The organism is Chryseobacterium gossypii (assembly GCF_041361455.1).
In the GTDB taxonomy this organism is placed as follows: Bacteria; Bacteroidota; Bacteroidia; order Flavobacteriales; family Weeksellaceae; genus Chryseobacterium; species Chryseobacterium gossypii.
On sequence record NZ_JBGCUR010000004.1, the window covers coordinates 1 to 57156 of the forward strand.

59 protein-coding genes and 2 pseudogenes (1 of these 61 only partly in view) are annotated in these 57156 nt (G+C 37.0%); 30 read left to right on the forward strand and 31 right to left on the reverse strand.

The features are described from left to right. Positions 1-448: 448 nt before the first annotated feature. Positions 449-2461 (reverse strand): hypothetical protein, encoded by a 2013-nt coding sequence (locus ABMQ40_RS04005; protein WP_370896804.1) that lies wholly within the window; start codon positions 2459-2461, stop codon positions 449-451. Between the two features lie 317 nt (positions 2462-2778). Here ABMQ40_RS04005 and ABMQ40_RS04010 point away from each other — a divergent pair, with 317 nt between their 5' ends. Then, complete coding sequence (locus ABMQ40_RS04010) at positions 2779-3207, forward strand: hypothetical protein (protein WP_370896806.1); 429 nt, start codon at positions 2779-2781, stop codon at positions 3205-3207. Then, positions 3198-3679: pseudogene (locus ABMQ40_RS04015) on the forward strand (arsenic resistance protein); the annotation flags it as partial. The gene ABMQ40_RS04010 and the pseudogene ABMQ40_RS04015, both read left to right, overlap by 10 nt. A 38-nt stretch (positions 3680-3717) precedes the next feature. On the opposite strand, the gene ABMQ40_RS04020 reads toward ABMQ40_RS04015, so the two are convergent. The 5 genes from ABMQ40_RS04020 to ABMQ40_RS04040 all read right to left on the reverse strand — a co-directional run bounded on the left by ABMQ40_RS04020 (position 3718) and on the right by ABMQ40_RS04040 (position 7946). Continuing rightward, complete coding sequence (locus ABMQ40_RS04020) at positions 3718-4440, reverse strand: fatty acid desaturase (protein ID WP_370896809.1); 723 nt, start codon at positions 4438-4440, stop codon at positions 3718-3720. Between the two features lie 235 nt (positions 4441-4675). Further along, positions 4676-5773: a calcium:cation antiporter gene (locus ABMQ40_RS04025; RefSeq protein ID WP_370896811.1), complete on the reverse strand. Its 1098-nt coding sequence runs from the start codon at positions 5771-5773 to the stop codon at positions 4676-4678. A 32-nt stretch (positions 5774-5805) separates the two neighbouring features. Further along, on the reverse strand, positions 5806-6282 hold the full coding sequence (locus ABMQ40_RS04030) for a MaoC family dehydratase (protein WP_370896813.1): 477 nt from the start codon (positions 6280-6282) through the stop codon (positions 5806-5808). 205 nt (positions 6283-6487) lie between these two features. After that, positions 6488-6682, reverse strand: coding sequence for a cold-shock protein (locus ABMQ40_RS04035; RefSeq protein WP_370896815.1), 195 nt, complete (start codon positions 6680-6682; stop codon positions 6488-6490). Positions 6683-6734: 52 nt separating this feature from the next. Beyond that, entirely contained in the window at positions 6735-7946 is a 1212-nt protein-coding gene (locus tag ABMQ40_RS04040) for a DEAD/DEAH box helicase (protein ID WP_370896817.1), read from the reverse strand. 692 nt (positions 7947-8638) lie between these two features. Here ABMQ40_RS04040 and ABMQ40_RS04045 point away from each other — a divergent pair. After that, positions 8639-8785 (forward strand): transposase, encoded by a 147-nt coding sequence (locus ABMQ40_RS04045; RefSeq protein ID WP_370896819.1) that lies wholly within the window; start codon positions 8639-8641, stop codon positions 8783-8785. 47 nt (positions 8786-8832) lie between these two features. Next, positions 8833-9126 (forward strand): annotated as a pseudogene (locus tag ABMQ40_RS04050) (transposase). Positions 9127-9292: 166 nt separating this feature from the next. Here ABMQ40_RS04050 and ABMQ40_RS04055 read toward each other — a convergent pair. Next, positions 9293-9862 carry a YciE/YciF ferroxidase family protein gene (locus tag ABMQ40_RS04055; protein ID WP_370896821.1) on the reverse strand — a complete coding sequence of 190 codons (570 nt, stop codon included), beginning with the start codon at positions 9860-9862 and terminating at the stop codon, positions 9293-9295. Positions 9863-10067: 205 nt separating this feature from the next. Here ABMQ40_RS04055 and ABMQ40_RS04060 point away from each other — a divergent pair, with 205 nt between their 5' ends. From ABMQ40_RS04060 to ABMQ40_RS04075, 4 genes are all read left to right on the forward strand, one after another. Beyond that, positions 10068-10529 carry an IS110 family transposase gene (locus tag ABMQ40_RS04060; RefSeq protein ID WP_370896823.1) on the forward strand — a complete coding sequence of 154 codons (462 nt, stop codon included), beginning with the start codon at positions 10068-10070 and terminating at the stop codon, positions 10527-10529. 42 nt (positions 10530-10571) lie between these two features. Further along, positions 10572-10832 (forward strand): hypothetical protein, encoded by a 261-nt coding sequence (locus ABMQ40_RS04065; RefSeq protein WP_370896825.1) that lies wholly within the window; start codon positions 10572-10574, stop codon positions 10830-10832. Next, positions 10783-11310, forward strand: a complete 528-nt coding sequence (locus ABMQ40_RS04070; protein WP_223599430.1) for a transposase — start codon at positions 10783-10785, stop codon at positions 11308-11310. Before ABMQ40_RS04065 ends, ABMQ40_RS04070 begins: the two co-directional genes overlap by 50 nt. Before the next feature lie 188 nt (positions 11311-11498). After that, positions 11499-11921, forward strand: coding sequence for a low affinity iron permease family protein (locus ABMQ40_RS04075; RefSeq protein ID WP_370896827.1), 423 nt, complete (start codon positions 11499-11501; stop codon positions 11919-11921). Positions 11922-11978: 57 nt separating this feature from the next. Here the strand turns inward: ABMQ40_RS04075 and ABMQ40_RS04080 are convergent, their stop codons facing one another. Next, on the reverse strand, positions 11979-12926 hold the full coding sequence (locus tag ABMQ40_RS04080; RefSeq protein WP_370896829.1) for a beta-1,6-N-acetylglucosaminyltransferase: 948 nt from the start codon (positions 12924-12926) through the stop codon (positions 11979-11981). A gap of 442 nt (positions 12927-13368) precedes the next feature. On the opposite strand from ABMQ40_RS04080, the gene ABMQ40_RS04085 reads away from it, so the two are divergent. The 3 genes from ABMQ40_RS04085 (at position 13369) to ABMQ40_RS04095 (ending at position 15421) form a co-directional block, all read left to right on the forward strand. Further along, positions 13369-14487, forward strand: a complete 1119-nt coding sequence (locus ABMQ40_RS04085) for a DEAD/DEAH box helicase (protein ID WP_370896831.1) — start codon at positions 13369-13371, stop codon at positions 14485-14487. Positions 14488-14537: 50 nt separating this feature from the next. After that, positions 14538-14732, forward strand: coding sequence for a cold-shock protein (locus tag ABMQ40_RS04090; RefSeq protein WP_047430072.1), 195 nt, complete (start codon positions 14538-14540; stop codon positions 14730-14732). Between the two features lie 230 nt (positions 14733-14962). Then, complete coding sequence (locus tag ABMQ40_RS04095; protein WP_336958976.1) at positions 14963-15421, forward strand: MaoC family dehydratase; 459 nt, start codon at positions 14963-14965, stop codon at positions 15419-15421. On the opposite strand, the gene ABMQ40_RS04100 is transcribed toward ABMQ40_RS04095, so the two are convergent. From ABMQ40_RS04100 to ABMQ40_RS04120, 5 genes are all read right to left on the reverse strand, one after another. Continuing rightward, positions 15414-15677, reverse strand: coding sequence for a heme oxygenase (locus ABMQ40_RS04100; RefSeq protein ID WP_336958978.1), 264 nt, complete (start codon positions 15675-15677; stop codon positions 15414-15416). The genes ABMQ40_RS04095 and ABMQ40_RS04100 overlap by 8 nt on opposite strands. Before the next feature lie 39 nt (positions 15678-15716). Then, positions 15717-16517, reverse strand: a complete 801-nt coding sequence (locus ABMQ40_RS04105; protein ID WP_370896834.1) for a hypothetical protein — start codon at positions 16515-16517, stop codon at positions 15717-15719. Positions 16518-16524: 7 nt separating this feature from the next. Then, positions 16525-16758: a hypothetical protein gene (locus ABMQ40_RS04110; RefSeq protein ID WP_370896836.1), complete on the reverse strand. Its 234-nt coding sequence runs from the start codon at positions 16756-16758 to the stop codon at positions 16525-16527. Beyond that, positions 16751-17089, reverse strand: a complete 339-nt coding sequence (locus ABMQ40_RS04115) for a cupin domain-containing protein (RefSeq protein WP_370896838.1) — start codon at positions 17087-17089, stop codon at positions 16751-16753. The genes ABMQ40_RS04110 and ABMQ40_RS04115 overlap by 8 nt, the downstream gene beginning before the upstream one ends. A 141-nt stretch (positions 17090-17230) precedes the next feature. Continuing rightward, positions 17231-17449 carry a hypothetical protein gene (locus tag ABMQ40_RS04120; protein WP_336958986.1) on the reverse strand — a complete coding sequence of 73 codons (219 nt, stop codon included), beginning with the start codon at positions 17447-17449 and terminating at the stop codon, positions 17231-17233. A 461-nt stretch (positions 17450-17910) separates the two neighbouring features. Between ABMQ40_RS04120 and ABMQ40_RS04125 the strand changes: the two genes are divergently transcribed. After that, complete coding sequence (locus ABMQ40_RS04125) at positions 17911-19008, forward strand: calcium:cation antiporter (RefSeq protein WP_336958989.1); 1098 nt, start codon at positions 17911-17913, stop codon at positions 19006-19008. Positions 19009-19051: 43 nt separating this feature from the next. Here the strand turns inward: ABMQ40_RS04125 and ABMQ40_RS04130 are convergent, their stop codons facing one another. Genes ABMQ40_RS04130 through ABMQ40_RS04140 form a run of 3 tightly spaced genes read right to left on the reverse strand, consistent with a single transcriptional unit; the run spans position 19052 to position 22525 of the window. Continuing rightward, entirely contained in the window at positions 19052-21319 is a 2268-nt protein-coding gene (locus ABMQ40_RS04130) for a glycosyltransferase (protein ID WP_370896841.1), read from the reverse strand. A 45-nt stretch (positions 21320-21364) separates the two neighbouring features. Next, on the reverse strand, positions 21365-22393 hold the full coding sequence (locus ABMQ40_RS04135; RefSeq protein ID WP_370896843.1) for a glycoside hydrolase family 130 protein: 1029 nt from the start codon (positions 22391-22393) through the stop codon (positions 21365-21367). Further along, positions 22394-22525, reverse strand: coding sequence for a hypothetical protein (locus tag ABMQ40_RS04140; RefSeq protein ID WP_262904055.1), 132 nt, complete (start codon positions 22523-22525; stop codon positions 22394-22396). A gap of 165 nt (positions 22526-22690) precedes the next feature. Between ABMQ40_RS04140 and ABMQ40_RS04145 the strand changes: the two genes are divergently transcribed. The 5 genes from ABMQ40_RS04145 to ABMQ40_RS04165 all read left to right on the forward strand — a co-directional run bounded on the left by ABMQ40_RS04145 (position 22691) and on the right by ABMQ40_RS04165 (position 28111). After that, entirely contained in the window at positions 22691-23251 is a 561-nt protein-coding gene (locus ABMQ40_RS04145) for a helix-turn-helix domain-containing protein (RefSeq protein WP_223599443.1), read from the forward strand. Between the two features lie 510 nt (positions 23252-23761). Continuing rightward, positions 23762-24031, forward strand: coding sequence for a heme oxygenase (locus tag ABMQ40_RS04150; protein WP_370896846.1), 270 nt, complete (start codon positions 23762-23764; stop codon positions 24029-24031). A gap of 56 nt (positions 24032-24087) precedes the next feature. Continuing rightward, a complete protein-coding gene (locus ABMQ40_RS04155) occupies positions 24088-24582 on the forward strand; it encodes a CinA family protein (protein WP_223599445.1) in 495 nt (164 codons plus the stop codon). A 917-nt stretch (positions 24583-25499) separates the two neighbouring features. Continuing rightward, complete coding sequence (locus tag ABMQ40_RS04160) at positions 25500-27227, forward strand: caspase family protein (RefSeq protein ID WP_370896848.1); 1728 nt, start codon at positions 25500-25502, stop codon at positions 27225-27227. Further along, entirely contained in the window at positions 27227-28111 is an 885-nt protein-coding gene (locus tag ABMQ40_RS04165) for a hypothetical protein (RefSeq protein WP_370896850.1), read from the forward strand. Before ABMQ40_RS04160 ends, ABMQ40_RS04165 begins: the two co-directional genes overlap by 1 nt. Before the next feature lie 675 nt (positions 28112-28786). Here the strand turns inward: ABMQ40_RS04165 and ABMQ40_RS04170 are convergent. The 6 genes from ABMQ40_RS04170 to ABMQ40_RS04195 all read right to left on the reverse strand — a co-directional run bounded on the left by ABMQ40_RS04170 (position 28787) and on the right by ABMQ40_RS04195 (position 35550). Further along, entirely contained in the window at positions 28787-29893 is a 1107-nt protein-coding gene (locus ABMQ40_RS04170) for a site-specific integrase (RefSeq protein ID WP_370896852.1), read from the reverse strand. Positions 29894-29972: 79 nt separating this feature from the next. Then, the gene (locus ABMQ40_RS04175) at positions 29973-30353 is read right to left on the reverse strand and encodes a helix-turn-helix transcriptional regulator (RefSeq protein WP_066694925.1); all 381 of its coding nucleotides are present in this window, start codon (positions 30351-30353) and stop codon (positions 29973-29975) included. Positions 30354-30470: 117 nt separating this feature from the next. Next, positions 30471-30752, reverse strand: coding sequence for a hypothetical protein (locus tag ABMQ40_RS04180; RefSeq protein ID WP_066694917.1), 282 nt, complete (start codon positions 30750-30752; stop codon positions 30471-30473). A gap of 119 nt (positions 30753-30871) precedes the next feature. Further along, positions 30872-31441: a helix-turn-helix transcriptional regulator gene (locus tag ABMQ40_RS04185; RefSeq protein WP_370896855.1), complete on the reverse strand. Its 570-nt coding sequence runs from the start codon at positions 31439-31441 to the stop codon at positions 30872-30874. A 553-nt stretch (positions 31442-31994) separates the two neighbouring features. After that, on the reverse strand, positions 31995-33380 hold the full coding sequence (gene mnmE / locus ABMQ40_RS04190) for a tRNA uridine-5-carboxymethylaminomethyl(34) synthesis GTPase MnmE (protein WP_370896857.1): 1386 nt from the start codon (positions 33378-33380) through the stop codon (positions 31995-31997). Between the two features lie 400 nt (positions 33381-33780). Beyond that, positions 33781-35550: an aminopeptidase P family protein gene (locus ABMQ40_RS04195; protein ID WP_370896859.1), complete on the reverse strand. Its 1770-nt coding sequence runs from the start codon at positions 35548-35550 to the stop codon at positions 33781-33783. 172 nt (positions 35551-35722) lie between these two features. Between ABMQ40_RS04195 and ABMQ40_RS04200 the strand changes: the two genes are divergently transcribed. The 7 genes from ABMQ40_RS04200 to ABMQ40_RS04230 all read left to right on the forward strand — a co-directional run bounded on the left by ABMQ40_RS04200 (position 35723) and on the right by ABMQ40_RS04230 (position 41246). After that, entirely contained in the window at positions 35723-36160 is a 438-nt protein-coding gene (locus tag ABMQ40_RS04200; RefSeq protein WP_370896861.1) for a DUF6526 family protein, read from the forward strand. 24 nt (positions 36161-36184) lie between these two features. Next, positions 36185-36352: a phosphatidate cytidylyltransferase gene (locus ABMQ40_RS04205; protein ID WP_370896863.1), complete on the forward strand. Its 168-nt coding sequence runs from the start codon at positions 36185-36187 to the stop codon at positions 36350-36352. Positions 36353-36361: 9 nt separating this feature from the next. After that, entirely contained in the window at positions 36362-37468 is a 1107-nt protein-coding gene (locus ABMQ40_RS04210) for a DNA topoisomerase IB (RefSeq protein WP_370896865.1), read from the forward strand. Between the two features lie 79 nt (positions 37469-37547). Beyond that, positions 37548-39173, forward strand: coding sequence for an L-glutamate gamma-semialdehyde dehydrogenase (gene pruA, locus ABMQ40_RS04215; RefSeq protein WP_370896867.1), 1626 nt, complete (start codon positions 37548-37550; stop codon positions 39171-39173). 155 nt (positions 39174-39328) lie between these two features. Next, positions 39329-39550 carry a cytochrome C551 gene (locus ABMQ40_RS04220; protein WP_370896869.1) on the forward strand — a complete coding sequence of 74 codons (222 nt, stop codon included), beginning with the start codon at positions 39329-39331 and terminating at the stop codon, positions 39548-39550. Positions 39551-39713: 163 nt separating this feature from the next. Then, positions 39714-39920, forward strand: coding sequence for a hypothetical protein (locus ABMQ40_RS04225; RefSeq protein ID WP_370896871.1), 207 nt, complete (start codon positions 39714-39716; stop codon positions 39918-39920). Between the two features lie 165 nt (positions 39921-40085). Beyond that, a complete protein-coding gene (locus tag ABMQ40_RS04230; protein ID WP_370896873.1) occupies positions 40086-41246 on the forward strand; it encodes a thioredoxin family protein in 1161 nt (386 codons plus the stop codon). A 68-nt stretch (positions 41247-41314) separates the two neighbouring features. Here the strand turns inward: ABMQ40_RS04230 and ABMQ40_RS04235 are convergent, their stop codons facing one another. After that, entirely contained in the window at positions 41315-42337 is a 1023-nt protein-coding gene (locus ABMQ40_RS04235; RefSeq protein ID WP_370896875.1) for a 3-oxoacyl-ACP synthase III family protein, read from the reverse strand. A gap of 73 nt (positions 42338-42410) precedes the next feature. On the opposite strand from ABMQ40_RS04235, the gene ABMQ40_RS04240 reads away from it, so the two are divergent. Continuing rightward, the gene (locus ABMQ40_RS04240) at positions 42411-43310 is read left to right on the forward strand and encodes a magnesium transporter CorA family protein (protein WP_370896877.1); all 900 of its coding nucleotides are present in this window, start codon (positions 42411-42413) and stop codon (positions 43308-43310) included. A 94-nt stretch (positions 43311-43404) separates the two neighbouring features. Beyond that, positions 43405-44991 carry a patatin-like phospholipase family protein gene (locus ABMQ40_RS04245; protein WP_370896879.1) on the forward strand — a complete coding sequence of 529 codons (1587 nt, stop codon included), beginning with the start codon at positions 43405-43407 and terminating at the stop codon, positions 44989-44991. A gap of 169 nt (positions 44992-45160) precedes the next feature. Here the strand turns inward: ABMQ40_RS04245 and ABMQ40_RS04250 are convergent, their stop codons facing one another. Together ABMQ40_RS04250 and ABMQ40_RS04255 are read right to left on the reverse strand one after the other, a co-directional pair. Then, positions 45161-45712: a DNA-3-methyladenine glycosylase I gene (locus ABMQ40_RS04250; protein WP_370896881.1), complete on the reverse strand. Its 552-nt coding sequence runs from the start codon at positions 45710-45712 to the stop codon at positions 45161-45163. A 245-nt stretch (positions 45713-45957) separates the two neighbouring features. Then, positions 45958-46488 carry an NAD(P)H-dependent oxidoreductase gene (locus ABMQ40_RS04255; RefSeq protein WP_370896883.1) on the reverse strand — a complete coding sequence of 177 codons (531 nt, stop codon included), beginning with the start codon at positions 46486-46488 and terminating at the stop codon, positions 45958-45960. 89 nt (positions 46489-46577) lie between these two features. Between ABMQ40_RS04255 and ABMQ40_RS04260 the strand changes: the two genes are divergently transcribed. Then, positions 46578-46949, forward strand: coding sequence for a winged helix-turn-helix transcriptional regulator (locus ABMQ40_RS04260; protein ID WP_370896885.1), 372 nt, complete (start codon positions 46578-46580; stop codon positions 46947-46949). 41 nt (positions 46950-46990) lie between these two features. Here the strand turns inward: ABMQ40_RS04260 and ABMQ40_RS04265 are convergent, their stop codons facing one another. From ABMQ40_RS04265 to ABMQ40_RS04290, 6 genes are all read right to left on the reverse strand, one after another. Further along, positions 46991-48568, reverse strand: coding sequence for a DHA2 family efflux MFS transporter permease subunit (locus ABMQ40_RS04265; protein ID WP_370896887.1), 1578 nt, complete (start codon positions 48566-48568; stop codon positions 46991-46993). A gap of 130 nt (positions 48569-48698) precedes the next feature. Beyond that, the gene (locus tag ABMQ40_RS04270; protein WP_370896889.1) at positions 48699-49802 is read right to left on the reverse strand and encodes an HlyD family secretion protein; all 1104 of its coding nucleotides are present in this window, start codon (positions 49800-49802) and stop codon (positions 48699-48701) included. Between the two features lie 16 nt (positions 49803-49818). After that, positions 49819-51141, reverse strand: coding sequence for a TolC family protein (locus ABMQ40_RS04275; protein ID WP_370896891.1), 1323 nt, complete (start codon positions 51139-51141; stop codon positions 49819-49821). Beyond that, the gene (locus tag ABMQ40_RS04280) at positions 51125-51751 is read right to left on the reverse strand and encodes a TetR/AcrR family transcriptional regulator (RefSeq protein WP_370896893.1); all 627 of its coding nucleotides are present in this window, start codon (positions 51749-51751) and stop codon (positions 51125-51127) included. The genes ABMQ40_RS04275 and ABMQ40_RS04280 overlap by 17 nt, the downstream gene beginning before the upstream one ends. Before the next feature lie 240 nt (positions 51752-51991). After that, positions 51992-53203, reverse strand: a complete 1212-nt coding sequence (locus ABMQ40_RS04285; RefSeq protein ID WP_370896895.1) for a tail fiber domain-containing protein — start codon at positions 53201-53203, stop codon at positions 51992-51994. A gap of 158 nt (positions 53204-53361) precedes the next feature. Further along, the gene (locus ABMQ40_RS04290; protein WP_370896897.1) at positions 53362-54480 is read right to left on the reverse strand and encodes a DNA polymerase III subunit; all 1119 of its coding nucleotides are present in this window, start codon (positions 54478-54480) and stop codon (positions 53362-53364) included. A gap of 208 nt (positions 54481-54688) precedes the next feature. Here ABMQ40_RS04290 and bamG point away from each other — a divergent pair, with 208 nt between their 5' ends. The 3 genes in view from bamG to ABMQ40_RS04305 are tightly spaced (at most 5 nt apart) and all read left to right on the forward strand, a layout consistent with a single transcriptional unit that may run on beyond the window. Then, positions 54689-55972: a BamG family beta-barrel-assembly machinery protein gene (gene bamG, locus ABMQ40_RS04295; protein WP_370896899.1), complete on the forward strand. Its 1284-nt coding sequence runs from the start codon at positions 54689-54691 to the stop codon at positions 55970-55972. A gap of 1 nt (position 55973) precedes the next feature. Then, entirely contained in the window at positions 55974-56558 is a 585-nt protein-coding gene (gene lptC / locus ABMQ40_RS04300) for an LPS export ABC transporter periplasmic protein LptC (protein WP_370896901.1), read from the forward strand. A gap of 5 nt (positions 56559-56563) precedes the next feature. Further along, positions 56564-57156, forward strand: partial view of an anhydro-N-acetylmuramic acid kinase gene (locus ABMQ40_RS04305; protein WP_370896903.1) — the 5' portion only. Its footprint extends 454 nt past the window's final position; the window shows 593 of its 1047 coding nt (coding positions 1-593); it begins with the start codon at positions 56564-56566; its stop codon lies off the right edge, out of view.

The following is a 57156-nucleotide window of genomic DNA, read 5'->3' on the forward strand; positions in this document are numbered from 1 at the left end:
ATCCTTTTTTGCATAGTTTAAACTATTTAATCCATTGTTTAAATAAGTACCAATTTAAAGTACCCATTAAAATTGTAATAATGATAAAGAGAATATTAAGGTTTCCATTATCAAAAAAATAAATTGTTATTGTATATAGTCCCATAATATATAATATATGAAACCAAAACTTATTCCCATAGATTTTTACAAAAAAAAATAAAATCATATAGGCAGGTAAATATATGGAAACAGCTAAGAATAAAAAGTCATAAATAAAAATTAGTTGAATTAAAAAACCATAAGAATAATTACTGTCTTGTAAGTTGTAAAGTTTATATAATTTAATATCGCTTTCCGAATTTGATAAATATCCAAATATGAATTGGAAAACATTTTTAACAATAATGGCAATATACATAATGCCAACAAGTTTCAGAAAATTATTCAGGGGCTTCATATATTTAAATTAATTACAACCTAAAGAACTCAATAATGCGTTGCCTTTTAGATAACTCCTAACTTTATTATAGTTTGGTCTATAAGTAGTTTCTGGTATTTTATTAGCATTTCCACCTCTATCATTTATATATTTTGCTAATTTATCTTGCATACCTCTCCATAACTGATCAGCTCCATAAAAGGCAGAAACTTCAATCAAATAATTAGCTAGATTTGGGCTATTTGTTGCTACTTGTGATACCCTGTCGACACCTCTTGTATAAATATACATAGTATTATCACTTGAATCTATATAATAGCCAAACAATCTGTTTCCAGCGACAGGGTGGATACCATCATATCCCATGCTCATCGGGGCTTTTATTGTTGAAAACACCCATGCCTTAGGTCCAAAACCACTACAAATTACTGTTCCGTTATCAATTGGAATTTCAATATGAATAAGTGCACCTAAAGGATCTGATGAATTCCATAAAGCAGTATCATTAATCCCATAATAGCTGTCAGCAATTGGTGTAAATTTCTCTGCAAACAAATTTAAATTAAGTCTAAAAAAGTTAAAAAACTCTTCGGGTGTATATTTTTGAGTACTATTTGGTTTATTAGGCAAGGAATTAATATGTATTGGAAACACATCCATATTTATTCTAGCACTTGCTCCATCGTCTAAATCTGTAATTTGCCAATTACTCCACCAACTTGTCTGATTTTTAATATTTTGAAGCTTCGTTTTAACGCTTTGAGGAACTTGATGCGTTGCAACATCTTGCCACTTGGGCAATTCACCACATGGCATATCTAATAATAAATTTGGATTCTGTATTACGGCATCGTTCAAAGCATTCAGTCTATTAAAAAAGTTTTGAAAATCTTGTGTATCGCTTTCAAATGATAGATCTAAAACCCACTTTGCAAATTTAAAATTACTTAGTTTTACATCGGGATTTGTATTATCTTGTGTTTTAAACCAATTCCCTATTAAATTTAATCTTTGCGTCAAAAACTCATCCCCTCCATTTACCTTAAAATAATCTCTAATGGCAAACCAAATAGGACTATAAGAAGCTAATTGACTTGCGTTCATATTCAAACCCAACAAATATTGCTGAACCTGTTTACTAAGTAGCATATCAGCCTGACATTGCATATCATCTGTAGGACACATATCAAACATATCATCAAATGATGCAAATAAGAATGTATTATATGGATTTGTGTTAGGATTATATGTGCCACCTCCTCCACCAGAACCTCCTCCTGTTCCGGAACTACCAGTTCCAGTTCCTCCCCAGCCACCACCTGAGTCCGAACCACTCCCACCTCCAGTGCTACCACTTCCGCCATCATCACAATGATTGTAAGCAGCTATTATTTGTGAAGGTTGGGCAGCTTGACCTGTACCTAATGCTTCACAACTACCATCACCATATGAGTGGTTACCACCAGCAGTACAGGGATTTGTTTCGTAAACATACTCCCAACAACCTTCATAATATGAGTAAGTTGATCCTTTTCCTAACTGAGAAATGTTATTGATTATATAAGTTTTTATTTTTCCATTTAAATCAATCGTTGCTCCGTTCAGGTATTGATCTTTTTCTTGCTTAGACAGACTATATTGGATCAATATTCCTGAATAGGTATGATCTGCATTTTCTCTTAAAACAAGATTTTCAACAACATTATTAGGGAAAATCCTTGACACTGGAAATGTATAAGTCTTATTATTTGTCCCGTCTGTAATTTCCAATACCCTATTGGTTTCAATAATAGCACCTTCTAAAATTGGATCTTGAGGATTTATAGTTTTTCCAGTTGTTTGACGGAAGAAATTAGTTTTGAGCTTGTCAACTTCTTGAAAAAGAGGAACTTTATTTTCAAATTGTTCTTTGTTAAGAACAGCAATGTTGTAATTATATTTTGGCTGATCTTCCTGCTCTAAAACTAAACTTTCATTTCTACAGGATTGTGTAAATAAAAAGAGGAATAGGAAAAAACCTATTAATTTGAAATGATTCATTGTCATTTTATAATTTATGGTTACTTTTTGTTTTTATTAACGGCGAAGATAATTAAAATATTAATTTGTTTTATAAGTATTTTCACGGTATTTAAGGTGGTTTCAAAATAAGATTTTCCTTCATTGATATTGTCATTTATTTCAATTATTTTATTGTCACTGCTAAAATTACAATTGGCAAACGACAAAACTTGTCGTATTATAATTACTTTTTAAATTATTTATAATCATATTCAAACTTGTACATTGAGCTATTTCCTTGCTTTATTTCAGTAATATAGTTATCTGTATTATTGTTGATTGTATAGTTCACAGTAGTGTTAGAACAGATAATTTTATTTTCTTTGTGTGGTCACCCTCGTTTCATTACATATAAAACTTATAAATCCAATAAAAAATATCTTTATATTTGGACTTATACATTATTAATAGTAAACTTTTGGAAAACATTAATCATTCAGAATGGTACGGAAGAGAGTTTAAATCCCAAAAAATACAAGAATGGGAAAAATCTCCTCTTTAAAAATTTATTAGAAAATAATTATCAAAGGTATTTGGCTGATAATGCAGGGATTTTTTTAAGTGATAATGATTGCCATTTAGTTATTTCCAAACTAAAACTTGGCAGTGAGCTGGAAACTGATTTTATAACTTTATCAGATGGCTCTAGTAATGGAAATATTTTTGAATTTATTGAAATCAAACAACCATCAGCTAAATTATTTACGGATAAGGGATTAATTTAGGTATTCCATTTTGGCCGGCTTCTTAAGTCGTTGCCTATTTATTGAATCAAAAGGTATAGAATGGTATAATAGAAAGTTTGTTCCAAGATATCGCCAATCACATTGTATGCTTTATTATTTACTATAGTAATAATGTTTAGTCTGAAAGGAGATAGAATATTAGAGCTGCCAATGGATGTGATAAAAGTTGCCGCACCGTTGATCATCTATTTTGTACTGATGTTTTTTGTAAGCTTCTTCATTAATAAATCTCTAAACATCTCCTATGATAAAATGCCTCAATCGCATTTACGGCTACTGGCAACAACTTTGAATTGGCGATAGCAATGGCAATAGCTGTTTCGGAATTCATTCTCCACAAGTTTTCGTAGGTGTTATCGGACCTTTGGTGGAAGTTTCTGTGCTTATCTTATTGATAAAAGCCAGTTTGTGGCTGAAGAAAAAATATCATCAATATATCCTATATATTTAAAATCTTGTGGTAAATCAATATATATAAGGCCTACCCTATTATTTTATTTTGATGACCCTAAGTTTTTGCAAAAAGACCATCGTCTGAAAACCCATATCCCATTCGAACCACCTTGTTGCATTATTAGGTCTTTGAGGATGTTTATGGTGATTATTGTGATATGCCTCCCCCCAGAAAATAAAGTCAAAAGGCAGAATATTTTTTGAAGTATTGGTTAACTGATAATTCTGATATCCGAATTTGTGAGCCCACCAGTTAACCGCCATCCCTTGTAAAGAACCCATTATGATAGTTGCGGGAAGAAAAAGCCATTGCCACCAGGCTGTTATTAATAAAGCATATATAATGATGTATATCGCAATCCAACAGAATCTTGTAATATAATTGTGTGCAATTTTATCAAATCTCTCCCAATCCGGAAGATCCTTTTTATATTTTTCTGCAGCATCTGTCTTTCCTATATAAAGATTAAAATAGTTGTTTCGTGTCGTCCACATCATCATAAAAGGATTTGGATCATTATGTGGTGAGTGCGGATCTTCCGCTTTATCGGTATGTGCGTGATGAAGACGATGCATTAAGCCGTAAGTATAAGCACTGATATAGGAAGATCCCTGGGTAAAAAAACAGCCTATATAAAACATTCTTTCCCAGAATTTCGACATTGTAAAAAGATTGTGTGCCGCATACCGGTGATGAAAAACAGACTGAAAAAAAAGTGATGCATACCAATGGATGAGTATAAAAATAAATATTGCCATAATTGTATAAATTAAAATGAAAGATTTCTTGTGGACGTATTACGGAAGGCAAAGAAAAATTATGCTTTATTATAAGCTACTATTCACAGGAAAATTTATTTTCATTCTGCAATATCTCTTGTAAGATACAACAATAAATGTGAAATAGTTTTAACTTTATTAAAAGTGATCAAATCATTACATAAGTTTTAGAAAATGTAATATAATAACAACTCTTCTTGAAAACTTAAATGAATTAAGGCACTATGGATATAAAAAGATAAATCAAAAAAATTCCAACCAAAACACTCCCCTGCATAATATTAGTCTTACCTGTTGCAAGTGACACCGTAATGATAAACAAAGAAAGTCCTAAAAGCACAGTTGACTTAATATCTATGCCCAGTGTCATTCGTATTCCGAAAATAACAGATATAATAGCAATCGCGGGAATACTTAAACCGATACTTGCCAGTGCAGAACCAAATGCAAGGTTTAACGACGTTTGTATCTGATCGTTCTTTGCCGCTCTGAAAGCAGCAAGCCCTTCCGGAAGAAGAACAATTCCGGCAATAATGACTCCGACTATCGATTTTGGTGCTCCGAATGATAGAACAATATGTTCTACATCTTTGGACAGAAGTTTTGCCATCAGCACAACTATTCCCAGACATAAAACTAACATAAAGCAACTGACAAGCATTTTTTTTCGGGAAAGTTCCCTATTGCTGCTTTGCTCCTGTTGATCTGCCAGCAGTTTGTTTTGTGGTGATATGAAAAAGCTTCGGTGTCTCATAGTTTGCACCATGGTAAATCCAAGGTAAAGCGCCAGTGAAACCAAAGCAATAAAAAGCAATTGGAAAGAAGTATATTCGCCACCTGTATGGCTTACCGTATAATTCGGCAAAATGAGAACAAAAACTACAACCGCAGTCAGCGTTATTAAGGCCGTGCTTACACCCTGTAAAGTAAAAGTCTGCTCCCTATATCTCAATGATCCTATGACAATACAAATACCGATGATCCCCGTAAGGATAATCATCACTGCAGCAAAAACAGTATCTCGTGCGAGCGTAACGGTCTCAAGACCTTCTGCACCCATCATAATTGAAATTATCAACCCCACCTCTATAACTGTAATTGCAAATGCAAGAAGCAAGGTTCCGAAAGGTTCGCCTACTCTATGGGCTATAACTTCGGAATGGTAAACTGCTGCAAGAACACTTCCCAAAAGTAATACACTAAGGACAAGCGAATAATACCCTGAAGAAAATGCTGCACTAGCAAAATAAAATATCCATGCCAGAACCGGGATTAGAATTGTCCAACCAGAAAGATATTTTTTTTTGATCATCTGCTTATATCTTAATTTTAGTCATTGTTACATTAATCTTTCTTCTTAATGTTAAGAAAGCGGTACAGAAAGACCACATCTCCTGTATAGGCAGATTTAGCCTGATCTTTAATATTCAGCCTAGCTCCTACCACAACTTTTACAGTACCTTTGAGGTTGTTGACGGTTTTAATAGTTGCCTCAAGACTTACTTCATCATTAACTTTCACGGGCTGACCAAACCTGAGACTTTCTATTCCGTAATTGATTTCCATACTGATATTTCTCACCTCTGCAATCTGCTTCCAGAGATAAGGAATCAGCGAAAGTGTTAAATAGCCATGAGCAATGGTAGAATGATAAGGACTTTCTTCTGCCGCTTTCTTCTCATCGGTATGAATCCACTGATGGTCTAATGTGGCATCTGCAAACCGATTGATCTGTTTCTGATCGATCCTATGCCATAAAGAAGTTCCAACCATAATTCCTTCCAGAGATTCGTATTCGTCAAAATTGTTAATAATGATCATTGTATTCTATATTTAATGGAAGAATATGATAACAGATTAAAAAAATAGTACATCATTAAAACCTCTCACAAATAGCAAGAGGCTGTTGAACATGAAAAAAATCGCTGTAACCAATATTAATCATATTTAACACAGCCAAGTGTGGTAAAAGCATAACGATATAGGTATGATGATACAGCGCTTTTGCTTACATAAATAACCTCAACTATGCCAGTTTCACATTGACAGCATTTAAGCCTCTGTCACCCTGTTGAATAGTATAATTCACTTTATCATTTTCACGGATGGATCCTGAAACCAATCCTGAAGAATGTACAAATACGTCCTTACTCCCGTCTGCAGGAGAAATAAATCCGAAGCCTTTCGCTTCATTAAAAAATTTTACTGTACCTTGTTGCATTGTAATTATTATTAAATTGTGTATATAATCTGTAAACTTTACAGCGTTATTATTAAAATGTACCGACAGGCATAGTAAAACCTATAAGACTTTGGATATTTTTTAAATCCATGTGTTCGTCTGCCGTACAAAATGAAATTAAAGAACCTTCACTTCCCAATCTCCGGATCATTTCCATTCTTCGGATATAGGTTTGAGGAATAGCAGGAAGGTCAAAGTTTATAATATGAAATAGTTTATCCAGATCAATTCCTTTTGCTGCAATATCTGTCGTAATCAAAGCTTGAATTTTTCCGCTTCTGAAATCATCCAATACATTATTTTTAGTAATCTGTGTTCTGTTTCCGTGAAGCCATCCTGTACTGATTCCGGCATTTTCCAGCTGCTGTACCAGCTCATCAGCAGTATATTTACTGTGCGTAAAAACCATGAATACTTTTATTTTGCTATTTCTGAGCATATCTATCAAAAGTCCGGATTTATCCCTTTTTTCAATAAAATATACACATTGCGAAATACTTTTTATTGATGCCGACCTAGTATCTATTACAATCTCCACTGGGTTTTTAAGAAAAGAGGAAACAGATTTTTTCAAATAATCTGAGGTTTCTGCACAAAAGATTAAGGCTTGTATATGGTTAGGAATTAGTTTCCGAATATTCTTTATTCTGTTTATTGATGTTTTTCCAATCATTTTATCTGCATCATATAAAACCATAATTTCTAACTTGGAAAAATTGATCGGTCTTTTTTCCATAATCTCTAACAGCCCTTCAGGGGTGGCAATCAATATGTCTATTCTCTTTCTGAAGGCAGCTATCTGACTTTCCAATGATTCTCCATCATTAATTCGAAATGGTAAAAGAGAAAGATATTTACTGCATAGCTTAATTTTTTCTTCAATCTCAACGCCAATTTCATCTTTAGGAACAATTATTAGAACCCGGACATTAGTATGTTCAGTAGGATTTCTACCCAACAATTGTAATATGGGTACTGTAAAAGCTAATTTTTTTCCGCTTCCTTTGGGTGCAGAAACCAAAATATCTTTTCTTTTTAAAATACTTGGAATTACTGCGTTCTGTATTTCAGTTGGTTGAGAATATCCTGACTCTGTAATTGCTCGGATTATGGGATTGATTAATTGTAGATTCTTGAAATTTATCATAAATTTTGCAGTTTCCGATCTTTTTTTTGGCAGGTGCATTTTTAATGAATTAATTGTATTGATGAAAATTAATATTAATTCCATGTACTTTTTCATCACACTAAACTTTCCCTCTTTTCATTGAAAGCTAAAATAATAGTCTTTCTTAAAGAAATCAGTTGACAATCGGGCATCTGAAAAAGCGAAACTGAATGATAAAAATTTGATTTAAATTATTGCAGAATAGCAGAGGCAGGAACCTTTTTTATTAATACTTTGCAAATGTATAATAAAATAACCCAATAATAATATAATATAAATAACTGATTATCAAAAATATATTTGTAACTTACGCACTGTAAACGTCAAAAAGATACACTAAGCGAAATAATCTCCCCAATTCTATAATTTGCAAAAAATCGTCAGCTCGGGGGACAAGAGAGGGACAAATAATTATGAAATAAGTGTAAAAAGATAAATCGCCAATGAAATTGATATTGTGTAAACGGATGATAATCAAAGTTTTGGTTTGTTTAGGTTTGTTTTGTTTATATTTTTACTTTCCGATACAAAAAGTAAAAATAACTGATAAACAGATATTTATGCTTTCTGAGGGACAATGGGGTAACAGAATTCCACAAACTAATAATATTTATTACAAAGGTAGTGATATTTTAAAAATAACTCAATAATAATTGAAAAGACATTTCAAATCGATCTCAATGTCAGTAAGATCATTTCAGCAAACAATGAGGATTTCCCGCTGGTTCTATAAATTATACCATCTTGAATAAATCTGGTGATTAGTGATGAATTCCTTAGTGTTGAGGATGTATGCCAAAGGAATGAGCACACGTGCGATAAGCGAGTTTATCCGCGAAATGTATGCCATGGAGATCTCTGCGACTGAAATTTCACGTATTACCGAAAGTGTGCTCCCCGCAGTAAATGAGTGACGTAGCGGCCTTTGGAAGCTATTTATCCCTTTGTATTCCTGGATTGCATGCATTATAAAGTCCGACAGAATGGCACGGTTGAATCTAGAGTCATTTATAACATCCTGGGTATTGGAATGGACGGACGCAAAGACCTAATAGGACTTTATAGCTCAGAAAACGACGGGACAAAGTTCTGATTATCTGTTCTGACAGACTTGAAACAGCGCGGTGTCGAGGATATCCTGATAGCGTGTATCGATGGACTTAAGGGGTTTCCTGAGGCTATAGAGGCTATTTTTCCAAAAACTAAAGTGCAGTTGTTGGGAATAAATCTCTTATTCGAAAGAATTATAATGTGATTTTGTTATGAGTATAATCATAAGGATATATTATTATATACTATACCTTTGAAAAACTATAATAGTTGTAGTCAATCTCTACACTTTCTACAACCTTACCCTTCTTAATTGAGGGGTTTTAATTTGTAGTGGATATTGTCTAGTCGTCTTTAATAACTGATATTTATTACAACGCTTTACTATTAAGTCCAATGTCAGCAATTTTACTCAGTGTTTTATCGCATTTTTTTTCTTCATTTAGAGTTGCTAAAAGATTTTTTAAGCATACATTTTCCTTAAGAATTTTTGCATAGGCAGCTAGCGTCCCATACGTTGAAATCTCATAATGTTCTACTTTCTGTGCAGCAGCTATTATGCCTGCATCCCTTACAGAGCCAGGCTCAGTTTCTTGCATAATGCTCTTTCCTTCATCAAGCAGTCCTTGCATGGCATCACATTTTTTCGCCTGAGCCTTCTTTTTCAGCGATTTAAAACACTCTTCAAGCCTTTTTACGTGGACTTCAGTTTCTAGAAGGTGGTTTTCAATAGCGAGTTTGAGTTTCTTATCTGTTGCATTTTTATGCATTTTAGGTAAGTTTTTTACCAATGCCTTCTCTGCCCAATAGATGTCTTTTAACCCATCTTCAAACAGATCTTTCAATCCTTTAGACGCATTTTTTTTCGCTGGTGTTTTTCCTCTCTTTGTGGTTGAGGTTGATTTTGAAGATGTTTTTTTTGATACGGTTTTAGTTGTCATAATATTAGATTTAGTGTGATAATCTTAACTGCTGCAATTCTAAGACCATTTCTGTCTTAATATGACCCAGCTCATAAATTGATAACAAACCGATCACATACATTAGAATAAAAATGTTACGCTATGAAGCCAACATGAGTTTTTAACACACACAGGGGCATGTAAATAAGAGTTCGTAACTTACTTCTTTACTAACTAGCTAATTATGAATAAGGTAATCGAACAAGAAGCCGGCACTGTTCAATTTGAACAGCTCATCAAGCGGGGTTGCGGCCTGGACGTTCATGAAAAGAACGTTGTTGCAGCCATAGATGGCGAAGGATTGGTCAGGGAGACCAGGACTTTCAATACTTACACCTGTTCTTTGAATGATTTACGCGATTGGTTACGGCGGCATGGCATCAGCCATGTTGCGATGGAGAGTACAGGCGTTTATTGGAAGCCTGTTTTTAACATCCTTGGTGAAGATTTCAAAGTGATCCTGGTCAATGCCCGGCACCTGAAGAATGTTCCCGGACGGAAGACAGATAAGAAAGACAGCCAGTGGATCTGCAAACTATTGCTTGCAGGTTTGTTGAAGGCCAGCTTTATCCCTGAGGAAAAGATCCGTCAGTTAAGAGACCTGAACCGCTACAGTACCAAGCTTACCGGGCAGCTTGCCTCTTAAAAGAACCGGATCCAGAAGATCCTTGAAGATGCCAACATTAAGTTGAGCAGTGTTGTCAGCGATACATCGGGGGTTGTGGCCACGGGTATCATTGAGGGGTTAATGAGCGGACGGGAGGATCTGGAAGTTTTGATCGATGAACTTTATCATGGTAAGCTCAAGGTGAGCAAAGCAGAGTTACTACGGGCGATTACAGGCAGGATGACCGATCATTACCGTTTTATGCTGAGGCAGATCAAACACCATATGGCCTATGGAATCTCAGATTGCAGTACTACGGCAAGAAGTGGAACGGCTTCTTGAACAGGATAGGGAAAGCATAGAACTTTTAAAAACGATTCCGAGTATTAATACATTGATGGCCGTTAAGATGCTTGCAGAGATGAGGGCCAAGGTTGAAGAGACTTTTGGTAACCCCAAGCGACTGGCCAAATGGACTGGAATATGTCCAGGCAACAACGAAAGCGGCGGCAAGAAGATGAGCGGGTGCACGACACATGGCAACAAGTACCTTAAGAGTTTGTTGGTAGAGGCTGCCTGGACGGCCACAAGAACTAAAGGGACTTATCTGCGGGCCAAGTACGACAGCATGGCGGGACGCAAAGGACTTAAAAGGGCGCTATTGATAATAGGACACAAGATCCTGAACGCAGCCTATATTGTTCTGACCGCCAGGCTGTCCTACATGGCTTATTCTGTGGAAGAGTTTGAAAAAAGACGTAACCAAAAACGTATAACACATTTGCAAAATGAATTAAAAGGGTTGGGCGTAAGCGTCTGATCCTGAAAATGAAAGCCGATTTTTTTACTGGTGGGTTAGACCCCGCTTATGAAACAGGTGTTGCACAGCTAAGCACACAGGGTTGAGCTTGGAGCTCGAAGATGAAATTTTACAACTCTTGGCTGTGTTTTTTATTAATTGAATTATAAACCCGTTGACTTTCAATAGTCGACATGAATTATTTATAGATGAAAAGGAATTTATTTGACAGGTTTGCGGATTGGGCGGTTTGCTTTACAGGTAGTGCAGTTGCTTTTATTGGAGCGAGTTTATTGGTAATCATATGGGCAGCTACTGGACCGATATTTAAATTTTCAGAAGTTTGGCAGATGGTTATCAATACAGGGACTACCATTATTACTTTTTTGATGGTGTTTTTAATTCAAAAAGGACAAAATAAAGATTCTAAAGCAATTCAAATCAAACTCAATGAACTGATTGCTAGCCATGAACAAGCCAGTAATAAAATGGTTGATATTGAAGATCTTACAGAAGAGGAACTCGATGAACTCCATAAATTTTATGAAAGGATTGGAAAAGCTCCCAAAAGAAAATCTGAACCTCGCAAGAGTAATCCTGATGATGGACACACTAAAGTTCGCTATAAGTAATTTTGAGATTAAAAGTTGGTGTTAGAAATAATGAATGGTAACTAAATGCTAAGTATATCAATTATTTTGTGAATCGTCTCTTTTGAGCTCCCTTTCAATTTCGTCGATTTCCGGTAGCGGTAGAAAGAAGCTTTCTCTAATATACTCTAATATACTTTTATTTGTCTTGCTATTTATTTTTCTGATGAAAAGCTGGTTACCAGATTTGAGAGATGCAATTAAATCTTCAACATACAGATCTTTGTTAAAAAAAGCTTTTTCAAATATTGCTCTTTTATCATCATTCACAATAATGTCATTAAAAGATGTGTTCATAAGAACAGTCTGAAAAAAAGATTCGGCAGGTAAAAAAGTGTGTAGGTAGTAATCTTCAAAGTCCATTACTTTTTTATTGCTTGTTAAGAAAGCACAGGTTTCTCTTGTAAACATAAACCATTTCCCACCAATATAGGGTACTACTCCTTTCATAAATTCTCTTTTATAGATGAATGAGGAGATCATATAGGCTAATTCAGTGAAATGATTCTGTATTCTTTTCAGGGTATCTGGTCTGTAAAATTTCTGGTCATAGTAGAATAGATAATTCCGGCCGTTATTTACGGTAAGAAAATTACGTATGATCGGCTGGGATTTCAGGGGATAATCTTCACCACTGAGATTGATGAAATAATCCCATTCGCAGCTTGCGTTTAAGAGAAACTCCATTGCATTAAGCTCTGCCTGGATCATACTGAAGCCACCTGAAACAATATTCAGACTTTCTAGAATAAAAACATTAGGAAATTGTGTTATATAGAGCTGTATTTCTTCTGTAAAAGAGTCTTGGGCCTTTCTATCAATATGAATAAGATAGAACTGATCTTTTGTATAAATTTTCTGAAACATTGCCTTGAATACATGAGGCTTATGATGAATCATAATAAAATAGGCAATTTTTATATGCGGTGTTGCATATGATTTCAGGGTCTGGGTCTGAGGTTGGGTATTGGGAAAAGCAGTTTGCATTTTGGGAAGCTTAAAATCATCCGCATCTGCAAACAATTCGATTAACGTGCGGAAGGTATAAATAAATTTTTGATAATCAGTTAATTAAATGTAGTTTTGTTTGTTTTTTTTATCGTAGGTTTGCAAAACATTTATAAAACAGGTCTCTGCCTTTGCTATTCTGTAATAGTTTAAAATCACAATTTTCTTTTCCAGTTTTGCTTTTCCAGCTACCCATTTATAATCTTGATTTCATGAGTAAAAAGTCGAAGATTGTAAAAATCCTACTGTCAATAGGAATGATATGTTATTGCTGATCATAAATAATATTGAATGATATTATTACCGATAAAGCAAGCAAAATGATAAACCGGAAAAGTAGTCTTTATTTGTTTATCCTTACACCAACTCAAATTCTGATAAACAGATTTGCTTACCAACTACCGGAAGACCGGAATTTATAATGAGTTTTAAAAATTTAAACTTAATCAATCCCATTGTTCGTGCCGTAACGGAAGCCGGATATTCCAGGCCCACCGAAATACAGAGTACTGCAATTCCACATATTCTGGGAGGAAGGGATATCATAGCATGTGCACAAACCGGAACCGGGAAAACTGCAGCATTTGCTATGCCTATATTACAGTTGCTGAAAAGACATAATCCTGAACATAAAGAAATACGTACTTTAATTCTCACTCCAACCCGGGAACTGGCGATACAGATAGAAGAAAACTTTAGCATTTACAGCAAATATCTGCCTTTATCCCAACTGTCTGTTTTTGGAGGTGTTTCAATAGGCGGCCAGCTTGCTGCCCTGAGAAAAAGAGTGGATATTCTTGTAGCAACACCAGGAAGATTACTGGATTTGGTGGATAAAAGACATATTGATCTCTCTAAGATTGAAATATTGGTTTTGGATGAAGCAGACAGAATGCTTGATATGGGATTCGTAAATGATGTAAAAAAGGTGTTAGCCTTAATTCCCAGAAGAAGACAAACCTTATTTTTTTCTGCCACCATGCCGTTAAGTATAAAAAGGTTTGCTGCAAGCATTCTTAATAATCCTGTTGAGGTTACCGTAACTCCTGTATCTTCAACTGCACAAACGGTAAAGCAGTCTGTATATTTTGTAGAGAAAAAAGATAAAACAGACCTGCTAATTGATATATTACAGGAAAAAAGTACTGTCAGATCATTAGTTTTTACCCGTACCAAACATGTCGCGAATAAACTCGTTCAGCAGTTAGAAAACGTGGGAATTTTTGCAGCAGCTATTCATGGAAATAAATCACAGGCAGCCAGACAAAATGCGCTTGATGATTTTAAAAGCAGCAGAATTAATGTATTGGTAGCTACAGATATTGCAGCAAGAGGTATTGATATAGATGACCTTCCAAATGTTGTTAACTATGAGCTTCCTAATATCCCGGAAACCTATGTTCACCGGATTGGCAGAACAGGAAGGGCAGGAGCAGAAGGTACTGCTATTTCGTTTTGTGATGCAGACGAGCGCGTAGACCTTAAAAATATTCAAGAGCTGATTGGCTTTACAGTACCGGTCAGATCATTTTATAAATAAATTCTGTAGCGTTTACAGAACATACTATTCAATTTTTAATAATAATTACAATGCAACAAGGCACCGTAAAGTTTTTCAATGAAGCAAAGGGCTTCGGATTTATTACTCCAGCAGATGGAAGTAAGGACATATTTGTACATTCTTCAGGATTGAGCGTAAGTGCAATTCGTGAAAATGATAAAGTCGTTTTTGATGTACAAAAAAGCGACAAGGGCTTAAATGCTGTCAATGTAAAATTGGCATAATTTAAACTTGATGTAGATATTTCAAAAGATAATTTTTTGCAATTTCAGTTTCATAATTTTATATTTTTTTACAAATTCAGAATCCGGGCTATTTGTTTGGATATGGTATTTGAACGGACATTACTATAAATACATTACTTTTTATTTTCACGATGTTCATTAGCCTCTCGCTTTATGTGAGAGGTTTTTAAGGAAAGAATACAATCAGCTTAATATAAAAACAAAAGAGAATGACTGTCATCAACAATTTTATTGAATATAAAGCTCTGGAAGGTAAAATGATAGGAACTTCTGCCTGGCATACAATACATCAGGCTCAGATTGACAGATTTGCAGAAGCAACTCTGGATTATCAGTGGATTCATACTGATAAAGAAAAAGCAGAAAAGGAAGGCCCTTTTAAATCCACTATAGCTCACGGTTACTTAACATTATCACTGATTCCTTATCTCTGGAAACAAATTGCAGAGGTGAGAAATGTAAAAATGGAAATCAATTACGGGATTGAGAATCTTAAATTTGGGCAGGCTGTTCTGGTGGATAGTGAGGTGAAGCTACAGGCCTCTGTAAAATCGGTAACAGATCTCAGAGGAACGGTAAAGGTAGTGGTAGAAGCGAAGCTTCTTATAAGAGATCAGGCCAAACCTGCTTATGTAGGAGATGTTATTTTTCTTTATCATTTCATATAGAATCATAATGATCTAAGCTTATCACAAAATAATGTTCAATTGTTTTTTGTGCTTCTTTGCACATTGATAAAAGGTCATCCCTGGATGTGTTCTCAAAACTGAAGTCATCATGGGTTTTCACAATATATTCGGTGACGATTTCAATATTCATTACATCGAGTTCTGTTACATCGGTTTTCAGCCTGTGTTCTTCTTTAAAAAAAGGAATTTTACGGAAAATAGTATCGTTAAACCGAAAAAGATGTATTGTTTTCACTGCAAAAATATTTAATAAGATGAAAATTAAGTTTGAGGTTTATTTTGGAAGCTTATCTCTCATTTTCCTATTGATCCATCTTTTGGATAAGGTACGTTCTGATGGTAATGGGTACATACCGCCTGAAAGAAAGTATAGTAAGCTGTTCCAAAAATTATTTTTTCTGTAGAATTCATGACTGTAGTTTGTTAATACTTTTAAGTACTCATGTTCGTATTCCTTTGCTTCCTGTAATGTGTAGTTTTTCGGAATATCCTTAATTATATCCATAGCGGTTTGGCTAAAGATTTTTGGGGAGTGTTTTTCTATAAAGTCCAATTCAAGCCTGCACATACCGATAAGTGGGATGAGTAAAGAAAAAATTTCATCATAAAAATTGCAAATAGTGGTCTTCCATGATAATCTTTCTTCTTCCGGTAAAACCTGAATAGCCAATTGGGTGATTTTTTTATGGCTCACTTCCAGTTCATCTGTATAGACTTTGTTTTGCTGCCAGAATATGGGTGAATTGATGGTGTTTTTTTTAATAATATTCTCCAGTATAAATTCAAACTGCATTCTAATATTTTTGATGTTCTCGCTCATGTCTTCTAAAACAGATTGCCACAAATTATGCTGGCTTAAGCTGCAGTACGTACTGAATACCAATCTTGATCTGTTAGTAAGTTGCTGTAATTCTTTTAACATTCTAAGAATTTCTGTTGCATCCCTTTCCAGGGTGATATTGGCATTCCTGATATAGAATAAAGCAACAAACTGTGAGTAATAGGCTCTTCTTGTAATGTTTTTTTTATTTCGGAATCCTAATCTCTTCTTGGGGTGTTTAGTTCGCTTTTTCATTAGAGTTTTATTGTAAATCTTTTTTCTTGATAATCCCTTTTTCAAAGGACTTTTGCTGTATGATAAGGGAAATAAGATACTGTCTTAAATCTTTGATTGTAATATTTTTCTCTTTTGCAGAAAAAAATAGTGGAGTTTCGTCTAAAAGTTCATACAGTTCAGGAAATTCTTTTTGAATTTCAACCGTTTTTTTTAATATCTTTTTTGTTAAAATAGATATGGTATTTACATTATTATTCATAGCCGCTTTTTATTATTGTTACTATCATTTTAAAGCGTTTATTTCCTTTTATAGAATGAGATTTATGGGCGGGAATGATAATGCATTCACCTTCTTCCATAAAATAAGACGCTCCGTCTATTATAACTTCTGCTTTACCTTCAATAATCTGTGCAACAGCGTCAAAAGGAGAAATTTTTTCGGGTAATCCTTCTTTGTCATCAAACGACAAAGCGCTGATAGTACCGGTTAGTTTTTCCAGGATCGTCTTGCTGACTACAGAATTTGGAATGTAATCTACAATCTGGCTGGTAATATATACTTTTGATTTCTCAAGTTCTTTATGATTCATCACGGTTGGTTTAAGCATAAAAAGAGTAGAAGGTATTGTAAATAAAAGGGATAGAACTGTCTAATATTCCATCCCTTTTTCCAGTTAAAACTTTTGATGAATATGTCTTTATCATAAGTTTTAACTGTCCTTGAAAACAATTTATGAAAGATTAATTTCTTTGATAATACTGAGAACTTCTTCACGGTTTTTCCTTAATCGGTTTCCGATTCTTTCAAGCATTTCCTTTTCTTTACCTTCTTCAAGTTTCAGGTCGTGATCTGTTAATGTTGAAAATTTTTCTTTTAATTGTTTTGACTGTTCAATCCAGTCTCCAGGAGTTTTGAAAAATTTATCGCCTTTGTTGTGGTTTGTGTCCATAAGGTAAATTTTAGTGTAACTTCATTGCTACAGTACAAAGTTGGGCGTTTAATAATCTATTGTATTACAGATTGTTTCTTTTATGTTGCACATATCACACTTTTACAAAATTGCAGCTTGTTTTGTGTATCTGAAATCCGGGTTTTTCATAAAAGCACTGGTTTGATCACTCTGATGAAGTAATGGAAGTTATTAAGCCTAGGAAATGATTACGAACTTAAAATACTAATATATAATTTCAAATAAGTGATTGATTATTCGTATATTGCTGAATAACTACATTGAATTGATAATCTGGACTCTTGGTTCCCGTATATTCTCTTCTTTTCATTATTCAATATTTTCGGGTATATTTTCATCTCTAGTCTGTTTCAAACCAGTAATAAGACTGTTTTGAAAAGAAAATATAACTATTTGTTTTCTCCAAAGGATAATTCACTTGTAAAATTATTAATGCTTTTATGTATATAAAAAAATATTTAAGGATGTGGACGTTTTTGATTCCTATCCTGGCGTGGCTCTCTTATGTTGGAAATTCTGTTTTTTCTTCAGGGTATTACTCTGTGATTCTTACTTTATTTTTGATAGGAAGTGTTTTGGCTGCAGTGTATCATTCCGAAGTCATTGCCCATCGTTTGGGGGAACCATTCGGAACTTTACTTCTGGCATTTGCCATTACAGTCATAGAAGTAGGACTTATTATTTCTATCATGATGGGAGCGAAAGGGTTGGAAACTATTACGCTTGCCAGAGATACGGTTTTTGCTGCAGTGATGATCATCCTTACCGGAATCATCGGAAGCTGTATTGTAATAGGCTCCTTAAGATATAGAGAACAAAGCTTTACACTACAAGGAGTAAGTACAGCACTGATTACGCTTACCTCAGTTATTATTTTTGTACTTATCCTGCCCAATTATACGGTAAGCCATCTCGGAGGGGAATATACTTCTTTTCAGTTGCTTTTTATCGCTTTGATTTCTTTGGGTCTTTACCTCGGCTTTACCATGATCCAAACACTTAGGCACCGAAGTTTTTTCATTTCCCCACAAAACAAGCTATCCGAAAATCAGTCTGTACAGAATAGTCATGAAATGATTTCCCGAAAACACTTGTATATCAGCTGTGTATTGTTAATATTATCACTGGGGATAGTCGTTTTACTGGCTAAACTCCTTTCAAAGGATGTTGAACATATAGTTGTTTCGGCAGGAGCCCCAAGATCACTAGTGGGTATTATTATTGCCGGAATCGTCCTACTTCCGGAAGGCCTGGCTGCATTCAGAGCTGCAAAAAGTGATCAGATCCAAACCTCATTAAATCTGGCTTTTGGTTCTGCTTTGGCAAGTATCGGGTTGAGCATTCCTGCCATAGCCATTATCTCTGTAATAACCGGTATAAGAATGACATTAGGAATAGATATCAAATCAACAATACTTTTAGGACTATCGCTTTTTATTATTACCGTCTCACTGGCAACAGGCAGAACCAATATCATGCAGGGAATTGTACTGATTGCTATTTTTTTAATTTACCTTTTTATTACAATAGTTCCATAAACTACTGTGTATTAATATATAAATACAGCAAGAATAAGGGTTGTTATTTTGGAAAACAGAGCCTTGCCATGAGATAACTTACCGTTGATTCTGCTCCCTGATTGAGATTAACATTTTTCTCTTCAAGACCGTCATAACATCCACCTGTTGCAGGGTTATAAATAATCTGATGCAAATGATTTTTTCCTAAAAACCAGCTAAAAGCATTTCTCATCATCTGTAAATATTTTTCATCCTTAAAAACCTTGTAGAATGTAGATAAAGCCAGTATAGTATAAGCAACATCAATAGGCTGCTCACCACCAATAGATTCAGGACTTTTAATCGTTTCTTTGTGCAACCATCCTTTATTGGATATTACTTTGATGCCGCCCTTAATAAATATTTTAGAAAGTAAAAATTTGAATGATTCATCGGCAACCTGCTTATATATATCGTCTTGCGTAGTAATCCATGCACACAATAAAGCTTCAGGGAGTACGCTGTTTCCATAGGTCAGGTAGCTTTCAAACCAATGCCAGTCTCTATGTTTTTCATGCTGATACATTTTTACCAGTCGATTGGCCAGCTTTTTCAATAATGGAATATTGTTTTCAGCATTTTGATAATGCAATCCCTTGATGATAAAAGCCATTGCACGGGTAGAATGTATTTTATCAATAGACGGAAGACTTTTTTCAATAACTGATTCCGCTTCATCAGAAAACTGCTGCGGTAAAATAGTTTTTATAGAAAGAAGATATCCCAGTGCCCAGATAGCCCTTCCATTAGAATCTTCCAGATTGGTCTCATAATTCTGCTGTGCAAATTCCTTGTCTTGATTGATGTAATTAAGGAAACTCCCATCTGGTTGTTGACAAAACTTAATAAGCTTCAGATAGGTTGAGATTAAATCAAGGTCAGATTCATCTTTGCTCAATTCGTAATGTCTGCAGGCTACAATCATAGCACGGGCATTATCGTCCAAAGTATACCCGGAATTGATATCAGGTTTGTTGATTTTAGAAAACTGGATCATCCCAAAATCTGTTGTCATGTTTTTGATATGGCTGAGATTAATGTTGGGGAATGTATAATGTAATGTCATTTTATCTTTGCTGTATTGTTGAAATAATAGGGCGTGTGAAATAGAAGAATTCTCCCAGGCTGTAGGTGCCATTTTTTCTAAACTATTTGATCGTAATTTTTCCTGTGCGGTTTCGTTTTTCAGTAATGTATTCACGGCAGCAGCAAGCTGTTTTGGTGCTTCAAAATCAATAATAATTCCTAAGTCTTCATTTAATACTTCCAGAGCATGGGGAATAGGAGTGGAAACAATAGGACAGCCACAACTGATGGCATAGGAAAAGGTACCGCTTACTGCCTGATTTCTGTCTTTTGATGTGAAAAGATAAATATTGGTAAGCTGAAGATAATCCAACAACTCATCCAAAGGCAGATACTGGTTGATAAAATAAGTATGTTTTTCCAGATGGAGTCTTTTAACAGTATCCTGCAAAAAATCACGATACTTTTCACCTTCATATTTAATGATACCGGGATGCGTTTTTCCAATAATCAGAAACATTGCATCTGGATTTTTGGAAATGATTTCAGGCAGAGCTTCTAAGGTGGTTTCAATATTTTTTCCCGAACCCAGTAACCCAAATGTTGAAAGAACTTTTTTATCTTTAAATCCGTATTTCGCTTTCAGTGAAATTTTATCGATAAATGGTAGTAAATGAGTACCGTGGGGGATTACTTTAATTTTATTAGGTGGAATATCATAATCATAGGAAAGGATATCCGCAGAAATACTGGTCATTACAATAATAGATTTTACGAAACTGCTGATTTCTTTTACCTTTTCTTTTAATTCCAAATCCGGTTTCGGCAGAACGGTGTGAAAAGTAATGATGATATCTTTCTCTACATTTTGAAGAAAAAGGAGCAATCCGTTTTTCGCTTCAGCGAAAAATCCAAACTCATGCTGAAGCATAACCAATTGAATATTGTCATTTTTGTTGATTTTATCAGCCAGCTCCAAATAAGAAATAGCATCGGATGTATTGAGTCGATATTGAGGGTTTTCTTCGTATCTGTAGCTTTCATCTTCAGTTTCCATTGGGCAGATAGTGATGGTAAATGATTCTTTGAACTTTAGCTGAAGAGATTTTATCAAATCCTGACAATACGTTGCAATACCGCACACCTTAGGAGGAAAAGTACTTATAAAGATAATTTCAGGTTTATAGTTAATTGTGTTTTTTTTATTTTGGACAGATCGTCTTTTTGTCTTTCCCTCCACGTCTGGGTTTATATTTTTATTCATGATGATATCTGTTTTAAAGTCTGACATTCTATAGAGAATAATCAATTATGATGTGCATTGTAGTAATTCCTTCAGTAATTCAGGGATGCTTAAAGAAACAACGGCTATTCTTTTATCTGCAGCGCCGTAATAAATATGGAGCGTATCTCCTTCTACAATGGCTCCGGTAGGGAAGCAGACATTGTTTACTTCTCCTTTCTGTTCCCATTCTTCATCAGGCTTGAAAAGAGGATAAGGAAGTCTTGAAATTTCTTTTTCAGGATGGTCAAGATTCACTAAAGCCGCACATGCGCTGTAAATATATCCTTCAATGGTATCATGCACACCATGATAGATTAAAAGCCATCCATGTTTGGTTTCTATAGGGGGACACCCGCCGCCAATATAGCTTACTTCATGCTCATATTTGGGAGATAATACAATATGTTCTTTAAAGTGAAGGAAATAGTCTTTCCAGAAATCAGGATTCAGATCTTCTATATTTTCTATCCCTACAATTTGGATATCTGGTCTTATGCGATGAAGAAAATAAAGCTTACCGTTAATTCGTCGTGGGAAAAATATCACATTTTTGTCCCATAGGAAAACATCTTTATTCTTATTGTGAGTAGGCGGGAGTTTGTTGAAGCGTCTGTACTTTTCTCCTATTTTACCTTGAGATTCTGATAAAAGTCTAAATTTTTTGTATGGAATTTGAGGCGCAATAATCCCCAGCTTTTGCCACGATGTAAGATCCTGAGATACGGCAAGGGTTCCCAATGCATTAATCCCGTCATAACTCGTATAAGTAAGGTAAAATAAATGATCGATTTTTACGATTCTTGGATCTTCAACACCATGTTTTTCATATTCAAACTCGGGGACAATAACCGGATTGCTCAACCGGGTTTCGATCGTTTTATAATCTGATAGTGTACAGTATCCGATACTGGAAAAATTATTCTTGGCAACAGCTCTGTATAATAAATGTATTTTTCCGTTATCCTGAATGACTGCAGGATTTAAAACACCCTCACTCTCAAAGTCTAATGTTGTTTTTCTGAGTATAATTCCATCTTTTTTCAGAGATACCATTTAGTTGCCGGTATTTCGGGATTCGTTTTCCCTGCCTCTTCGTTTATTCATCTTATCTTCCCGTTTCTCTTTTGCGGATTTTGCGGGTGGAGTTTTATCTGTCTTCTTTTTTCCGTCTTTTTCTTTTGACATTATGAAATATTTTTTGTTAACTGTAAATTTCAATCATTAAAAAAGGAAAGCTTTGCAATTGTCTTTTAATTTGTTGTATAAATCATAGGTATTTCCGATTAAATAGATTAACTTTGGGTAAATAGCTGTTAATGAAATGATTGACAGGTTTAAACAGTAAGGGAGATGAAGTTGTACATAAAATATATGGTAAGTTTACGCTGTAAAATGGTTGTCCATCAGGAACTGGAAAGGCTGGGCATTAAAAATGCTATTGTAGATTTGGGAACTGTAGAATTATTGGATGATATCAGCATCGAACTGAGACAAATTCTGAAAGAAAATTTACTTAAAACAGGACTTGAAGTATTAGATGATAAAAAAAGCATCCTGATAGAAAAAATAAAAAATGTAGTGATAGAAATGATTCATTATTCAGAGGAACTCCCAAAAGAAAATTTCTCAGATTATGTAAGTGAAAAATTAGGATATGATTATACTTATCTTGCCAATACCTTTTCTGAGGTGAAAGGAATGACACTTCAGCATTTTATCATTATTAATAAAGTAGAAAAGGTAAAAGAATTACTGTTGTATGATGAACTCAATCTTACAGAAATTTCTTATAAACTCAATTACAGTAGTGTAGCCCATCTCTCTAACCAGTTTAAAAAGATCACCGGGCTTTCCCCTTCATTTTACAAGCAGTTGAAACAAAGGCGCCTTGGAAATCTGGAAGACTTATAAAAAGTGGGATATATGTAAGATTATTCCGGATATATATAGCTTAGTCTATACTGAAACGGCCATCTTTGTAGTATAATAATCAGGAATTCATCAAACCCATAAAGCTTATATGACTATAGATAGTACAATTTTACATAGGAAGATATAGTGAACAGTTGAAAATTTTTATCATTCGACATGCTGTTCTCCGGTATTTGAAAACATCATCGCAGTAAAAAGACTGGAAAAAGCCAATAGACACCATGATAAAATTAATAGGCTTAGGGATTCTCAATTTTGATAATGAGCATATTAAAATCCCAATAAAATAGTAGATCTGTTTTCAGAAGGTTTTAATTAATTAAGGATAGGAACCTCTGGTTCTGTCCTTTTTATCCATGTTGATGTGATGATATATAATGAATTTCATCAACTGCGCCCACAAAAAAGAGTCTGTCCGAATATGAATGTGTAAGCCATTTTTTACCTACAAAACAGACTGTTTTTATTATTAATTCAACACCGAAAGTCATGAAAACAATACATCTTTTTCAGTTTAAAAATTCCATTTCCCGGAAGCTTCCTTTTTTTAAGGAAGAATGTAGATTAGATAATTTAAATGATTTAATGGCCTATGACCTGATGAACACCGAAAAAGTGACTGAATTCATTATTGAGGTTCACGATGATTTTATTTTTGAAGATATGACCAGAGAAGATCTTTTGTCTATGTGCAGAGATGCCAAGGAAATGGTTGAGCATTATTTTGTAACAACCATGAATGATTATGACGTTATCTGAATATTGATTTCAGCAGCGTAAAAAGTTTTTTAGATCAACATTAAATAGTAAATGCAATGAAATTTCAACAAAGTTTACTTGATTATATCAGTAATTCACTCATTACAATGAATGAAACAGTTTCTATAGCAGAAAGTGTAACCTCGGGATTAATACAGCTGGCTTTTTCCCAAATGCCTAATGCAAAGCTGTTTTACAAAGGAGGAATAACAACGTTTACACTACCTGAAAAAGTTAATTTTTTAGATATCAATAGAATTGAAGCTCAGGAAAATGGTTTTGAAACCCCAAAAATGGCTGATACAATGGCTGTAAAGGTCGCAGAATCGTTTGGAACAGACTGGGGAATTGCTTCCACGGGATATGCTGCATCTGTAAGAAATTCAGGATTTAAAGTGTATTCATTCTGTTCATTTAGCTACAAAGGAGAGATCGTGCTTTCCAAACGGATAGAACTTCATGATAAGACTCAGGCATTAGACGCACAGTTGTATTATACCGAATTTATTTTAGGATGTTATAAAAGTGCGCTTAACCAGATATTGATTTAAGATATGCCACTATTCATACCCTGCAAAATATCTTTCAGATCCCTCTATAAAATTGCTCTTACAATTTAGCAGGTATATCTAATTATATCATTAACTTTATCAAATCAGAGATCAGATATAGTTGACTGAAAAGATTATATTATGATAAAGCTTATTTTCAGAAAACTATAACTCATCACACCATGAACCTATTTCAAAAAAGTCCAAAATGAAAAAGGTATTGGAAAACTTGAAAGATTTTTACAGCACCACAATAGGGAGATTCCTGATATGATTAATTTTTTACGTAATTTACAAGATCTTCGGTCCGGAATGATAGCTCATAGGTATAGCAGTTCAAACAAGAGTGTCAAGAGAGCCATGGATTACTTTGGATTGACTGATGAAAATTATCGTCAAGTTGCATTTGATATTTTTGTTAAATCGCTATATACTCTTAATACTTTATCAAGCTTATTTTCAATTGAAGAAATGCCAGAAGATTAAGAATAATGTTATTAAAATCAAGTAATATTTATTTCTCATATAGCAAATACTACTTTCTATGACGCTGTTTTCAATTAGGAAGTCCAGACATGACATTCTTTTGATAAAAACTGATTCCCTATCTTCTTTTTATATTATTTTGTGATAACAAGGAGTATTATTCCATAGGGAATCGGAAGATAATTTTTGCTTGATTGGGAAGGGTAGACATATTGCAATTTGCTATATCATGGTAATCTAAAGTTCTTTTACGCGTTGGGATATTTTACTTGGGTAAATGTGCTTTGGCCTTTGCTGTGTAAACGTAGAAAACTAAGATTGGAATACTAAAAATATTTTTTTATAGTCATTTAAGAGTTCAGTTCAGCGAATAAATGGTTGTTGTGTAACTAAAATATCATTATTTTCGTTAATAAAACTTTTAGCCATTAATGACCAAACATGCTATATTAATAGGGATAAATCAAATACCTGAAATGCCATATCTGGCATCACCGTCAAGTTACGCCATAAAGATGAAAAACTGGGCAGAGGGACAAGGATATATTACCGCACTTTTTGTGGATGAGCCTAGAGGAGAGAGTACATCTGGCGAATGTACAAGAACTCACATTCTAAATACGGTTAGTACTATTATTGACGAGGGAACAGATCAGCTTTTAATTTATTTTGCTGGACATGGGGTTGAACGCGCAGCGGGTGAAGATATTTGGTTATTTCCCGGTTATTTGCGGGATACTTCAGAAAGTGCTAGTGTTCTGTCTTGTCAGCAGAGGGCTTACCGGTCAGGTATTAAGCACGTAGTTTTCATTTCCGACGCCTGCCGTAGCGCTTCTAGTGCAACCACGGTACAAGGATTAGATCCAGGTGCATTGTTCCCCAATCTAACTCGTAACAATAGGACAGAAATAGACACATTTTATTCGACTCATTCAGGAGCTAAGTCAATTGATGTGATGGATGAAGATGGAAATTACCGAAGTGTTTACAGTGATAATTTACTAAAATGCTTAAATGGTGAAGTTACAGAAGTTATCAGGCCGATAAAACGGCTAAATCCTCCATTTCCGGCGGTCCTTTCTCATGAACTCAATGATTATCTGAAAACGAAAGTGCCCTACGAAATCTATTTGGCAACGGGTAAGAAACAGTTTCCTATTGGTAGTGTTTCTTCGTCCGACCCACTTTTTTTATCCAAATTTAGTGAACAGGTTCTTGTCGAAACTATTGGTGAAACAGGGCTTTCATTGATAACGGACCAAGAGCCGATCCCAGTTGATACAGAAGTAGTTTCTGAAAAGCTGAATTTTTATTTACGTGCTAAAGGTGGCAACTCCGCAAGGGAAATGCAACAAATAAAAAGGGATTTTAAACTTGACTATGACTTTTTCACTGCTGATGCACTATTTCAGCAAGGTGAGACTGGACTATATGTGAAAGGGGTGAGAAATCCTCTAGTTTTCAGCAGCAGGCAACAAGATCGTCAATGGAATGACGCAAGGCGGAATTTCTCATCTCCACAGATTTTTGATTTCAGCGATGTTGATCATGGTTCAAACGCGATGTATTTTATCGGAAATTATGGAGGTAAAAGATTTTACCCGATAACATTGCTCCGCGGTTTTTTTACTCAGGTTGTTTTTCATAAAAATGAATTATTGACAGTCAATTATTTTCCAACGGATCCAAATGGTAAACACGAGTCTAGGCATTATGCTAATGAGGTAGCCGAAAGGAAGTCAAATATAATTATGGCAGCCAAAAAAGGGATTTTTCAAAGTACCTATGAGTTAAATCAAGGTGGGAATTATTACCGGAAGTATAAACATCTTGAGCCTACATTAGGACTTTTTGCAGCATATGCTTATTTTCAAAATGGGGACTTTGAAGGGGTCCACTCTTTATATGATTTCTTACAACAAAATAACCAATCCATACTTGGAGATATCTCTTTATTGGAGCGACTTTCAAATAGATATCCCTCTACCCAGCAAAATGACATGATACAGATCCCTTTACTAACCCAGGGCTGGTCTTATATTGACTTATTAGGCTACAATCCTTTGGAAAACTTGGTTCCATATCTTCAACCAGGTCTTTGGACCTCTTTTTCCAGGGAAGGCTTTCGAAATATTCACGATAATCTAACACAATTGTAATGCGTATCTTATTTATACACGGTAGGGCACAAGAGCACTCTAGCCAGGAAGAGTTACTGGATAAATGGACAAGCGAACTTAAAAAGTCATTTGAAAATGGAGGTATTTCATATCCGGAAGGTTTGACACTGCACATGCCTTATTATGGCAAAGAATTAATTTCTTTAAGGGATCAATTTAAGGACGATGTGCATAGTGGAAAATATCAGATGCGTTCGGACGAAGATCTGGACGAGATACAGGCCCTTCACAATGATCTGCTGAACGATATGGCTGAAAATGCGGATATCACACCAAAACAGATATTAGAGGAAATGAAGATGGAAACGCAGGAGCGGGGACTCCAAAATAATCCTATAATTCTTGCTTTAGCAAGGATTCTGGATCGTTACGGAAAAAAATATGCTAATGACCTCATATTAAAGGAAACAGATGATGTCGTGACTTACCTTGTGGTTCCAGACGTAAAAGTTGTTATCAATAAATTGGTCACCGATGCCTTAACCAGTGAACCAACAATTATTATAGCACATTCACTAGGGACTATGATCGCATATGAAGTTCTGCATATGTTGAAAAAAGAAGATTACAATATTTGTGGCCTGATTACTTTGGGTTCACCTCTTGGAATGAAGGCTATTATCAGACAACTGTACACATCACCAACTTTTCCGCTGGTAGTTAGTGGAAGTTGGACTAATTTATATGATAAACGTGACATTGTTTCATTACGAGCACTCGAAGCAGCACATTTCAAGGTAAATCCCGAAATTTTGAATATTGACGTAATCAATAAAACAGATAATAGACATGGTATAGAAGGTTATTTGAGCAATGCTTTTGTAGCGAAGTCTATTTCTGATATCATGGCGTGTAATGAATAGAATTTGTACAGTTTTAGGTGGAAAGCATTGATATTATTACTACATTTCTCAAGTAGGCTTCTTGGATATATTTGCAAAAAAGACACTATTTACTAAGTATGTTTCAATATAGTATTGACGTTAAAAATTGGAGGGTAATATAACCCCTCAAAAATTATCTTCCTACTTTGTAATCAAGGAAGCATTTCTCTGATCAGGAATAAAATTTGCATCTCTGTTATTGTTTCCATTAGGATTTGTTTTTTATATAATCAAGATGTACTGCGGTCTTTCACCCTACCTAGGCGGTAAAACTGATTTGAATACATACATATATTAATAATTTGAAATTTTCATACGTCCCTCTGATAAGACAGTAGATTGCAAACCTGACTAGACTGCGTGTAGAGACAGTAATTCGCACCGTCAAAAAGATGGAACAGGATCGTTTTCTCAGGCTCATAGGGCGAAGGATCCTATACTAAATATTGATAAAAAAATAAGCCTTCCAGTATGGCAATACTAATAATATAGTTATCGATGAAAAATGGATGGCTTATTTCTGTCAAATATATTTGCTAATAAGTAATATCTTATTTTACCATAGATTTTATGCTTGTAGTTGTACCTCGCTGTCTGAGAATTTAAAGTTTAATGTATCAATACAATAAGAAAATTATTGTTATTTTCCAAATTTTAAGAAAAATCTAACTTAATTTTTAATGACGCTTCCCTGGCAACGGAATCTATTATTGTAGTATAAATTTCGGTTGTCTTAAGGTTTCTATGACCCAAAAGTTTAGAAATTGTATAAATAGATGTGCCTGATGCAAGCTGTAATGTAGCAAATGTATGTCGAAAGCCATGAAACGTAAAGTATTTGTTGATGCCGGCATTCTTTAGCCATGGTTTAAGAAATTTAATAACATCATCATACTTAATTCCTTCAAAAACTTTTTCATTGTTATCTTTTGGAAGACCCAATATTTTTAATGTTTTATCTGATATAGGGTAGTATTCTGCATTTCCAGTTTTACTTTGTTTGTATATAATGTAAAAACCGCCTTTAGACCCTTGTATGTTACCCCATACAAGTTTTTTAATATCGGAAAAACGAAAACCAGTTAATGCGGAAAATAAGCCAGCATTTTTAACTAATTGTGATTCACATTTTGCATCAGCCATACTTTGTAGCTCATGCAAGAACAGGAAACAGCGATGAGTTTCCTCTAATTTTATTCCTTTGACAACCGTACTGAAATCTGTTAAAATATATTTATTAATAAAAGCGCTCTTAATGGTATTTCTAAATTTGTCAAAATAAGATGATGCGGTATTAAGGCTGATTTTTCTTTTGTATCTGCCAATAGATGGATTAGATAATAGAAAATTTCTAAACTGTTCACATGTAGAATAGTTGAGCTCAATAAAAGGCAAATTTTTTCCGCAAAAATTCTGAAAATACCGTACAGCCATTTGCCAATTGTATGAATCTGGTCTTTTGTTTGCTTCAGCTTGAAAGAATTCCGTAAAATCTGATATCCTTTTTTTGATTAAAAAATCAAAGTTTTTATTTTGAATATCTATTAGACGTTCGGCTTTTCTATATTCCACCAATTTCAAAGTTTCAATATTATGTAGTTTTTCTACATTATTTTTAGGATTCACATAGGTGTGTAAATGTAGAAAATACTTTCTCTTAAGTTCTCCCGTTATTAGATGTGCTATGGGAGGATAGATATCCAAATAATGAGATTCTTGTCCATTACTTATGGGCTTTTGTCTTAGTTTTACCCTTGTCATCACCGGTTTATTTTCTCAATTAATAAAACATAGTTTAAAGGTCAAAAGGTCGTTTTCACAATTGCAGTTTTTTCGATTGCTAATTCTCTTTGACTTTTCGAATACTAATCTTAAAAAGATTATCAATTTCTATTCTACTAATTCTGGTATTTCTTACAGATAGTTTTATTGATTTTAAACGGCCAGAATTAACTAGATCATATATCATTTGCTTACTACATTTCAATAAGCAGGCTGATTCTTTAACGGTTAGAAAAGCAGAGCTATTTATAATATCCATAGAGGATTCTTTAAAAAGTTGAGTGTTGATGTTACTTTTTTCTATTTTTTTTGTTTTTAGTTCAGCTTTATATGCTTTTTTATTACAGGTATGGCTGCAGTACTTTGTGACTGTTGTTTTTGCGATAAATTCCTTGCCACAATATTGGCATATTCTTATGATCTCAATGTTAGAACTCATATCAATGTTTTTAAAGTGGACTGTTAACCAAATAATTTAATATGGGATTAACCCATAACATTTTTGCAATGTATATCCATAATAGTGGATACTGTAATGTTTGAAAATTCTTGAAGTTTAGTAATTTCCTGATAATATACTCATTCGTAGTTTATTGCTAATCCTATTATTATATACTTCAAGCATCATTTTTACTCTTAAATTTTCTGCTAGGAACAGTGTTTGGTCATTATGTTTTTTTTCAAGTTGCGATTTAGGCATGCGATACAGAAAAAGTTTTAAATAAAATTTTCGCTGCGATTTTCCAGTTAATGGATCATAGATAGGAGGATAAGCATCTAAATAAAGTCTAACAGTATTTTTAGCTGCAGGCTTTTTACGTAATTTAATAAGTGTCATAATATTTTGTTTTAGAGTTGTCTACAAAAATATTATGAACTCTGTTTAGTTTTAAATTATGTCTTTGAAAAGCCTAATTTGTCTTTTATAGGCCTTTCAATAATATAAAATCAACTATATTAATTATTATTTTTGATAACTATATTGAATAACCTACGTATAATTTCTTTAGATACATAAACAGATTTTCCCTTCTTTATTTTAATTATATTATATATTTTCAATTTATTGTACAGGGCACTGGCAGAGATTTTATATAGGTTAATGATCTCATTTATTGTCCAACAGTTTTTTATTTTTGTATCATCATCTTTAAATATAAAAGGTTCTATTTCTGTTTTATTTTGATCTAATAATTTTCCAATTTCTTCCTTAAAAACTCTGGTTTTTCTTTGACTAAAATTAATAGAAGATAACTTTCCTTTTTTGATCATATCATAGATTGTAGTTCGGGCACATCCTATAATACTGGAAGCTTCTTTTATCGTTATGCAATCAAAGGGAGAATAAGTGTACATTTTAAAATTGCATAAATTCTTATTTTCTATTGTTTGAGATAAATTTTTATTATATCTCTTATACATTTTTGTTCTACATCTTTGACTGCAAAACCTTGTTACAGTGGTTTTGGCTGCAAATTCTAATCCACAATATTCGCATGTTTTCAATATGTAGATATGTGTACTCATTGCTTTGTTCTAACTAGTTGTGCATCTTGGATATATATCTAAAAATAGAATGGTTGTAAATGAATGCAATAAATTGTCCAAAGTCTAAAATAAGAGAGTTAAATTGTCTCAAAAAATGGATTATAAAATGCTTAAAAGAATCTTAGAAATCAACTTTGATAATTGTTAATCAATTTATATAGAAATTAGACTCATTAAGTACAGTAAATTAACCATTAATATTAATGGTTAATTGTTTAAATCTAAATCGTTTTGTATGAAAATGAATTATTATAAAGAAGGCTGTAAAAGTTCTAAAGAATTACCTTTAAATAAACACTAATTAATTCATTTATAGTGTGCTAGTATATATTAAGTACAGTGAATTAACCAATAAAATCATACGATTTTTATTTTGGAATTAGGGGACAAAACTGGGGACAAATTTAACTGATTTATAGTGCTAATTTTCTTTTGAAAAACACGTAAAATACTGTAATACAGTGATTTATGTCGTGTTTGAAAGGGTTCGCTTGATTGGTGTAAGTTGTTGATTTTCAGATATTTAAGTGCGTTATTTCCCGATACAAAATTTAGAAAAAATATTCCCCAGCACCTCATCATTCGTGACTTCTCCTGAAATTTCTCCGAGATGTTCCAATGCATTCCTCAACTCATAGGCCAGCAGCTCCGTGGAAATCTGGAATGAGATGGCCTCCTTCACTTTGCGAACGGCATCCAGGGATTTCTGCAGCGCTTCAAAATGACGCTGATTGGTGATCACTACATTATTCTCTTCCGTTTTTAAATGCTCAACGTAAGAAGAGAGCTCGTTTTTAAGATCCTGGATATTCTGGTTTTCAATAGCTGAAATTTTGATGAAATCAAAATCATGAGTAATGGCATCCCGGAAGATACTTTCTATGGCTTCATATTTTACAGGAGATACTTCATCTATTTTTGTAGCACAGATGATCAGTTTCAAATCGTCCCTAAGCAAGGACCGGATCATATCTATATCCTCGGAAAAGTCTTCCGTTCCCGCATCTGTCAGATAAACCAGAATGTTGGCGTTTTCAACCTTTTCCCTGGCCTTTTTTACGCCGATCGCTTCAATCTCGTCCTCGGTTTCCCGTAATCCAGCCGTATCGATCAGGCGGAAAGCATGGCCTTTGATGTGCAGAACCTCTTCAATAGTGTCTCTGGTGGTTCCCGCAATATTACTTACAATCGCCCTTTCCTCTTTCAATAAAGCATTCAATAGCGTTGATTTCCCGGCATTGGGCTTCCCGATGATGGCAACTGCCGTTCCGTTTTTAATTGCGTTTCCATACTGAAAGCTTTCAATAAGAGAATTAAGCTTGGATTCTATCTTATTCAGCAGCTGGCTGAGGGCGGTTCTGTCTGCAAACTCCACATCCTCTTCTGCAAAATCAAGCTCCAGCTCAATTAAAGAGACAAAATTCAGAAGATCGGTCCTTAGTAATGATATCTCATTGGTAATCCCGCCTTTAAGCTGGTTAATAGCTACCCTTCTGGAAGCTTCATTTTCAGAGGCAATGATATCAGCAATAGCTTCGGCCTGGGAAAGATCAATCCTTCCGTTGATAAAAGCACGCAGCGTAAACTCTCCTGCTTTCGCCATTCTTGCTCCATTTTTAATCAGCGTTTCAAGAATACGTTTACCAATATGCGGAGAGCCGTGAAAAGCAATTTCCACAGAATTTTCAGTTGTAAAGCTCTTAGGAGCCAGGAAAATCGAAAGCATTACCTCATCTATCGTTTCCTCGCCATCTACAAAATATCCGTAGTGAAGGGTGTGCGATTTTTGTTTTTCCAGTTTTTTGGCGGGAAAGCTCTTCTGAACAATAGACAAGGCATCATTTCCTGAAACCCTGATGATTCCCAGGGCCCCTATTCCGTTAGCTGTAGCTAATGCGCAAATGGTATCGTTATTCATACTGCAAAGTTAAGTTTTTTAGTGGCAGTATACCATACAGATTATCTATCATGTTATTATCTGACCAGCAATTTCTTCCACTTCTTTCCAGTGACCGGTGAATGACACAGCATATGACCGGATAAAACAAAACCATCCCGGCTGAGATGGTTTCATCGCTTTGAAAACTTGAATTTATATGAAGATAATGAAATGATGTTTTTCTTTGCTGGTACAAAGATAAATACAGTCATTTCCCCGCTTCTCAGGGTAATCCCTGAAATGGCATCCGTAAAAATACGGTACCATGGAAAAGCCCTGCAATAAAAATCACAGGGCTTTACATTTATCTAACAACTTTTGATGTTTAAAATTCAGTGGGGAATGAAACAAGCATTGCCGGATCATCATCCCATACGCTTTATAACGGACTCACCAATTCCAGGAACCATTCTTTAATCTCTCCCTCCAGGTATGGGGAAAGCTTTTCTTCGCATGTTTTGTGGTACGCATTCAACCATGCGGTTTCTTCCGGAGAAAGAATCTCTTTTACAATAGTATCTTTAAAAAACGGGCATAAGGTCAGCGTTTCAAACTCATAGAAGGTTCCGAAATCCGTTTTCTCTGATTCCTTCACGGCGATTAAATTCTCATGGCGGATTCCGTAATTTCCTTCCACATAGTAGCCGGGCTCATTGGAGCAGACCATTCCCGGAAGAAGCTCCTGCGGATTCATGTCTTTTCTGATATTTTGGGGCCCTTCATGAACATTCATAAAGCTTCCCACCCCATGTCCGGTACCGTGATTATAATCTTTTCCTTCCATCCATAGCGGAAGTCTTGCAATGGCATCCAGGTGAACCCCTTTCGTTCCTTTAGGAAATTTAACTCTCGACAAGCGGATCATTCCCTGAAGGACCAGTGTGGAATTTCTTTTAAACTCATCAGAAACAGCTCCTAAGGCCAGAGTTCTCGTGATGTCCGTAGTGCCTTCAAGATACTGACCTCCTGAATCTACCAGGATGCTTCCGTCATTGGTTACTTCCTTGCTTCCTTCACTCTTTGCGGAATAATGTATAATCGCTCCGTTTTCTTTATAGCCTACAATACTGCTGAAGCTCTCTCCCACAAAGTTCTCTCCTTCCGCACGGAAGCTTCTCAGCTTTTCTCCGATAGAATATTCGTTCATAGCTTCTTTTCCGGCATTATGGGTAAGCCAGTACAGGAATTTTACCATGGCCACCCCATCTCTCACCATTACTTTTCTGAAGCCTTCCATCTCTGCATCATTTTTCTGGGCTTTCATCAGGTTTCCCGGAACAGCAGCCTGGATAAACTGGTTGTGTGCTTTTAGCGCTTCAAAAATAGACTGATTGCTATTTGGGGATATAAGGATCCTTTCGTTCCTGAATATGTTCAAATAATTGAAAAACTCTTCATAAGGTTTCATTTTCACAAAAGAATCATCAAGCTGCTTTCTGGCATTTACATCCAGTTTATCAAGATCAGTGAACAGCGTAGCATCATTTTTGGTAATAACAATATACCCTAAGAAAACCGGATTGCTTTGTACATCACTTCCTCTCAGGTTCAATGTCCATGCCACATCATCCAGGCTTGAGATGATATGAACGGAAGCATGTTGCTCCTCCATTTTTTGCCGGATGGCAGCTATTTTGTCTGCTACGGATACTCCGGCCCATTCCAGCGGGTGTATGAATATCGGATTTTTTGATGGCGTCCCTCTGTCTTTCCAGATGTTTTTTAAAAGGGGAGCATCAATCAGCGTAATGTTTTTCGTGCTCAGTTTTTGGGAAAGAAGTTCCCAGTTGGCATGGGAAGTTGCCAATCCGTTTACCGCCACTTTGCCGTTTTCCGGAACTTCGGAAATAATCCAGTCGATATAATGGGGGGTACCTTCTATACCCTCTTTGAAAAGATCGATCCCGGAGCCCTCCAGTTCAGTGGCAGCCTGGGTGAAATATCTCCCGTCTGTCCAAAGCCCGGCTTTATCTTTGGTGACCACAACAAAGCCTGCAGATCCCAGAAACCCTGAAAGCCATGCTCTTTCCTGCCATTCTTCAGGTAAATATTCACTCATATGCGGATCAGCAGAATATATTATAAAGGCATCAACATTATTTTTCTGCATTTCTTCCCGAAGTGCAGCTACTTTTTCCTTTGAAGTCATTTCTTAATTTTTAAAACGGAAAGTTACAAAAATTTTAATTTCAAATTTAAAACAGTCTTTAAATCATAATTTTCTAAAACATAAAACTAAAATCACAGATTTTTATTCACCACAAACAATAATTGTTATTAAAAATATAATATTTTGGAAAGATTATTGCTATATCTGCTATATGGAAAGACAGACTTATAAAAACCACAGGAAATATTATCCACCTCATCATTTTATTTACCTTCCGCTATTGGCCGTTCTGGAGCTGGCCGGGATTTACAGTATCTTTACGGACAGGCAGAATCGGCTTATCTGGATTTTATTTTCCATCATTATATTTCTGATCTTCTACCTGGCTGTTATGGTGAGGCAGCATTATGCTCTGGGCAATCAGGACCGCATCGTAAGGCTCGAATTCAAATTGAGGTATTATGAGGTCTTCAATGAAAGATCAGATGAAATTGCTGATAAGTTAAGCTTTGACCAGATTGCCGCATTGAGGTTCGCCTATGATAACGAATTTAAAGAACTCCTGGATAAGGCACTTCGTGAAAACATATCAGGAGCTGAAATCAAAAGATCTATTAAAAACTGGCGACCGGACTATCTCAGAATTTAAATAACAAACACCAAATATATTATCATGAAAAAATGGAACTTATACGGTATTGCGATACTCGGTTTATTAACATTAACAAGTTGTGAAGCAGTAGAAACTATTTTCAAGGCAGGAATGTGGTGGGGAATTTTATTGGTCTGTGCAGTTGTTGTCGTCCTGTTTCTCATTTTTTCGAGGGGTAAAAACTCTTAACCATTGCCTATGGAGAAGAATACAGACCTGGAGATCATTTCCCATCTCAAGCCTTCAAAAATGGTCAAAATCATGAATGATCCGGTGGCCTCTGCAAAGGCGGTACATCTTGTATATACCTCCGATGCAGAAACAGCCGGTATCACCAGAAAAAAAACGGGTAAAAAATATTCCTATTACAAAGATGGCGAGAAGATCCGGGATAAGGATGAGATCAACCGGATCAATAAGCTTGTCATCCCTCCCGCCTGGGAAAACGTATGGATCTGTGCCCTTGAAAACGGCCATCTTCAGGCTACAGGATTTGATGCCAAAAAAAGGAAGCAGTACCGCTACCACCCCTTATGGAGTGCCTTAAGGAATCATACTAAATTTTACAGGATGCTTCAGTTCGGGTATGCCTTACCCAATATCAGACTTCATGTGGAGCAGGATCTGGCCTTAAGAAATTTCGAAAAAAGAAAAATTCTCGCCCTGATCGTAAGCCTGATGCAGCGTACCAATATCCGCATCGGAAACAATGCCTATGAAAAGCTGTACGGGTCTTTTGGACTGACAACCCTGAAGAATAAGCATGTCACCATCAACGGGCAGAAAATAACATTCTCCTTTAAAGGCAAGAAAGGGATCATGCATCATGTTGACCTAAGGAGCAAAAAGCTCGCAAGACTTGTACAGAAATGCAAGGATATTCCCGGAAAAGAGCTTTTTCAATACTATGATGAGGACGGTAACCACCATTCTATAGATTCAGGGATGGTGAATGAGTATATCAGGGAGATCAGCGGAGAAGATTTTACGGCGAAAGATTTCAGGACCTGGTCCGGAACGGTAAGCGCACTGATCGCATTCAAGGAGATCGGATATGCGGAAAGCAATACGGAATATAAGAAAAAGGTAAAGGAAGCACTGGATATCGTGGCTTCGCATCTCGGGAATACCACTGCCGTATGCCGGAAATATTATGTTCATCCCCTGGTTATTAATCTTTATGAAAACAATACTATCAAAAAATATCTGGACGAGCTGGAAAAGATAGAAGAAAATGATGGTGTGGCGGGCTTAACCCAGGAAGAAAAACTGGTGCTTAAAATATTAGAAAATGAAAAGATGTAAATAGTCCTAATCAATTTTTTGTCCAGATTAAATGTTGTAAATTTGTATCATTCGCAAATTAAAAATAATACAACGTAATATGTCAAAAGCAATTTCGCAAGTACCATTTGCAGTAAACGAACCGGTAAATTCCTATGCGCCGGGTTCTCCGGAAGTTAAAAGCCTTATCGCCACTTATAAGAAAATGTGGTCTGAAAAGATAGAAATCCCGATGATTATCGATGGAAAAGAAGTAAGAACGAATGAAAAAGTACAGCTTCAGTCTCCGCAGGACCATGGCCATGATTTCGGTTTTTATTATAAAGGGACCATGCAGCATGTGGACGATGCCATCAATGCAGCTATGGCAGCAAAAAAAGAATGGAATGAACTGGGCTGGGAACAGCGCGCTTCCATCTTTTTAAAAGCCGCCGATCTGCTGGCAGGACCTTACAGGGACGTGATCAATGCAGCCACCATGATCGGCCAGTCTAAAAATGTACACCAGGCCGAGATTGATTCTGCCTGCGAATTGATAGATTTTTTAAGATACAATGTAGAGTTCATGACCGAGATGTATTCCGAACAGCCTGTGTCTGACAGCGGAATCTGGAACCGTGTAGAATACAGACCTTTGGAAGGCTTCTGTTTTGCTGTTACTCCTTTCAACTTTACAGCTATTTCAGGAAACCTTCCTACATGTATGGCCATGCTCGGGAATGTAGTAGTCTGGAAACCTTCAGACAAGCAGGTATATTCCGCCAAGGTGATTATGGATGTTCTTACCGAAGCCGGGCTTCCTGCAGGGGTTATCAACATGATTTTTACGGACGGAAAGGAAACAGCCGAAAAAGTATTGGCGCACCCGGATTTTGCAGGACTTCACTTCACCGGTTCTACCAAGGTATTTCAGGGAATGTGGAAAATGATCGGGGACAATATTCACCGCTATAAAACTTATCCGAGAATCGTAGGAGAAACGGGAGGAAAAGACTTCGTTATCGCCCACCCTTCTGCCAATGTTGAGGCTACGGCCACGGCTTTGGTAAGAGGTGCTTTTGAATATCAGGGGCAGAAATGCTCCGCCGCTTCCAGAGCCTATATTCCCAAATCGCTCTGGGAAGATGTAAAAAAGGTGATGGAAACGCAGATCAACTCAATAAAAATAGGTTCTCCGGAAGATCCTTCAAACTTCGTCAATGCAGTGATCGATAAAAACTCTTTTGAGAAATGTAAAGGATATATCGACAGGGCTAACAGTTCCGGTGAGGCTAAAGTGATCATCGGAGGAAAATATGACGATTCCAAAGGATGGTTCGTACATCCTACCGTTATTGAGACTACCAATCCTCAGTACGAAAGTATGGTTGAAGAAATTTTCGGTCCTATCTTATCTGTATATGTTTATGAAGATGAGAATTGGAAAGAAACTCTGAAGCTGGTAGATACCACCTCTCCGTATTCACTGACCGGATCTGTTTTTGCACAGGACAGATATGCGATCAATGAAGCTTATAAGGCACTGGAAAACTCTTCAGGTAATTTCTATATCAATGATAAGCCAACAGGTGCCGTAGTTGGGCAACAGCCTTTCGGAGGCGGCAGGGCTTCAGGTACCAATGATAAGGCAGGCTCTAAGATGAATCTGCTGAGATGGGTATCAGTAAGAAGCATTAAGGAAACTTTTGTTTCTCCTAAAGATTACAGGTATCCTTATCTTGGATAATTGTAAATAGAATAAGATATTGGGCCCCGGAGATTCCGGGGCTTTTTAATAGGTCCTATTTAACAAAAATTTAATTCTTTTATCTTTTTTTAATATTCATTAAATACCATTCGGAATAATTATTGAATTTTAATTAATACACCAAAAGAAATATTATGAAAAAGTTTTTGTTAATAATAGGCATAGGAATATTTGCAGTAAGCTGTGGAACTAAAGAATCCACCATGTCTTCGGGTAGTACAGATTCAACAGCAGTAGATACTACAAGACAAAATGTAGCCCCTACTACGACAGATACAACGACTACGCGAACGACGAATCCTGACAGCATCACGATAAAAATGGATTCTACAGTAACCTCACCTCCTGCCAAATAGAGATAAATAACATTCATGTTTAATCTTAAAATGGAAAATCCACAGATGAAAGTTCTGTGGATTTTTTGTGAAAAACTGAAGCGTATGAATCCGCAAGAACGGACCATATCTTTGGTTAATAATCATTATATTTGATCAATACTAAACATTAAAAAGAATTATTATGAAAAAATTATGGCTGGGAGCTGTTTTAGGCTTATTATTTTTAGGAAGCTGTGCTCAGAATAAAGAAAAAAGAGAAGAATTTAAAGATGATCATAATAAGAATGTCTTCAGGAACAAGATGGGGGATTCCGCTGTAGCTCATTCTGAGCCTGTTGTGCCTCAGGACAGTCTGAAGACCGCAGATTCCGTAAATATTTCAAAATAATATAACCGCAGAAATTCTGCGGTTATATTATTTTGTTTCCGCTCTTTTTAACATTAAAACCCAAAAGTGATCTAAGTACAGATACCGGCAACCAGAATATCCCTGCCGGACAATTTATTTATCTGACATAAAACATTACATTTGTACTTATTAAAAAATTTATTCATGAAAAAATCAGCAATACTTTCTTTCCTTATTATCGGGGCTTTAGTATGGGCCCAGGGAATCAAATTCGAAGACAGCAACTTCGCCACTATTCTTGCAAAAGCTAAAAAGGAAAATAAACTTGTTTTTATAGACGCCTATACAACATGGTGCGGGCCTTGCAAGCTGATGTCAAAAAATATTTTCCCGCTCAAATCCGTGGGAGATTATTATAACGCCCATTTTATCAATGCTAAGATCGATATGGAAAAAGGCGAAGGGATTGACATTGCCAAAAAATACAATGTAAAGGCATTTCCTACCTATCTGTTCATTAACGGGGACGGCGAAGAAGTACACAGGACCTTAGGATACGTGGAAGAGAATGATTTCATCCAGTTTGCAAAGGATGCCGATGATCCCAGCAAAAGGCTGTCAGCTTTAAGGCAAAAGTTTGAAAACGGAGAGAAAGATCCCGAGTTTCTAAAAAACCTGGCCGGCATGACCCTATATAATGATCCCGTATTTACCGGAAGAGTTTTGGAACGCTATTTTAAAGATAAGACCAGCCTGAGCCAGGAAGATATACAGATACTGCTTTCCGGAACGCAGAGTACAGAAAGCCCGCTGTACACAATTTTCCGGGAAAAGAAAGCTGATATTATAAAAATCCTTCCTGAAGACCGATATGAAAAGTTTGACAAGAACATACAGCTGAATACCATTGTAAAAAAATCCTATAATCCTGACACGAAAACCTGGAACGACAGCTACTTTCTTACAGAGACCCAGAAGTTTTTAAGCAAGGATGAAGCTGAAAAGATCTTGAAAAGAGCGAAGGCCAATCGGGCATTAAAGGATAAAGACATTGCCACCTATGAAAAACTGAGCCTGGATCTGTATAAGGATTATTCTTCAGCAAGCTCTGAAGAACTGAATTCCCTGGCGTGGAATTTCTTTGAGAATGTAGATAACAAGTCTTCCCTGGAAAAAGCCTTAGCCTGGGCCCAGGAATCTGTGAAGAAAAACCAGAATTATGCCAATACCGATACCCTGGCCAATCTTTATAATAAGATCGGGGATAAGAAAAATGCCAGGCTGTGGGCTGAAAAGTCCATAGAGCTTGCCAAAGCCTCAGGCCAGGATTCTTCTGATACTGAAAAGCTGCTGAAAAGCCTATGATCAATAAATAAAAAACCGCAGACTTCCGCGGTTTTTTTATTTACATAATAGTTCAGTTATACCGATTCCTAATATTCGAATAATACGCTGCCCCATGTAAATCCGCTACCAAAGGCCGAAAGAAGCACAAGATCTCCTCTTCTGATCTTCCCCTGCTCTATGGCTTCACTCAAAGCGATCGGAATGGAAGCGGCCGTTGTATTCCCATACTTCTGTATGTTATTATAGATCTTTTCATCCGGTAATCCGAATTTCTGCTGGACAAACTGGGCAATTCTTAAATTGGCCTGATGTGGGATAAACATATCTATATCCTCAACGGTTTTTCCGGCTTTGCTTAAAGCTTCTTCCATTGTTTCCGGAAATCTTGTCACAGCATGTTTAAAGACGAAGTTTCCGTTCATGATCGGGTATACTTCCTTATTGGTAACATTTTCCGGTTCTTTTCTCATCCTGTCGCTCCAGCCGAATTTGGAACCCGGGAACTGAGTACACAGCTCATCCGCATATTTTCCTTCAGAATGCATATTTACGGACAAAACATCTCCGGCATTGGCATCTTCCGTAGCTGAAAGTACAATTGCTCCTGCCCCATCTCCGAAAATAACGGAAACCCCTCTTCCTTCATCAGAAAAATCAAGACCGAAGGAGTGGATCTCCGCCCCCACTACCAGGATATTTTTATATGTTCCGGATTTAATGAAAGCATTGGCAACACTCATGGCATATACAAAGCCCGAACACTGGTTTCGTACATCCAGGGCGCCGATAGTGTCGCATCCCAGCATATCCTGCAATAAAACACCACATCCCGGAAAGTAATAATCCGGAGAAAGGGTTGCAAAAATAATATAATCTATATCTTTAGCCGTTAAGCCTGCATTCTGTATAGCTTTTTCGGATGCCCTGAAACCCAGGTACGCTGTTGTTTCATGGGAATCATTTCTGTTTTTTCTATGTCTTCTTTCTTTGATTCCTGTTCTTTCTGTGATCCATTCATCATTGGTTGTCATTAGCTTCGCCAGATCATCATTTGTTACAACATTATCCGGAACGTAAAATCCGATACCTTTTATTGTACTTTTAATCATATAGTTTCATAATTTTGGGCAAAGATAAAACTTATTTAACACATAGTTTTTCAAAATATTAGTATTTTTACTTATGTCAATTAATACCCTATACAGAGATCCCCATTGCGAATGGGTAGATGTGGAAGCTCCCACACAGGAGGACCTGAAATTCCTGCATGAGAGATATGAGATCAATAACCTTCTTCTGGAAGATACTTTGGATCCGAATCATTTACCTAAATATGAAGAGGACGGAGAAATAAAATTTTTTCTGCTGCGTGAAAGCACCGAACTGGAAAGAAAAAATCTCAATACCATCAGCGATATCAGTACCAAGATCGGGATCTTTCTTTTAAACAATACGATCATTACCGTTCACAGGATGAGAACCAAAAGTATTGTACTGACCAAAAAACAGATCTCCGAAGCACAAGGCCACACCACTCCCCAGAATATCGCATTAATGATCGCCCTGCTGATTATGAAAAGCTTCGATGATGAATCGATAAGCCTGATGGAAACCATGGACAATATTGAAAACGAAATTTTCCTGAAAAATACAAATCATACGAACCAGATCCGCAGGCTATATAAACTGAAAAGAAAATCGGGGTTAAATTCAAGGGTGCTTACCATTTCTGCAGATGCCATTGACAAATTCAAACTCCTGGGATTGCAGGTTTCCGAAGTCGTTGATCTCAAAGATAAACATAAAGACGTAGTTGCCGATTTTGAGCATCTGAATATACAGGTAACCAACCTTATTTCGATGTTTCTGGCGCTGTCTGACCAAAAGGCCAACCAGGTAATGAAGGTCCTGGCTATCTATTCGGTCTATTTTTTACCAATCACCTTTATAGCAGGGGTATATGGGATGAATTTCGACAATATGCCTGAACTTCATCACAAGTATGGATATTATTTCACCCTGGGTCTGATGGCTTTAATTGTAATCATTACCTTTATTTATGCAAGGCGCAAACAATGGTGATTTTACGCTGTAATAAGGGTAGAAAACCCATTTCCTTCAATAAATAATTGAATTATTTTTATGGCATCCAATTAATACCAAACACCAGATCAATATGAAAACCGATGCTCTCAATAAGGTTCTTGCAGAAAACATCCTTTCCGATGAGTCTAAAGAAAAGCTCATAGCACTCCACGAAAGCATTTCAGCCAGGGAATTTTCTGATCTTCTGGATGCTGAAGGCAACCAGTACGTGGAATTTGTACAGGAAGGCGGAGGCGTGTGGGGAAGTGCACTGGTAGGATACCTGTACGGTCTGGAAATCTTCGGGATCAGGTTTCTCAAAGTAGCCGGAACAAGTGCGGGGGCAATTAATACCATGCTTATTGCTGCATGCAGGACCAAAGAAGAGACTAAAAGCGAAATCATAAAAGATATCCTTTTCAACTGGAATTTTGCAGATTTCATGGATGGGAAACCTTATGTAAAAACCACCATCCATGCAATGCTCAACAATAAGGATTTTTTTAAAATCAATGCCATTATCATAGCTGCCGTAATGGTTATTCTTATTACGATCCCTTTTGCGGTACCGTCTGAAACCACGCTCCGGGCCAAGCTTCTTTTTCTGGTTCCACTGATCCCCGGGGTTATTGCCTTCTTCTGCATTAAAAAGTTTTATAATGATTTCAGAAAGCAAAACAGCGGTTTCAATCCCGGAAATGTTTTTCTGGATACTATGAAAACCACCCTGGAAAGTTTCGGCATAAAAACGATTGCAGAGCTTAACAATAAGTTTGTACAAAAGGAGCATCAGCTTAACCTTAACTACCGTTACGGAAACGGGCAGGAATATTATGCTATTACGCTGAACAGCATTGAAGAAATCAAAGCCAATAATTCAGCGCACATCGACCAGACCCGTTATAAAATATTTTATGAAAGTGCCGTTAATAACGATTATTATAAGAACAATCCTTTTTACAAGCTGAAATCGGAGTATATCATTATCACTACCGACATCAATGCCAAAATAAAAGTTGAGCTTCCTACCATGGCCAATCTGTACTGGTCTGAAGAGGAACTGAAGCACATCAGCCCAGCCCAGTTCGTACGGGCTTCCATGTCCGTTCCTTTCTTTTTCGAACCTTTCCAGAAAAGGATCAACAAGGATGATGATTCGGTAAAGTATGCCTGGAAATTCTGGATGAATACCAAGCCTGAAGATATATACCCCGTTGGTATTTTCATTGACGGCGGAAGCATTTCCAACTTTCCAATCGATCTTTTCCATGCCAGCGAGGTCTTTTACCCGCGAATGCCTTTGTTCGGAGTACAGCTGACAAATGATACCGACATTCTTTCTGAAAAAGGCAAAACCAGCGAACAGATTTTAAAGACCCCGTTTTCTTATGCCGGAAACATCATCAGTACTTTAAAAGGCTTTAATGACAAATCTTTTCTTACCAAGCATACTTTTTATCATTTATACAGCATCCAGACCGTGAATTGCGGATCCAGCAGCTGGCTCAATTTCTTTATGAAAAGGGAGGAAAAGGAGGATCTCTTCAACAGAGGCTTCCAGGCAGCTCTTGATTTCCTCAACAGGTTCGATTGGGAGAAATACAAAACTGAAAGGATGATGCTTTCCATGAAAGAGAAAAAGATTTTAAAGGAAGAGGATACCCCTACGGTGGGATAAAGAAACTTTCCGTTTATCTCTCAGCCATTCTTTATGGATCTATGATAGGACCCGTTTTTACCCTTCTCATCAGCAAATGTCCTGAAGCCTGGTTTGGCCGGACTGATTCAATCGTGCGATTGCTATATTTTGGCGGCGGTGAAACCGCCGCCAAAATATCCTGATAAGCCTATTTTTCATCCCACATAGGGCCATGCCTTAAAATTTCATGGTAGACAGGGCAACTTTCTGAATGGGCTCCTTTCAGATATCCGGCACTCATTAAAAACTCATTAACAATCTCCCCACCGGTAAACTTGAATGTTTTCTTAAACAGCTTCATCCATTCCGGTAATGTTTTAGGGTGATGGTATTCCAGCCATTTTTTAAAGGAGCCGTATTCCTTTTGCAGTTCAAGAACAGTTCTGGCATTTTCAATAGCTGCATTTATCTTCAGTTTATTTCTGATGATTCCGGGGTCAGCGAGCAGCCTTTCACGATCTTGCTCGGTATAGGCTGCTATTTTTTTGATATTGAAATTGCTGTATGCCTTTCTGAAGCCCTCTTCTTTTTTCAAAATGGTTTCCCAGCTTAAACCCGCCTGATTGATTTCCATGATCAGCCTTCCGAACAGTTCATTGTCATCATGAATAGGAAATCCATAGTGATGGTCATGGTAATGCTTATGGAGCGCTTTTCTGCTTTCGGGTTGTATGGTTTCTATAGCCAAACAATAACTCATTTCAGTATTTCTTCTGTTTAATTAAAATTTATCTAAAGCTTTTTGATGTCAATTTCCGTGCCTGTGCTATCTGAGATATACCGGATACCAAATGTCTCGCCCGGCCTATCTCCGGTTCGGCTCAGAAATGTTCAATAATTTTACCCAAATTATTCCGGCTTATTTATTTTCACCTTGTAAAGTTAAGCGGAATTTTGACAACTACCTGTCAGCAGAACCGGACCGAATTATAAAATATCTATTGTTTATAAATTATCAATAAAATCCAGATACATGGGAATACTTCTTTCGATCCATTCCTGAGAAGGATTTTGTTCAATTCCATAGTAAACAAAAGGTTTTCTGTAATCAGCCCTGATGTATTCAAAGGTCAGTTCAAAAGGTCTTGTAAGCTCATCCATTGTGTACTTGTATTTTCCTTCCGCACTGAAACCTTTATCATCAATTCCTGTGGAAATGGCTAAAGCTATTTTCTTTCCCCCAGCCTTATACCCGCTCTTACTACCATAAGCCCAGCCGTATAAAAGAACCTCATCAAACCATTTCTTCAAAAGCGGCGGACTGCTGAACCAATAGAATGGAAACTGAAAAATAATGGTATCATAAGATTCTATCAGCTCCTGCTCTTTTTTAACATCTATCTTTTCATCAGGATACGCTTCATATAGCTGATGAATAGTATATTTCTCAGGATATTTACTCAATTCTTCCACCCATCTCCTGTTGATAAGAGATGTTTCCATTCCGGGATGGATGACAATGATTAATGTTTTCATATTCTCAATTTCTTTTGCAAAAATAATTGGTGTAACTTACTTTTTATATATTAGCAGCTAATTGTATGGTACTATAAAAAAAGTAAGTAATGACAAAAATAAAGGAATCCTCAACTCATTTTGCAAATAAAAAGGCTCTTGCGGAGAAATGTCCTGAAATATATGCTTCCAATATGATTGGCGGGCAGTGGTCTCTTGCCATCTGCTGCTATCTGATCAATGGCAAGCTAAGATTTGGAGAATTGAAAAAGAAGCTTGAGACCATCACAGAACGTATGCTTACCCTTCAGTTACGCAGGCTGGAACAGGATAAAATTATCAAAAGAACGGTTTATGCGGAAGTTCCTCCCAGGGTAGAATATGAGCTGACAGAAATAGGATATAAACTGAAGCCTGTCATCAGGGAGCTTGAGACATGGGGGAAAATGCACTGTGAAAATATGAAGTTTAAATCCAAATAAAAAGCCTCCGGGTGTTTCCGGAGGCTTTCTGTTCAGTTAATTTAGTGCATGGCTTCACTCAAATCTATTTTTTCTTTGCTTTTTCTTTCCTTAATGAAAAGGATAAACGGAATACATACCAGGAATATTATTCCTAAATACAGAAAAACATCCATGTATGACAATACCGAAGCCTGTTTGGTTACTGTAAGATCCAGCAGTTTATAGGCGGAATTCAGGGCGGCATCAGGAGTCATTCCTTTAGCGATAAAGCTTGCCTTCAAGGCTTCCACCCTCTGCTGCACATTAAAGCTGTTCTCATCCAGGTGAGACAGAAGGTTTACCCTGTGTTTCTGGCTTTCATTGGCAATAAATGTGGTAATTGCCGCAATCCCGAAAGAACCTCCCAGCTGTCTCATCATTCCTGTAAAAGCTGCTCCCTGACCAATCTCCTGTCCTTTCAATGTGCTTAAAGAAAGTGAGGTGATCGGGATAAACAGCAGCCCAAGACCGGCACCTCTTACAATCAGCATCCAGAAAAAAGCATCCTTACCGGTATCCGGGGTCAGGATCTTATACCCCCAGAAACTGTAAACAAAGAATATGAACAGTCCGAGGGACACCAATATCTGCTGTTTTGCTCCTTTGGTGAGCAATCTTCCGATAATCGGCATCATGAAGGCCGTAGTTAAAGCGGCCGGGATCATCAATGCCCCCGATTGCAGAGCTGTCCATCCCAAAATACTTTGGGTATAAAGCGGAACGATGAATGTAGAACCATACAAACCAAATCCTAAAACAAAAGACATCACCGTTCCGATTCTTAAATTACCGTTCTTCAGCACCCGGAGCTCCACAATCGGGTACCTGAAGGTAAGCTCTCTCCAGAGGAATAATATAAATCCTAAAACAGCCGTTACGGTAAAGGTTACAATCATTCCGCTTTCAAACCAGTCTTCTTCGTGACCCCTTTCCAAAATGAACTGTAGTGATCCCACAGTTATCGCCAGCAAAGCGATTCCCAGCCAATCTACATCTGATGCTTTGCGTTTCTCAGCATATTTAGGGCTCCTTACAAATTGCAGGGTCATCAGCGTTGCCGCAATACCGATCGGAATATTGATATAGAAAATATACGGCCAGCTGTAGTTATCAACGATATATCCTCCCAACGGCGGACCCAAAGTAGGCCCGATAATCACTCCCAGCCCATAGATCGCCTGGGCCATACTTCTCTTTTCAATCGGATATGATTCCGTAATGATCGTTTGTGAAGTCACCAGTAAGGCTCCACCGCCAATCCCCTGCACCAGTCTGAAAAATACCAGTTCCCAGATATTTGTAGCATTTCCGCATAAAAACGAAAATACCGTAAAGATAATGACAGAAGCCGCAAAGTAATTTCTACGCCCGAACTGCTGTGAGAGCCAGCTCGTCATTGGTACGATAATTACGTTACCTATCGCATAAGCCGTAATCACCCAGCCTACTTCGGAAAGCGTAGCCCCCAGGTTACCCTTCATTTCATTCAGGGCAACGTTCACAATTGTGGAGTCTACGATCTCCAGCAGAGCACAAAGAATAGCCGTAATGGTAATAATGACTCTCCGGGCTCCATATTCTACTAATGAATCTTGCATAATTTTGTGTACAAATATTTTGCATCATGCACAATGTTCATGTATCAGGACCACTAGGGAAGGTGTATGTCTGCTCTGACAGGTAACCTTAAAGTGATGCCTACATTTCCATTGTTACAGGGATGCCTTTTTATTTTAAAGTAACTTCCGCCTTTACATTCATTCCTGTCCTTAATCTCTTGGCAATATTTTTGTCAAGATTTACAAAATCGATTTTTACAGGAAGCCTTTGTACTACTTTCACGAAGTTACCACTCGCATTATCCGGAGGAAGGATAGAGAATGTTGCTCCAGTGGCCGGAGAGAATGAGCTTACTACGCCTTCAAACTCCCTGTCCGGGAAAGCATCAATTTCAATTTTAACCTTTTGCCCTTCCACCATTTTGTCTACCTGGGTTTCTTTAAAGTTAGCCACAACCCATTTCTGATCATTGGTAACCAAAGCGAACAATTGTGCACCAGCCTGGAGATATTGCCCTGCCTGGATAGGAACTTTGCCTACATATCCATCTTCGGGAGCCACAATTACAGTGTAAGAAAGGTTTAGTTTGGCATTATCCACATCTACCTGTCTTTGTTTAGCCACAGCATTGGCTACGCTGATCTGCTGGGAGCTGGCTGCCGTCTGGGAAGAGGCTACCGCAGTCTGTTTGGCGATCTGGTTTCTCTGGTCAATCAGCACCTGCAGCTGTTTGTCAGCGGATTGTTTTGCAGCCAGAGCCTGCTCATATTGTTGTTCGGTAATCGAGTGGTCTTTTACAAGATTAGCATATCTTTTCAAATCCTGGGTTGTTCTCCATACATTTACCTTGGCAGCTTCAATCTGGGCATTAGCTGTTGCTACAGCAGCTTCCGAAGTATTGATGTTTTTAGAGGTTGCCGTAGTGGTGGCCTCGGCAGTCGAAATATTGCTTTTCGCGGTAGATAAGGCTGCTTCTGTCTGCTCAAGGGCCATTTTCTGATCCCTGTCATCCAAAATGATGAGAGTGTCTCCTTTTTTTACGAACTGGTTGTCTTTTACTTTTACTTCGGCTACATAGCCTGAGATTTTGGAAATTACCGGAGCCATATTGGATGTAATCTGGGCATCGTCTGTTTCTTCATGGGTTTGCCCGTAAGAATAGGCTCTGTAGCCGTAAATTCCTCCACCTATCAATACAACCGCTAAGATTATTGGGAAAACTAAACTTTTTTTCTTTTTAGGTTCAGTTGCTTGTGTATTATTATTTTCCATTTTGGGTATAGTTCTTTTATTTAATTGTTAAAGTTCCTGTAGTTTGTAATAGTTTTCTGTATGCCAATGCTGCGTCTGCCTTTGCATTAATAACGCCTACATTCGCTGAAATCTGGGCGGCATCAGCATCCAGAAGCTCTGTCATGGTAGCCAGCCCGTTATCAAATTTATTTTTTGTGATCCTGTAATTTTCGTTAGCCTGATCGGCGGATTTTTCAAAAACAGCTATTCTCTGTTTTGAATAATTGGCATTCTGGTATTCCCTGTTTACATCAAGCCTGATATTGTCATTTAGCAGCTCATTCGTAGCTTCAAGCTGCTTTTCTCTTGCTCTGGACTGCCTTAAAGCTGAATTTTGCTTCCATAGGTTAGCCAGGTTATAGGAAACTCCCACGCCCACATTCACGGCATTATAAATGGTCAGAAATTTAGGTGCATCCGCAGCTACATATCCTCCCGTTAATGCCACGGTAGGGTAATTTTCAGCTCTCGCCGCTTTGGTTCCCAGCTCCGCCGCCTTTCTCTGCTGGTCCAGCGCCTGAAGATCCTTACGGTTTTGCTGAGCCTCCATGATGTAATAATCAACAGGTTTTACGTCATTACCTTCATCGATATAATTGGGATCCACTTCTATTTCGGTAGTGGTCGGCAGCCCCAGCAACAGGTCCATATTGATATTGGCAATATTGTAATTGTTTTTAGCTTCCAACAGCTGCAACTCAATATTTGAAGTCTGAAGGTTAGCCTTCAAACGGTCATTTCTTGCAATCAAACCGTTGTTTTCCATCTTAAGGAATGTTTCATCCCTTTTCTGTGAAGCAACCAGGTTTTCTTCCAGAACTTTTATGGATTGATTGGCCTTAAACAGGTTATTGTAGGCCTGCGCAACATTGTAGGCAATAGCTACCTTATCGTTTTCCGTACTTAGTTTGGCAGCTTCTACCAGATATTTGGCAGACTGGATGCCATATTTTATCCTTCCTCCCGAATAAAGCGGCATAGAAAGGCTGGCCTGTCCCAAAAACACGGATTTCGGAGCCGCCATTTCACTGCTTCCCCCGCTTCCTGATTCTTCAAGGAACTTCAGGTCTACCTTGGCATTGGTTAAATGCATATAACTTCCCGAGAGTTTCAGGTCCGGAAGTTGTCTGTTTTTTGCTTCAAGAAGATCGGCCGTAGCCTCTTCTATTTTAGCGGCATCAATCTTCAGATTTTTGCTGTTTTGAATGCCCAGCTGCACTGCCTCGTCCAGAGTGAGCTGTTTTTTCTCCTGGGCATTGGCGCTTACAATTCCCACAAACAGGGAGATTGCAATAATGGTATTATTTATTTTCTTCATAACCTAAAAGGTCTTTTAGTAAGTTTTTTATATATTTATTAAGTTCTGTGTAATATTTTTCATTAAAAACTTCGTCATCATCTGTATTGTTCAAAAACTCTTTATACATGTCTATGGCATTGGACGCGTAAAATAATGTTCCGCTGACCGTAGCATGAAGCAGGTAGTTCGGAGGGTTCTTCGTAAAGATTCCTTTTTTCAGACCGCTTTCCAGCACCTGCGAATACATATTGATAAATCCCATTTTCGTTTGTCTGAGAAACTCCAGCATTTGCGGATTTTCTGAGTGAAGCTGTTCCCTTTGCATGATCCTGTAAAAACATTTATGGTTTCTTACCCTGTCTGCAAACTGATCCACTATCTTTTCTATTTTCTCCCATTCGTTAATATCGGTTCTTTCCAAAATGCCTTTGGAAAAGAATTGCCCCTCATTCATTCTGTACTCGACTAATTTTTCGTACAGTTTTTCTTTGGAACCGAAATAATATGAGATCATAGAAATATTTACATTTGCCGCTTTTGCGATCTCCCTTGTGGAAGTCCCTTCAAACCCTTTTTCGGCAAAGAGCTTTTCGGCGGCAAAAAGTATATTTTCTTCTTTTGAAATCATGTTTACTTCTATTTTTTCAGGCTGCAAATTTACATAAGATTTTAAATAAATCAAACGATTGATTGATTTTTTAATGTTTTTTTAATAAAAGGCTCTATATCAGGCATCTTTCCTGCTTCTGTTTCCCTTGATCAGGATGCCGGAATGCTTTATCGGATTACACTTGCACGAAAAAATTAATGCAAAAACTCCGACACTGAGGCCGGAGTTCAAGAATGAAATTGAGCTAAACTTATATTATTAATCGGTTACGATCATTTTTTTAGAGGCGACCGGCTTTCCATTGACTACCAGGCTATAAAGGTAAGTCCCTGGTGATAGGGTTCGTGCGGAAACGATAACCTGCTTTTCTCCCTTCTTCACAGGAATAACCTGCAGTTGCCTCCCATTCAGATCATAAATGTTTATGGACGCGGCTCCGTCTTCTGCATTAAATTTAATTATGGTTTCCTCACTGAAGGGATTGGGAGCATTCTGCTCAAGGGAAACAGAAGAAGAAATCTGATTGTCCCTGCTTGTGTTTCTATTCCCTGAAAGGGCATTTATTTTTTCTTCCAGTGCCTCCATTTTACTTTTCAAATCATTGATCTCAGATTTCTGTGCTTTCAGCTCATTGAGCAATAATGGGATAAATTCAACATAGTTAAGCCCATAATTCCCCTTTTCGTCTATGCTGACCAGGTTGGGAAATTCTTTTTCCACTTCCTGGGCAATAAATCCAAAATGCAATTGATCTCCGGACCTGTTTTCACCTTCTTTCTTCTTAAAAGTATAAGAATAAGACTCGATATTCAACAGATTAGGCGAAAGGCTTTTTAAAGGTTTGATATTTTCCTTCAACCTTCTGTCCGAAGTCGAGATAAAAGACTGGGCCCTTGCCTCAAGGGCAACCTGTAGCCTACCATCTATATACAATTCGTTATTCCCATTTCCCAGAAGGGTAACACCACCCGTAGAGGTGCCATTCCCGCCATTAAGAAAGTTTAAATAAGCCACACCTCTCAGGGAATTCATTATGGTACCGTTGCCGAAGCTCGGACTGGAATAAAATACGATTCCCGATGATTTTATATTTCCAAGATTATCATTGTACACAATACGGTTTTCATTTACGGAATTAGATAAAGAGCGGAGCCCGAAAACCCCGCCAATACTTAGCCAGTTTATCAATACGGGATCTACAGGGGGAATAATATTGGTGACTCTACTGTATACTTCCATGATGTTTGGAACATTAGTTCCTGAAAACATGGTGTAACCATGATTGATTTTCAAAGCTGAGGTGCCGGGACCGGAATTTATGTCCAGACGTGCAGTGGGCGCCGTATTGCCGATACCAACATTTCCGGAAGTAGTAGTTGGCGTTGCAGTTCCTGTCCATACATTTTGTGCAGAAACAGAGGATGCTATTCCCAGAAGAAGCAGGCATAAGGAAGTTTTCATCTTTTTCATAGTATTAATTTTTATGATGGGTTCATTTGACAATAAATATACTATGAGATAAGAATCTTTCTGCCTTAAAAAAAGCAAGTGTCGGCCATTATTGAGTAAGTGCGGTTATCTTCAGATAAGTGTAGGTTAAATCAAACGTCAGGGTGATGGAAGCTTGGCTAAGCTGATTTATGGATATATCTTGAAAGCTTAATTCCTAAATCGGTCCAGATGATCTTTGGATTACCGTTTCGGGTCAAATGCAGGTCAGCTGTACTGATTTCTTCCAGAATATTCTCAATATTGGCACCGCTGATAAATTTTGAGAAGCCGCTCCAATTGAAACCGTTCGCATTGATTTTTTTGTATACCAGATCTTCAGACTGGTAGTTCTGAAGCAGTGCCAATCTGAAGATCTCCGAGCAGTAATCCAGAAAGTTTTTTTGCTTCTCCCTGTTCCAGCCTGCAATATCCCTGGCCCATAAAATAATGCTTTTCAGAAATTCAGGTTTCTTTTTTACCTGAAAAGCATCCCGCACCCACTGGACGAACAGCCTTTCAAATTCTTCGTTCTTATTTCCCGAGTTTAAAAGCTTGACGGCGTCATTAAGGTTACCCTGTGCTTCATGGATGATTTCCTTCAGTCTTTCCCCGGAAACGGAAAAGTTCCGGGTAAGATAGTTTTCAAGATCTTCATCCTGGATCCTTGGCACCTCTACGATCTGGGTTCTTGAGAGTATGGTGGGAAGAATGTCATTGGTACTTTCTGCCGTAAGGAGAATAATGGTTTTTGCCGGCGGTTCTTCCAGAAACTTAAGGAATTTGTTTGAGGCTGCTACATTCATTTTGTCAGCCCTCCATACAATCAGAATTTTGGTCCCTCCTTCAAAGCTTTTCAGGGAGAACTTCTGATTCTGATCGTCCACTTCATCCGCAGATATAAACAGCTGCTTATTTTCAGAGTCCAGGAAGGCCGTCCAGTCATCATAACTTGAATATGGGAAATTCATAATCATTTCCCTGAACTCCTCAAATTTGTTCTTGCTTAGGGAATTCTTGTTGTCTGTATAAACCGGGAAGCTGAAATGCAGATCAAGGTGATTAAGGTGCTCAACTTTTGAAGCAGCATGCTCATTTTCACCCTGCAGGATCTCTTTGGCATAGGCTAAAGCCAGAGGCAAGGTTCCGTAGCCTTCTTTTCCTACAAAAAGCTGAGCGTGGCTCACTCTGTTTTCAGCGATACTTTCTTTAAGAAGTTTTTTCAGATTTTCCTGTCCGGCTATGTTCTCCCAATTCATGTTTCAAAGATAATAATTTTGCCGAAAGTGCTGTTCACCATATCAAATTTTACAGGCAATTCAGCAACGAAATCATCATCCGTAAAATCAATGATGAAACCGGCCGGGCATTTGCAACCGCCAAGGCCCCTTAACAAACTTTAACCTCATATAATTTTTACAATTCATTAATATTTAAGATATTTGCGCATTGTTTTAAAAATAAAGAATGAAAAAAATCTTTGTACTATCATTCATATCTGTTGGATATTTCCTAAATGCACAGAGTTTAAGCAACTCTCCCTATGCAACTTATGGAATCGGAGATGTAAAATATGATAATACGATTGAAACCTCCTCAATGGGTGGCATATCAACAGCTTATATCAGCGATTTTACCAGTAGTTTCAACTTCGCAAACCCTGCGAACAACTCCAATTTTGAGCTTACAAGCATAAAACTGGAAGCTACCAACGAAAACAATTATTTCAAAACAAATTACAACGATACAAAGTCTACCAAACATTCTACGTATCTGTCTAATATCACATTAGCATTCCCTTTATCTTCAAAGGTGAAAATGGGGCTTTCCTATCAGCCATACAGCTCCAAAAGCTATGATATTCTCCATTCGGAAACGTTAGAGGACGGGAGCATTCTTTATAACAGATTTAAAGGTAGTGGTACGCTCAATATAGCACAGGCCGCGGTTTCCTATAAGATTAATCAGGAACTAGCAGTAGGAGCAAGAGCAAACCTGTATTTCGGTAACCTTTATGATCTGAACGAATTATATTCTTCAAATGCCGAGCTTTATAACGGCTATGAAACCAAAAACAGTATCCACAATTTTAATTTTACCCTGGGAGCAAGCTACCAGCACCTGAATACCCGTACAGATCGTAAACTGACCATTGGTGCTACCACTACTTTCGGAAATACAAGTAATATGACTACGGACTACACCAACAGTACTTACTTCTATTCCGATGTTTCCCAGAACACGAAAACCAACGAAACCATCATTGAACAGAAAAGCAAAAGCTCCAAGAACCTGATCCCGCTACAGGCATCGGTAGGGGTTGGCTACGGTGAGGAAAATAAATGGTTTGTTTCCCTTCAGGGAGATTATAAGAAAGGTGAAACCATTTCTTATTTCGGCAGTTCTTTAGACTTGCAGGATTCTTACAGGGTTTCTGTGGGAGGCTGGTATCTGCCTAATTATAATAACTTCAGAAGTTATTTCTCAAGGGTTGTTTACAGATACGGAGCTTTCTATGAGAAAGGTAATCTGCAACTTTACGGTAATAATATCAACAAATTCGGGATTACGGCAGGCGTCCTTCTTCCGTTCAAAAACAGCAGCATAACGAGAATGAGTGGTCTTGAGCTAGGCCTGGAAGTAGGGAAAAGAGGAACGCTTAAAGATAATCTGATCAATCAGAATTTCATCAACTTCAGAATAGGCTTCAATTTTGCAGACAAATGGTTTAGAAAGTCTCTATATAATTAACATGAAGCTTTTAAAGAACATATCATATAAAAATATAGCATACCTTTTTAGTTGTGCTATATTTTTTATATCCTGTGAGGAAGACCTTACGAAGGCCAATGGTAACCAAAGCAAGAATTTCCCTTCGCAGATTATTAATAATGCCAACATCATTCAAAGGGATTCCGGTTTTGTGACCTTAAAGGCCTTTGCCCCTATCATTGAAAAGTATGAGCTGATAGACAGCCCGTATGTGGTAGCCAGAAAGGGGATAAAAATAGATTTCTTCGATAAGAAAAAGCCTAAGGTACCGGGGAAGATTACCGCGAAATATGCCCGGATATTCGAGTATAAAAAATTTTACGAAGCCAGGGGTAATGTAAGAATTACCACCAATGAGGGCCAGCGGTTTGCCATGCAAAGCATTTACTGGGATCAGAAAAAAAACCGCATCTATACCCATGATACGGTATATGTAACGATGGAAGACGGCTCTACCCTGGTAGGGGCACACGGCATGACGGCCAAGGATGACTTTTCCGAATATACCTTCTATAAGAACACCGGGGATTTCAGTGCCAAACAGCTAACAGCATCCCAAAAATAATCATTATGACCTTTCGAGCCATCGGTTTAATGTCCGGAACAAGCTTAGACGGCTTAGATATCTGTTTCGCCGAATTTATGCGTAACGGGGACCGCTGGACGTTCAAAATATTACAGGCCGATACACTTCCCTATCCTGAAAAATGGGAAAACAGGCTCAGAAATGCCATACACATCACTTCTGAAGAATTACTGGAACTTAATTCGGAATATGGATTCTACCTGGGAAGACAGGTTCAGGAATTTATAGAGAGATATGGCCTTAAAAACATCAACCTCATTGCTTCTCACGGGCACACTGTTTTCCACCTACCTCAGAAGAAGTATACGCTTCAGATCGGGGATGGCAGAGCAATAAAGCTGGAAACAAACCTGCCTGTAATTTATGATTTCAGGAGTCAGGATGTCCTGATGGGCGGCAATGGTGCACCATTAGTTCCTATCGGAGACGAACTCCTCTTTTCCACCTATGACGCATGTCTTAATTTAGGCGGATTTTCCAATATTTCTCTAAAAATACAGGACAAAAGGATCGCTTTTGACATTGTCCCGGCCAATATTGTCCTTAACCAACTGGCACAAAGCTTCAGGAAAAGCTT

Excerpts from the sequence above, each read along its gene's own strand:
- ABMQ40_RS04200 (WP_370896861.1), top strand. The coding sequence starts at position 35,723 with ATGGAAAGACAGACTTATAAAAACCACAGGAAATATTATCCACCTCAT.
- ABMQ40_RS04060 (WP_370896823.1), top strand. The coding sequence starts at position 10,068 with ATGAATAAGGTAATCGAACAAGAAGCCGGCACTGTTCAATTTGAACAG.
- ABMQ40_RS04265 (WP_370896887.1), bottom strand. The coding sequence starts at position 48,568 with ATGCAAGATTCATTAGTAGAATATGGAGCCCGGAGAGTCATTATTACC.
- ABMQ40_RS04135 (WP_370896843.1), bottom strand. The coding sequence starts at position 22,393 with ATGGTATCTCTGAAAAAAGATGGAATTATACTCAGAAAAACAACATTA.
- ABMQ40_RS04280 (WP_370896893.1), bottom strand. The coding sequence starts at position 51,751 with ATGATTTCAAAAGAAGAAAATATACTTTTTGCCGCCGAAAAGCTCTTT.
- ABMQ40_RS04165 (WP_370896850.1), top strand. The coding sequence starts at position 27,227 with ATGCGTATCTTATTTATACACGGTAGGGCACAAGAGCACTCTAGCCAG.
- ABMQ40_RS04110 (WP_370896836.1), bottom strand. The coding sequence starts at position 16,758 with ATGAATAATAATGTAAATACCATATCTATTTTAACAAAAAAGATATTA.
- ABMQ40_RS04180 (WP_066694917.1), bottom strand. The coding sequence starts at position 30,752 with ATGACACTTATTAAATTACGTAAAAAGCCTGCAGCTAAAAATACTGTT.
- ABMQ40_RS04230 (WP_370896873.1), top strand. The coding sequence starts at position 40,086 with ATGAAAAAATCAGCAATACTTTCTTTCCTTATTATCGGGGCTTTAGTA.
- ABMQ40_RS04020 (WP_370896809.1), bottom strand. The coding sequence starts at position 4,440 with ATGGCAATATTTATTTTTATACTCATCCATTGGTATGCATCACTTTTT.
- ABMQ40_RS04070 (WP_223599430.1), top strand. The coding sequence starts at position 10,783 with ATGGAATCTCAGATTGCAGTACTACGGCAAGAAGTGGAACGGCTTCTT.
- ABMQ40_RS04095 (WP_336958976.1), top strand. The coding sequence starts at position 14,963 with ATGACTGTCATCAACAATTTTATTGAATATAAAGCTCTGGAAGGTAAA.
- ABMQ40_RS04125 (WP_336958989.1), top strand. The coding sequence starts at position 17,911 with ATGTATATAAAAAAATATTTAAGGATGTGGACGTTTTTGATTCCTATC.
- ABMQ40_RS04210 (WP_370896865.1), top strand. The coding sequence starts at position 36,362 with ATGGAGAAGAATACAGACCTGGAGATCATTTCCCATCTCAAGCCTTCA.
- ABMQ40_RS04255 (WP_370896883.1), bottom strand. The coding sequence starts at position 46,488 with ATGAAAACATTAATCATTGTCATCCATCCCGGAATGGAAACATCTCTT.
- ABMQ40_RS04175 (WP_066694925.1), bottom strand. The coding sequence starts at position 30,353 with ATGAGTTCTAACATTGAGATCATAAGAATATGCCAATATTGTGGCAAG.
- ABMQ40_RS04105 (WP_370896834.1), bottom strand. The coding sequence starts at position 16,517 with ATGAAAAAGCGAACTAAACACCCCAAGAAGAGATTAGGATTCCGAAAT.
- ABMQ40_RS04035 (WP_370896815.1), bottom strand. The coding sequence starts at position 6,682 with ATGCAACAAGGTACAGTAAAATTTTTTAATGAAGCGAAAGGCTTCGGA.
- ABMQ40_RS04270 (WP_370896889.1), bottom strand. The coding sequence starts at position 49,802 with ATGGAAAATAATAATACACAAGCAACTGAACCTAAAAAGAAAAAAAGT.
- ABMQ40_RS04285 (WP_370896895.1), bottom strand. The coding sequence starts at position 53,203 with ATGAAAAAGATGAAAACTTCCTTATGCCTGCTTCTTCTGGGAATAGCA.
- ABMQ40_RS04155 (WP_223599445.1), top strand. The coding sequence starts at position 24,088 with ATGAAATTTCAACAAAGTTTACTTGATTATATCAGTAATTCACTCATT.
- ABMQ40_RS04055 (WP_370896821.1), bottom strand. The coding sequence starts at position 9,862 with ATGACAACTAAAACCGTATCAAAAAAAACATCTTCAAAATCAACCTCA.
- ABMQ40_RS04245 (WP_370896879.1), top strand. The coding sequence starts at position 43,405 with ATGAAAACCGATGCTCTCAATAAGGTTCTTGCAGAAAACATCCTTTCC.
- ABMQ40_RS04085 (WP_370896831.1), top strand. The coding sequence starts at position 13,369 with ATGAGTTTTAAAAATTTAAACTTAATCAATCCCATTGTTCGTGCCGTA.
- lptC (WP_370896901.1), top strand. The coding sequence starts at position 55,974 with ATGAAGCTTTTAAAGAACATATCATATAAAAATATAGCATACCTTTTT.
- ABMQ40_RS04250 (WP_370896881.1), bottom strand. The coding sequence starts at position 45,712 with ATGAGTTATTGTTTGGCTATAGAAACCATACAACCCGAAAGCAGAAAA.
- ABMQ40_RS04080 (WP_370896829.1), bottom strand. The coding sequence starts at position 12,926 with ATGCAAACTGCTTTTCCCAATACCCAACCTCAGACCCAGACCCTGAAA.
- ABMQ40_RS04275 (WP_370896891.1), bottom strand. The coding sequence starts at position 51,141 with ATGAAGAAAATAAATAATACCATTATTGCAATCTCCCTGTTTGTGGGA.
- ABMQ40_RS04240 (WP_370896877.1), top strand. The coding sequence starts at position 42,411 with ATGTCAATTAATACCCTATACAGAGATCCCCATTGCGAATGGGTAGAT.
- mnmE (WP_370896857.1), bottom strand. The coding sequence starts at position 33,380 with ATGAATAACGATACCATTTGCGCATTAGCTACAGCTAACGGAATAGGG.
- ABMQ40_RS04170 (WP_370896852.1), bottom strand. The coding sequence starts at position 29,893 with ATGACAAGGGTAAAACTAAGACAAAAGCCCATAAGTAATGGACAAGAA.
- ABMQ40_RS04185 (WP_370896855.1), bottom strand. The coding sequence starts at position 31,441 with ATGAGTACACATATCTACATATTGAAAACATGCGAATATTGTGGATTA.
- ABMQ40_RS04140 (WP_262904055.1), bottom strand. The coding sequence starts at position 22,525 with ATGTCAAAAGAAAAAGACGGAAAAAAGAAGACAGATAAAACTCCACCC.
- ABMQ40_RS04235 (WP_370896875.1), bottom strand. The coding sequence starts at position 42,337 with ATGATTAAAAGTACAATAAAAGGTATCGGATTTTACGTTCCGGATAAT.
- ABMQ40_RS04120 (WP_336958986.1), bottom strand. The coding sequence starts at position 17,449 with ATGGACACAAACCACAACAAAGGCGATAAATTTTTCAAAACTCCTGGA.
- ABMQ40_RS04005 (WP_370896804.1), bottom strand. The coding sequence starts at position 2,461 with ATGAATCATTTCAAATTAATAGGTTTTTTCCTATTCCTCTTTTTATTT.
- ABMQ40_RS04115 (WP_370896838.1), bottom strand. The coding sequence starts at position 17,089 with ATGAATCATAAAGAACTTGAGAAATCAAAAGTATATATTACCAGCCAG.
- bamG (WP_370896899.1), top strand. The coding sequence starts at position 54,689 with ATGAAAAAAATCTTTGTACTATCATTCATATCTGTTGGATATTTCCTA.
- ABMQ40_RS04160 (WP_370896848.1), top strand. The coding sequence starts at position 25,500 with ATGACCAAACATGCTATATTAATAGGGATAAATCAAATACCTGAAATG.
- ABMQ40_RS04040 (WP_370896817.1), bottom strand. The coding sequence starts at position 7,946 with ATGAAAAAGTACATGGAATTAATATTAATTTTCATCAATACAATTAAT.
- ABMQ40_RS04075 (WP_370896827.1), top strand. The coding sequence starts at position 11,499 with ATGAAAAGGAATTTATTTGACAGGTTTGCGGATTGGGCGGTTTGCTTT.
- ABMQ40_RS04220 (WP_370896869.1), top strand. The coding sequence starts at position 39,329 with ATGAAAAAGTTTTTGTTAATAATAGGCATAGGAATATTTGCAGTAAGC.
- ABMQ40_RS04150 (WP_370896846.1), top strand. The coding sequence starts at position 23,762 with ATGAAAACAATACATCTTTTTCAGTTTAAAAATTCCATTTCCCGGAAG.
- ABMQ40_RS04025 (WP_370896811.1), bottom strand. The coding sequence starts at position 5,773 with ATGATCAAAAAAAAATATCTTTCTGGTTGGACAATTCTAATCCCGGTT.
- ABMQ40_RS04290 (WP_370896897.1), bottom strand. The coding sequence starts at position 54,480 with ATGAATTGGGAGAACATAGCCGGACAGGAAAATCTGAAAAAACTTCTT.
- ABMQ40_RS04045 (WP_370896819.1), top strand. The coding sequence starts at position 8,639 with ATGAATTCCTTAGTGTTGAGGATGTATGCCAAAGGAATGAGCACACGT.
- ABMQ40_RS04195 (WP_370896859.1), bottom strand. The coding sequence starts at position 35,550 with ATGACTTCAAAGGAAAAAGTAGCTGCACTTCGGGAAGAAATGCAGAAA.
- ABMQ40_RS04260 (WP_370896885.1), top strand. The coding sequence starts at position 46,578 with ATGACAAAAATAAAGGAATCCTCAACTCATTTTGCAAATAAAAAGGCT.
- ABMQ40_RS04130 (WP_370896841.1), bottom strand. The coding sequence starts at position 21,319 with ATGAATAAAAATATAAACCCAGACGTGGAGGGAAAGACAAAAAGACGA.
- ABMQ40_RS04090 (WP_047430072.1), top strand. The coding sequence starts at position 14,538 with ATGCAACAAGGCACCGTAAAGTTTTTCAATGAAGCAAAGGGCTTCGGA.
- ABMQ40_RS04145 (WP_223599443.1), top strand. The coding sequence starts at position 22,691 with ATGAAGTTGTACATAAAATATATGGTAAGTTTACGCTGTAAAATGGTT.
- ABMQ40_RS04205 (WP_370896863.1), top strand. The coding sequence starts at position 36,185 with ATGAAAAAATGGAACTTATACGGTATTGCGATACTCGGTTTATTAACA.
- pruA (WP_370896867.1), top strand. The coding sequence starts at position 37,548 with ATGTCAAAAGCAATTTCGCAAGTACCATTTGCAGTAAACGAACCGGTA.
- ABMQ40_RS04225 (WP_370896871.1), top strand. The coding sequence starts at position 39,714 with ATGAAAAAATTATGGCTGGGAGCTGTTTTAGGCTTATTATTTTTAGGA.
- ABMQ40_RS04030 (WP_370896813.1), bottom strand. The coding sequence starts at position 6,282 with ATGATCATTATTAACAATTTTGACGAATACGAATCTCTGGAAGGAATT.